The following is a 41,622-nucleotide window of genomic DNA, read 5'->3' as shown; positions in this document are numbered from 1 at the left end:
ATACCCCCCAGCCGCAACACGGGTCTTCCCGCAAGTGTCTGATGATTTTACATATTCCGGTTCAATTATACGAACTTATATTATCATTATTACAACAACCCCCAACACCGCTTTACCATGAACCGATTTGCCAGTCTGACTTTACGTCTGAAATTTTTTACCGCGCTGTGGATTGCCGTATCGGTTGCTTCAATCGTGTTTACGCTGTATTTGTCGCTGTGGCTGGAAGGAAATGCGGCGGCGATCAATGATTTGGGCAGCCTGCGTTTTCAAAGCTACCGGCTGGCGCTTTTGGTTGAAGAAAACGCGCCGCAATCTGAAATCGATGCCCACATCAGCCGCTTCGACCAGGTTTTGGCAACGGTGCGCCGCGGCGATCCGCGGCGGCCGCTCTCGCTGCCGGATGATCCGAAAGTCATGGCGAAAATGGCGGATTTGGAGCGGCAATGGCAGCAAACGGTCAAACCGTTTTTTCAGGCTGCCTCGGAAAATGAAAAAAACAGCACCGCTAAATTGGACGGTTTTTTAAACACAATCAATGAAGTAGTCGGCGAAGTGGAACGCACCAGCGCCACTTACATTACTTGGCTGCGCTTTTTCCAAAGCGGCCTGCTGGCGCTGGTGCTGGTCAGCTCGGCGGTGATGATTTGGCTGACGCGGCTGTGGATTATCGACCCGCTGCAGGAATTGTTGCGCGGCGTGCAGGCCATTGGCGACGGCCGCTTCGGGCTGCAGATGCAGACGGCAGGGCCGTCCGAATTTGCCGAAGTAAGCGGCGGTTTCAACCAGATGAGCAGCCGTTTGAGCCAGCTTTACAGCGGCTTGGAGCAGGAAGTGGCCGAAAAAACCCGCGATTTGGAGCGCAAAAACTTTATTCTTGGCGTGCTCTATTCTTTTTCCGCGGTGCTGAACCGGCCGCAAACCGCCGCCGAAGCGGCCGGGGTATTTTTGGAACGGGTGTTGCAGGTTGCCGAAGCGGATGCCGGCAGCGTGCGCCTGATCGACCCGCGCCGCCAGCGCATGGATTTGGCCGCCCATATCGGGCTGCCTGAAGAATTGAAGCATTCCGAAGCCTGCTCGAAAATCGGCGACTGCCTGTGCGGCATTGCCGTGCAGAACAACGAAGCGCACACCGTCCGTTTTTACGACAGCCGCCCGGCGGCAGACAACGAACACAGCTACGAATGCCGCCGCTTGGGCTTTGGCGATTTGCGCGTGCTGCCCATCCGCTACAAAGAGCAGGATATCGGCATCGTTACCCTGTATTTCAGGCAGCCTCAGGAGATTAGCGACACCATTACCGAGCTGCTGGAACTTTTGTGCAGCCAGTTTGGCGTTGTTGTCAGCAATACCCGCTTGGGCGAAGAGAGCCGTCAGCTGGCCGTTTTGCAGGAGCGCAACCTGATTGCCCAGGGCCTGCACGACAGCATCGCGCAAACGCTGGCCTTTCTTAATTTGCAGGTACAGATGCTCGAAAGTGCCCTGCAGTCCGGCAGCAGCGATCTGGCCGGCGAAAACCTGCAATTTATCAAAAGCGGCGTGCAGGAATGCTATGAAGACGTGCGCGAGCTGCTCTTAAACTTCCGCACCAAAATCGCCCGCCGCGACTTTGCCGAAGCCGCCGACGAGCTGGTCGAGCGCTTCCACCGCCAAACCGGCATCGCCGCCCATATCGACTGGATTGGCGACCAGGGCCCGCCGCTTTCCAGCGACCAGCAGCTGCAGTGCATCTTTATCCTGCAGGAGAGCTTGTCCAATATCCGCAAGCACGCCCAGGCCGACCAGGTAAACATCGAAATCGACAATGGCCGCGATTTCGTGATGACGATTACCGACAACGGCCGCGGCTTCGATACCGAGCATCTTGAGCGCCTGCCTGGCAACCATGTCGGCCTGAACATCATGCACGAACGCGCCGGCCGCATCCGTGCCGAACTCAAACTCACTTCCCAACCCGGTCAGACCCGCATCCGCCTGTTCCTGCCCGAGCAAGAAAGACATCCCGCATGAACGAGTCCCGCCCCATCCGCATCGTCCTGATCGACGACCACACCCTGTTTCGCAGCGGCATCAAAGCCCTGCTCGCCCGCCAGAGCGGCTTTGAAGTGGTCGGTGAAGCATCCGACGGCCTCTCCGGCATCAAAACCGTCCGCCAGACCGACCCCGATATTGTCCTTTTGGACTTGGATATGCCGGTGATGAACGGCCGAGAAACCCTCGCCCAAATCCTCAGCGTGCGCCCGCACCAGTGCGTGGTGATGCTCACCGTATCCGAAGACGGCGAAGACCTGCTCGAATGCATGCGCTTAGGCGCACACGGTTTTTTGCTAAAAAACATCAATGCCGACTTTCTCACCGAATCCATCCGCAACGCCGCCGAAGGCAACAACGTCTTTTCGCCCGAGATGATGGCCAATATGGTGCAGTCGCTGATCCGCCCGGCCAAGCCGGCCGAAGACCAGCGCCTGGAAGAGCTGACTTCGCGCGAATTGGAAGTGCTCGGCTATCTGGCCGCCGGCCACAGCAACAAAATTATCGCCCGCAGCCTGGATTTGGCGGAATCGACGGTAAAAGTTTATGTGCAGAACATCCTGCGCAAGCTCGAACTCACCAGCCGCGTGCAGGCCGCCGTTTATGCCGTCCAGCACAAAGTGCCCGTACCGGCACCGCCCGAAGCGGAATAACACCGGCGCCCTGCCCTGCACCGCCTTTTCGGGTTTCAGGCTGCCTGCCGCCCAAGCAGCCTGAAAACAGACAATCAAACGCTTTTCAGGCTGCTTTTACCCACAATCCGTGAATAAAAGCAGCCTGAAAACCACTTCCCAGCCTTTCAGGCTGCCTTAATGCGAAACCGCCATGAACGACCAAGAACTTCTGCGCTACAGCCGCCACATCCTGCTCGACGAAATCGACATCGGCGGCCAGCAGCGCCTGCTTAATTCCGCCGCGCTGGTAGTCGGCTGCGGCGGTTTGGGTGCCGCCGCCCTGCCCTATCTGGCCGCCGCCGGCGTCGGCCGTCTGCTGATTGCCGATGACGACACCGTGGAATGGAGCAATCTGCAGCGCCAGGTCAGCTATGGCGAAAGCGACGTCGGCAGCCTGAAAACCGCAGCAATGGCCGCCCGCCTGCACGCAATCAATTCAAGCTGTCGCATCGAAACCTTCGGCCGTCTCGACGAAGCCGCCCTGCGCGCTCTGCTGCCGCAATGCGGCGTGGTGCTCGACTGCTGCGACAATTTTGCCACCCGCCGCGCCGTCAATGCCGCTGCCCACGCGACCGGCACGCCGCTGGTTTCCGGTGCCGCGGTGCGCTTTTCCGGCCAGCTGGCGGTGTTCCGCCACGACCTACCCGAGCAGCCCTGCTACGCCTGCCTGTTTGGCGAACCCGAAGGCGGCGACGGTAGCTGCGCGCTCACCGGCGTATTCTCGCCGCTGGTCGGCGTGATCGGCGCGATACAGGCGGTCGAAGCGCTGAAAATCCTGCTCGGCCTGCCCGCCCAGCCGGCGGGACTGCACTGCTACGACGCCCTTGCCGGCAGCTGGCAGCATTTTGCCGCTACCAAAAATCCGGCTTGTCCGGTTTGCTCGCCAAACAAGGGCAAAGCAGCCTGAAAAGGTTTTCAGGCTGCTTGTGAAACGGCTTGGCGCATTGTTATTGCAAAAGTATTTTTCGTTTTCGCTATCAGTTCGAAAGACAAATCCAAACAGGCAGCCTGAAACTTTCAGGCTGCTTTTTTTGCTGCCGGATGGCTGCTGGAGCGGCTTTTCAGGCTGCCCACCCTAGCCCGCCGCCATGCCTTACTAATACTAAAGGAGTAGTTCGGGCTATTTCCAAAGCAAGTCCCCCTCCCCTGCTTACGCCCTAGCGCACCGCCCCTTTCGGCGCATTTTTTTCGGCCTGTGTTTCCCTTACCATTCCGTGCCATAACGGATAAGGTGTTTTCAGGCTGCCTGAAGCCGCCTGCAACACAGCCAAACAAATCCGCAGCAAACTAAGGAATACACAATGAGCCTCTTTTTAGACCGTCTGACCTTTTTCAAGCGCAAACGCGAACCTTTTGCCGACGGCCACGGCGTGCTGATAGACGAAGACCGCAAATGGGAAAACGCCTACCGCAGCCGCTGGGCGCACGACCGCATCGCCCGCTCCACTCATGGCGTGAACTGTACCGGTTCGTGCTCGTGGAAGATTTACGTGAAAAACGGCATCATCACTTGGGAAACCCAGCAAACCGACTATCCGCGCACGCGCCCGGATCTGCCCAACCACGAGCCGCGTGGCTGTCCGCGCGGGGCTTCTTACAGCTGGTATGTGTATTCCGCCCAGCGCATCAAATATCCGATGATGCGCGGCGCGCTGGCCGAATTGTGGCGCGAAGCGCGCAAAACCAAAGACCCGATTGAAGCGTGGAAATGGATCGTCGAAGACCCCGAGCGCTCGAAATCCTACAAATCGCAGCGCGGCTTGGGCGGCTTTGTGCGCTCCAACTGGGACGAAGCCTATGAAATGGTGGCCGCCGCCAACTGCTACACCATCAAAAAATACGGCCCCGACCGCATCGTCGGCTTCTCGCCGATTCCTGCGATGTCGATGATCAGCTACGCTTCCGGTGCCCGCTATCTGGGCTTGATTGGCGGCGTACCGCTGTCGTTTTACGACTGGTATTGCGACCTGCCGCCCGCCAGCCCGCAGACTTGGGGCGAGCAGACCGACGTGGCCGAGTCGGCCGACTGGTACAACTCTAACTATCTCTTGGTATGGGGCTCGAACCTGCCGATGACGCGCACGCCCGACGCGCACTTTTATACCGAAGTGCGCTACAAAGGCACGAAAACCGTGGCGGTGTCGTCCGACTTCGGCGAAATGGCGAAGTTCAGCGACATCTGGCTGGCACCGCGCCAGGGCACGGATGCCGCGCTTTCGATGGCGATGGGGCATGTGATTTTGCAGGAATTCCACATCAACAAGCCTTCGGACTATTTCCAAGACTACTGCCGCCGCCTCACCGACATGCCGGTGCTGGTGCGCCTGCAACGCGACGGCGAACACTACAAACCCGAATACACCCTGCGCGCTTCGCAGCTTGACAACAATTTCGGCGAAGAGAAAAACCCCGATTGGAAAGTGCTGGTGTGGGACGAAACGTCCGACACGCTGGCCGTGCCCAACGGCTGCATCGGCTTCCGCTGGGACGGCAGCAAAAAATGGAATCTCGAAACCAAAGCGCAGGGGCGCGACAACGTGCACGCCGCACTGAGCCTGAAAGAGCGTTCAGACGACGTGGTGCGCGTGGGTTTCGACTACTTCGGCGGCGAATACGACGAAGACAAGGTGTACCGCAAAGTGCCGGTCAAACACGTGAGATTGGCCGACGGCAGCATTGCACCGGTGGCCACCGTGTTCGACCTCTTGGTGGCGCAATACGGCGTGAACAACGGCCTGGACGACGAAGCCGCCGCCAAAGATTATTTCGACGACAAGCCCTACACCCCGAAATGGCAGGAAAAACACACCGGCGTGCCTGCCGAGCGTGTGATTCAGGTGGCTCGCGAGTTCGGCCAGAACGCGCACGACACCAAAGGCCGCAGCATGGTCATCGTCGGCGCGGGTATCAACCACTGGTACTACCTCGACATGAACTACCGGGGCATCATCAACATGCTGATGATGTGCGGCACTATCGGCAAATCCGGCGGCGGCTGGTGCCACTACGTCGGCCAGGAAAAACTGCGCCCGCAGTCCGGCTGGGCGCCGCTCACCTTCGGCCTAGACTGGCACCGCCCCGCCCGCCAGATGGCCGGTACTTCCTTCTTCTACGCCCACACCAGCCAATACCGCCACGAAACGCTGGCGGCCGACGAGCTGCTCTCGCCCGATGCGCACGACGATATGCGCCGCCTCACCATGATCGACTACAACGCCAAAGCCGAGCGCATGGGCTGGACGCCGTCTGCACCGCAGCTGGAAACCAACCCGCTGGATGTAACCGACGCGGCCGAAGCGGCGGGCATGAATCCGGTGGATTATGTGGTCAAAGGCTTAAAAGAAGGCAGCCTGAATATGTCTTGCGACGACCCCGAGAACCCGAAAAACTGGCCGCGCAATATGTTTATCTGGCGCTCCAATATTTTGGGTTCTTCGGGCAAAGGCCACGAATACTTCCTCAAATACCTGCTCGGCACGCAAAACGGCCTGATGAGCGACGAAGAAGACTGCCTCAAGCCCAGCGAAGTCACCCAGCGTCCGCCCGTGGAAGGCAAACTGGATTTGTTCACGCTGTTGGATTTCCGCATGAACACCACCTGCCTGTATGCCGACGTGATTTTCCCCACCGCCACTTGGTACGAGAAAAACGATCTCAATACCTCCGACATGCACCCCTTTATCCACCCGTTTACCGAAGCCGTGCAACCCTTGTGGCAGAGCCGCTCCGACTGGGAAATCTACAAAGGCTTGGCAAAAAAATTCAGCGAGTTGGCCAAAGACTATTTGGGCGTGCGCAAAGACATCGTGCTCACCCCGCTGATGCACGACAGCCCGCAGGAGCTCGGCCAGCCTTTCGACCCGAAAGACTGGAAACTGGGCGAATGCGAGCCGATTCCCGGCAAAACCATGCCCGCGATGACGGTAGTCGAGCGCGACTACGGCGCCATCTATGAAAAATACACCTCCATCGGCCCGCTGCTGGAAAAGGTCAACAACAACGGCAAAGGCATGGCTTGGGACACCAAGCACGAAGTCGAATACCTGCGCAAACTCAACGGCGTGCGTGCCGAAGGCGCGGGCAAAGGCCAGCCGAAAATCGAAACCGCCATCGACGCCGCCGAGATGATTCTGACCCTTGCGCCAGAAACCAACGGCCACGTGGCCAAAAAAGCCTGGCAGGCGCTGGGCAACATCACCGGCCGCGACCATACCCATCTGATCAACGCCAGCGAGCACACCCACATCGCCTTCCGCGACATCGTTGCCCAGCCGCGCAAAATCGTTACCTCGCCGATTTGGTCGGGCGTGGAAAGCGAAACCGTGTGCTACACCGCAGGCTACACCAACGTACACGAGCTGATTCCGTGGCGCACCCTGACCGGCCGCCAGCAGTTTTACCAGGACCACAAATGGATGCGCGATTTCGGCGTGAGCTTCTGCGCCTACCGCCCCGCCGTGGACACCAAAACCACCAAAAAACTGTTGGGCAAAATGCCCAACGGCAACCCGGAAATCACGCTTAATTTCCTGACCCCGCACCAAAAATGGGGCATCCACAGCACCTATTCGGAAAACCTGCGTATGCTCACGCTCTCGCGAGGCGGCCCGCACGTGTGGATTTCCGAGATTGACGCGAAAAAAGCAGGCTTGGTCGATAACGACTGGGTGGAAGTGTTCAACACCAACGGCGCGATTGCCTGCCGCGTAATTGTGAGCCAGCGCATTCCCGAAACCATGATTCTGATGTACCACGCACAGGAAAAACTGGTGCACACCCCGGGTGCGGAAACCACCAAAAAACGCGGCGGCATCCACAATTCCGTAACCAAAGCGGTGTTGAACCCCACGCACATGATCGGTGGCTACGCCCAGCTTGCCTACAGCTTCAACTACTACGGCACCGTCGGCTCCAACCGCGACGAATGGGTGATTGTGCGCAAGATGAAAGACATCGACTGGATGGACGAACCGGCCGAAGAAAGTGAGAAAACCGAGCCGCACGCCCTGTAGTTCAGCTTCTGCCTTTCAGGCTGCCTTAACAAAGCAGTCTGAAAGGCAGCCTGAAAACGCCGAATAAAGGAGTAAACATCATGCACATCCCGCAAATCATCCGTTTTGCCGACTACCTCAAAGACGGCGGCACCGAATCCGTGCGCACCGTGCTGCACCACGACCACCACGACAACATGGTGCTGTGGCAGATACCGCCCGGCACCAGCCTGCCCGCCCACCGCCATCCGCACGGCACCGATATTTGGATTGTGCTGCAAGGCGAAGCCGAGCTGCTCGACGACGAAAACAGCGGCCGCACCATCCGTGCGGGCGAAAGCGTCATCGTCGGCCTGCACCAGATACACGGCGCGCGCAACAGGGCGGATGCCAAAGAGGACTGCATCCTTGTTTCCGTTATCAGCCCCCGCGCAGGCTTTGAAGCCGCACCGAAGTAGCACACCAAACCTTTTCAGACGGCCTTAAAGGCAGCCTGAAAACACAGAACACAAAACCACAAGGAACACCCATATGAAAATCAGAGCGCAAGTCGGCATGGTACTCAACCTCGACAAATGTATCGGCTGCCACACCTGCTCCGTAACCTGCAAAAACGTTTGGACAAGCCGCGACGGCGTGGAATACGCCTGGTTCAACAACGTCGAAACCAAGCCCGGCATCGGTTTTCCGAAAAACTGGGAAGACCAGGAAAAATGGAAGGGCGGCTGGGTGCGCAAACCCAACGGCAAACTCGTACCCAAGCAGGGCGGCCGTCTGAAAATCCTGTCCAACATTTTCTCCAACCCCAACCTGCCGCAAATCGACGACTACTACGAGCCGTTCACTTACGACTACGAGCACCTGCAAAACGCACCGCGCATGAAAACCCCGCCCACCGCGCGGCCGATTTCCGTGCTTACCGGCAAGAAAATGGACAAAGTCGAATGGGGCCCCAACTGGGAAGACGATTTGGCGGGCGAATTTGAAAAACGCGCCAAAGACACCCTGTTTGAAGGCATCCAAAAAGAAATGATGGGCGCGTTTGAGCAGACCTTTATGATGTACCTGCCGCGCCTGTGCGAACACTGCCTCAACCCCACCTGCGTCGCCTCCTGCCCCTCCGGCAGCATCTACAAACGCGAAGACGACGGCATCGTGTTGATCGACCAAGACAAATGCCGTGGCTGGCGTATGTGCATTTCAGGCTGCCCCTACAAAAAAATCTACTACAACTGGGTGAGCGGCAAGGCCGAAAAATGTATTTTCTGCTATCCGCGCATCGAAGCGGGCGAACCGACCATCTGCTCGGAAACCTGCGTCGGCCGCATCCGCTATCTGGGCGTGCTGCTGTATGACGCCGACAAAATCCAGGAAGCCGCCAGCGTGGAAGACCCGCAGGACTTGTACGAAGCCCAGCTCGGCGTGTTCCTTAACCCGCACGACCCCGAAATCGAGCGCGAAGCCTTGAAACAGGGCATCAGCCAAAACTGGCTCGATGCGGCGAAAAAATCGCCGGTGTACAAAATGGCCGTGGATTGGAAAATCGCCTTCCCGCTGCATCCCGAATACCGCACCCTGCCGATGGTTTGGTACATCCCGCCCTTGTCGCCGATCCAGTCGGCCATTGAAAACGGCTTTGTCGGCGAAAACGGCATCATCCCCAGCGTCGATGAAATGCGCATCCCGCTGCGTTATCTCGCCAACCTCTTAACCGCCGGCAAAATCGAGCCGGTACGCGACGCCCTTGAGCGCATGATCGCCATGCGCCGCTTCAAGCGCGGCCAGATCGTCGAAGGCGAAACGCTGGAACAGACATTGGACGGCACGGGCCTCACCCCGGCCATGGTGGAAGACATGTACCAGATTCTCGCCATCGCCAACTACGAAGACCGCTTTGTCATCCCCGCCTCACACAAAGAAATGGTGGAAAACAGCTTTGAAGACAAAGCCAGCTGCGGCTTCAGCTTCGGTAACGGCTGCTCGGGCGACGATGCCGACGGTCTGACCCAAGAGAGCCTGTTTGGCAAGCGTAAAGCCTCGCCGATTATTTTTGTCGAACGGCGCAAAGACATCGAGAAAAACAAAGAAGAAGGAGTGCGCTGATGGCCGCCAATCCTTTGGTGTACAAATGGCTCTCCGCGCTGATGTGCTACCCCGATCAGGATTTGCTCGATGCGCTGCCCGAGTTTCAGGCTGCCTTAAACGAGTGGCCTGAGCTGGCCGCAAACCAAGCGGATTTGCAGGCGCTGCTCGATCACTTGGGCAGCCGCAGCCTGCGCGAATTGCAGGAAGACTACGTTTTGGTGTTCGACCGCACCCGCCAGCACGCGCTGTATATTTTCGAGCACGTTTACGGCGAAGACCGCGACCGCGGCAGCGCAATGGTCGATCTGCTCGAAGAATACCGCCGCTACGGCTTCGAGCTGGGCGACGACGAGCTGCCCGACTACCTGCCGGCGCTGCTGGAATTTTTCGCCCACATCCCGCCCGAAGACGCGGCCAAACTGTTGGGCGACGCCGTGCACGTGATCAACCACATCGGCAAAAACCTGACTACCTACGGCTCGCCCTACGCCGCATTGCTTCAGGCTGCCGTCGCCTTAAGCCCGGTCGAACCCAAACCGCTGACCGAACCGCCGGTGCGCGATATGGACGAAGCAATGGAAACATTCGGCCCCGACATCCAAGGCATCGAACCGCTGCTCAAACCCGCCAGCGACATCCAAACCATACAGTTCTACCCCAACGGCCGCCCCGCATAAGGCAGCCTGAAAAGGAATTACCATGAACGAACTCAATACCTTCCACCAGTTTTTCTTCGGCATTTATCCCTATATCTGCCTGGCCGTATTTTTCTTCGGCAGCCTGATGCGTTTCGACCGCGAGCAGTACACCTGGAAAAGCGATTCCAGCGAACTGCTCTACCGCGGCCAGCTGCGGCTGGGCAGCGTGCTGTTTCACGTCGGCGTGCTGGCGGTATTCGGCGGCCATTTGTTCGGTCTGCTTACACCTTTGTGGTTTTGGGACGCCATCGGCGTAACTCACAGCGCCAAGCAGGTATTTGCCATGACCATGGGCGGCATCTTCGGCACCACCGCCCTGATCGGTCTGATTATCCTGATCAACCGCCGCTTTAAAATCGACCGCATCAGCATCAACAGCACCTGGCGCGACAAGCTGGTTCTGATCTGGATTCTGATTACCCTGCTCTTGGGTCTGTCCACCATCGTCGTCAGCATGGGGCATCTGGACGGTCACGAAATGGTCAAACTGATGCAGTGGGCGCAGCACATCGTTACCTTCCGCGGCGGTGCGGCAGGCTATATCGAAGATGCCAACTTCCTGTTCAAACTGCACATCTTTATGGGTATGACCTTTTTCTTTATCTTCCCCTTTACCCGTATGGTGCATGTATGGAGCGGCTTTGCCAGCGCGTTCTACCTGATCCGCCCCTGGCAACTGGTGCGCCGCCGCAACGGCACCCGCTGATTAACAAGCCGGCTGCGCCAGATAAGCCATGCAGAAGCAGCCTGAAAGCGCAATCCCACTTTCGGACTAGTCCGTCGGTATGCTTTTCAGGCTGCCTTAATTTCCTATAATCGCGCCCGCGAAGGCAGTCCGAACGGCCGTCCTGCAACACGCAAGACGGCCGCTTTATTTTGTCCGCCACACCGGCGGGCATCGCCAACCCCAAAGGCAGCCTGAAAGCCGACGCCCTTTTTTTCAGGCTGCTTTCTCCCTGCAGACCAAAGGAAAACTACCATGAAAATCCAAACCGGCGCCCTTATCGCCACCCTTTTTCTCGCCGCCCCCGCCTTTGCCGACGACCTTACCGTCTCCGCTGCCGCCAGCCTGAAAGAAGCCTTTCAGGAAATTAACGCCGCCTACCAGAAAAAACACCCCGGCACCAATATCAAACTGAACACCGCCGCATCCGGCGTACTGCTGCAGCAGCTTGCCCAAGGCGCACCGGTTGACGTATTGGCCACCGCCGACCAAACCACCATGGACAAAGCCCAAGACCAGCAGCTGATCGACAAAGCCAGCCGCCGCACTTTCGTGCTGAATGATTTGGTCGTCGTCCAGCCCAAAGACAGCCGTCTCAAAATCAAAACCCTTAACGATCTGAAAGCCGCTACCGTCAGCCGCATTGCCGTGGGCAATCCCGAAAGCGTGCCCGCCGGCCGCTACACCAAAGGTGCGCTGGAAAAAGCCGGTCTCTACGGCACCCTGCAGCCTAAAATCGTCTCCACCCAGAACGTACGCCAAGCGCTTGACTACGTAGCCCGCGGCGAAACCGAAGCCGGCTTCGTTTACCGCACCGACGCCGTACTGGCCAAAGAGAAAGTGAAAATCTCCTTTGCCGTAGCGCTCGAGACTCCGGTTTCCTACGCCATCGCCCCCACCGCTTCTGCCAAAAGCAAAGAAGCCAAAAGCTATGTTGATTTCGTTCTGTCGCCCGCCGGCCAGTCCATCCTGAAAAAATACGGCTTCAGCTCTGCCAAAGGCTCCAAAGCCAAATAAGGGGAAAAACGCCTAAGCATAAAAAGCAGCCTGAAAACGGGTAAACGGTTTTCAGGCTGCTTTTCAGACGGCCTCAAAGACGGCAGCTAGCTTGGGTTGTCAAACCCTAACAAATCCTATTGAACCCAAACGCCGTCTACCCCCCCAAACCGTCGTCATTCCCGCGTAGGCGGGAATCTTGCTTGATGCTTAATCATTTTTGAATAAACAAGCCATTACTTAAATTCCAAAAAGATTCCCGCATGCGCGGGAATGACGGTATTTTTTCAGCCGCCCCCCCAAAAACCATCCCACCCGTCCCCAAAAAATGTCCTCATTCCAAGACACTTTCCCCGCGCTGTTTCTCTCGCTCAAAGTCGCCGGCTTTGCCACGCTGCTGAACCTGGTGTTCGGCATCGCCGTGAGCTGGGTACTCGCGCGCAAACGCTTTATCGGCCGCAATTTTCTCGACACCGTGCTCACGCTGCCGATGGTGCTGCCGCCCACCGTGATGGGCTACTACCTGCTGGTGCTGTTCGGCCGCAACGGCACGCTCGGCCAATGGCTGCAACAACATTTCGGCTTCAGCCTGATATTCACCTGGCAGGGCGCGGTGGTCGCCGCGATGGCCGTTACCTTTCCGCTGGTGCTCAAGCCCGCCCGCGCCGCCTTTGAAGAAGTCAGCCCGCAGCTCGAACAGGCCGCCCGCGTGCTCGGATTGTCGGAGTGCGCCGTGTTTATGCGCGTTACCCTGCCGCTGGCTTGGCGCGGCATCCTCTCCGGCCTCTTACTCACCTTTGCCCGCGCGCTGGGCGAATTTGGCGCCACACTGATGATTGCCGGCAGCATCCCCGGCCAAACCCAAACCCTGTCCATCGCCGTCTATGAAGCTGTGCAGGCGGGCAACGACGACTTGGCCAACCGCCTTGTTTTGCTGATTTCCGCCGTCTGCATTGCCGTATTGTGGAGCGTAACCCGTTTGAACGGAGACAAAAACCGTGGCTGACCCAACCTTCGATTTCGCCTTTCAGGCGACCATAGGGGCTGTTAATAATCAGCCTTGCGGCGGTGTTTTTGGCAAAAAATACCCGCTTGCCACGTCAAAAATGCTCGCAAGGTATCCAACCTTGCTGCGCTTTTTTCCTTGCAATCGGGCACTTTTTGCTCAAAAAACCGCTTCGCAAGCTGAATGTCAACAGCCCCGCCACGGCAGCCACACCTTCACCCTCGACGTATCCTGCAAAACCACCGCCCGCCGTCTCGCCATTCTCGGCCCATCAGGCTCGGGCAAAAGCCTCACCCTCCAGCTTCTGGCCGGCCTGTTGCGCCCGGGCAGCGGCCATGTACGCATCGGCGGGCGCAGTTACGGCGACACCGCGCAAAACCTGTGGCTGCCGCCGCAACAGCGCAGCGCAGGCTTATTGTTCCAAGACTACGCTCTGTTTCCGCACCTGACCGTCGCGCAAAACATCGCTTTCGGCCTGCACCGCGGCCTGCGCACCCCAAGCCGCCGCCGCGCCCGCATCGAAGCGGAAGAATGGCTGGAGAAAATGCAGCTTGCCGCCATCGCCGACCACTACCCGCGCCAAATCTCCGGCGGCCAGCGCCAGCGCACCGCCCTCGCCCGCACCTGCGCCGTGCGCCCCGACTGGCTCCTGCTCGACGAACCCTTCTCCGCCCTCGACACCCGCCTGCGCGCCCAAATGCGCGACAACATGGCTGCCCTCCAGCGCGAACTAGACATCCCCCTGCTGCTCATCACCCACGACCCCGAAGACGCCGAAGCCCTCGCCGACGATACTGCCCTTATTGACAACGGATATTTGCGCTGCGGGATATAGGCGAACCGGCATAAGTAATACAAGAAAACTTAAAATCTCTGCAAGCCTTATCCCTCAGCACAGCCGCAAAAGTTTTCAGGCTGCCTTTTACTTGTGAAGGCAGCCTGAAAGTTTATCCGCGTTCAGCCTACGTTTTTCACTTCACGGTTTTCATTTCAACGCGGCCGTTTTCCGCGGCGGAGAGCAGTTCTTTGGCTTGTTTGTCCTGCGGGAAGTTGCGCACGTGTTCGCGCAGTAGCGGTAGCGATTTGGCTTTCTGGCCGCTCATCAGATAGGCCATGCCCAGCGGCATGGCGGCTTCTTTGCGTCCGGCTTTGCGAGCGGCTTCGAGCTGGCTGATGGCGCGGGGAAGCTGGCCGGTGGAGCTGAGAAAACGGCCGTGCAGCTCTTGGTAAAAGGCTTTTTCCTGCGGGGCGGCGGCCAGCTCGATGCGGCGGCGGTAGTCGGCATCGGCTTTGGCGGCATGGCCGGGCTGGTCGAGATTGTGGCCGATCCAATGGAAACGGGCGCGCATCGCCAGCGAAGCCAGATAAGCGGCGGATGCTTTGGCGCCGCCTTTAGGCGCGGTGTTTTCCACCATGCTGTCGAGTACCACGCCCAAGGGGCCCAAATCGGCGATGGCGCGGCGGCGGTCGTTTTCGTTGTCAAAACGCGGCGGGTAGTCGCCGGCAACCGCCGACAGGTTGCGGATGGCGGTTTCAACGCCGCCCAGATTCACGCTGATCGGCGGTTTTTTCGGATTGCCGCTGATCAGGCTGTCCGGATTCAACGCGCGGTAGGGCGCGGCGGCAAGCGGCAGGGCGAGTGCGCCGATCATCAGCGCGGCGAGTGTTTTTTTCATATTCGGCTCCGTTTTGTCAGGTAGATAACAGTTCGGTCAAAACCCCGCAGCGGCGCGGCCGGCGGGTGCGGCGATTGTAGCATGCGCCCTGCCCTGTTTCGGCAGCCTGAAAGCCGTCCGGGCTATATTTTCACAACGGCGCGGGCAGCTGTACCAGCTCGGCCTGCAGGCCGGCGGCGCATTCGATTAGGGCGGGATTGGCGGGGTGTTCGTGGCAGATAAAGATGCGGCGGTAGGAGTGCGGCTCGGGCAGGTTGTAAAGATAGTAGGGCACGCCTTCGTCGTAGGGGTCGGAAAACGGGCGTTTGTGGGCGAGCGCGCCCCAAACCTGCGCCGGCGAGCGGGTGGACGACTGCAGATAAACTTCGGCACCGCTGAGCTCTGCCAGAGCACGGGCAAACACGGCGGCGGGATGGATAAATTCGCCGGTACCGAGCACCAGCACGCGCTCACCGGCTTTCAGGCTGCCTGAAAAACGGCGGACAAAATCATCGGGCAGGCACAGGATGCGGTTGCTGCCGAGCCGCCCCCAGCCGCTGTCGGCAATCTCGGGATCGCGCCCTTCGACGGCTTGGGCGGGCGCGGCCGGATCGGCGGCAATTTCACCGCGTGCTTCGAAGCGCCAGCTGCCGGCCAGCAGGCTGTGGCGGTAAACGGCGGGATCAGCGGCTTGATCGTCGCCAAAATCGGTCAGACTCAGCCAATGCACCTCGCGCAGCCGCGGCATATGCGGGCGCAGCGCAGCGGCGAGATTGACAAACGTGCGGCCGGTAGAAATTTCGTCGTCAATCAGCACCAGCGCCTGTGCTTGCACCAGCAGATCGCGGTATGCGGGGCGCTGCGGCAGATGCAGAAACTGGCGGGCGGCGTGGCTGTGCTGCTCTTCAAAGCGGCAGATGTCGGCACCGGCAACGCGCAGCCGGCTGCTGTGCAGATACAGTGCCTGCGCCTGCGGATGCTGCGCGAGCCATTGCTCGAACACGCCCTGCGCCAGCGCGGTGGCGGTTTCGGCCATGCCGACAAACAGCACGGGGCAGCCTGAAAAAGCCGGCAGCTTGGTGGCCAAGCGCGCATAGGCCTGCGCCATCTGCTGCGGCGTGCAGGGATGGTGTTTGCCCAAAAGCTTGCTGACAAACAAAAAGGCGCGCTTGGGATTGAGCCGCGCGCCGACGGCAAACAAATCCCCAACCGGCAGCTCGCTGCGGCGGATGTCCAGATGCAGGGTGCCGGTGGGCAGGTGGTGGGTCTGGTTCATGGGTGAAAAAACGAAAAAACAGGGAAAGTGAAGATGCAGGCAGCCTGAAAGGTTTTCAGGCTGCTTTTTGGCAGTTAAACAGACGGCAGGCAGCCCTTAAACGAATAAACGAAACGGGACAGTTTGTCGAAACCGTCCCGCCATTTTTTGGCTGCCTGCCTGTTGTAGCTGCCTTTGCCTTTTTTGTTGCGTTCCACCTTGTGGCGGAACAGATTGGAGCGCACCAGCGCTTTGAGCGCGTTGTCGCTGATTTTGCCTTTATTGTGTTGGTGTTTCATGTTTTTTCCTCTGTTTTATTGCCCCAATGGGCAAACGGGGGCGAATTGTAGCGGCGGCGGCGGGGCATGGCAAGAGCGTATCGGGGCAAACGGTTTTCAGGCTGCCTTGTCCGGGAAAACGGCAAAGGCAGCCTGAAAAGCGGTTTGAAAACTCAAATGCCGCCTTGGGCGCGGATGCGCTGCTGCTTGCGCTCGAGCTTGGAGAGTGCCGACAGATAGGCTTTGGTGGTGGCCACCAGTACGTCGGTATCGGCGCCCTGGCCGTTGGCGATGCGGCCGTCGCGCATCAGGCGCACGCCGGTTTCACCCTGGCTTTCGGTACCCTGGGTGATGGCGTTGACCGAATAAATCTGCAACACCGCGCCGCTTTGCGCCACGCTTTCGATGGCCTTAAAGATGGCATCGACGGGGCCCGAGCCGGTGGCTTCGGCGCGGCGCTCTTCGCCGTTGATGCTGAAAACGATTTCGGCACGCGGCATTTCGCCGGTTTCGGTGCTGATGCGCTGCGAGATGAATTTGTAGCTGTCGGGCGACAGATTGGACATTTCGTCCGAAACCAACGCGTGCAGGTCTTCGTCGAAAATTTCGCGTTTTTTGTCGGCCAGCTCTTTAAAGCGGGCAAAGGCGGCATTGAGCGCTTCTTCGCTGTCCAATTCGATGCCCAGTTCCTGCAATTTGGTTTTGAAGGCGTTGCGTCCGGAAAGTTTGCCCAAAGTCAGGCGGTTAGTGGTCCAGCCGACTGATTCGGCAGTCATGATTTCATAAGTTTCGGGGTGTTTCAGCACGCCGTCTTGGTGGATGCCGCTTTCGTGCGCGAAGGCATTCGCGCCCACAATCGCCTTGTTCGGCTGCACGGGATAGCCCGTAATCGTGGACACCAGTTTGGAGGTCGGTACGATTTGTGCAGTGTCGATGCCGGTTTCCAAGCCGAACAAATCGTGCCGCACTTTCAACGCCATCACGATTTCTTCCAAGCTGGCATTGCCAGCGCGTTCGCCCAAACCGTTGATGGTGCATTCAATTTGACGCGCACCTGCCTGAATCGCCGCCAGCGAGTTCGCCACCGCCATGCCCAAATCGTTGTGGCAGTGGCTCGACCAGACGACTTTGTCGCCGTTGGGCACGCTGTTGATGATAGTGCGGATACGTTCATACCACGCCGAGGGAATCGAATAGCCCACGGTATCGGGAATGTTGATGGTGGTGGCGCCCGCTTCGATAACGGCCGTGAAAATCTCCACCAGAAAATCGTGTTCAGAACGCACGGCGTCTTCGGCGGAAAATTCCACGTCATCGGTATATTCTTTGGCGATTTTCACCGCTTTCACCGCGGCCTCCACCACCTGCTTCGGCTTCATTTTCAGCTTGTATTCCATGTGGATGGGGCTGGTGGCGATAAAGACGTGGATGCGCTTTTTCGGTGCGGGGGAAACGGCTTCGCCCGCTTTGCGGACATCGTTTTCAACGGCACGCGCCAACGAGCATACGGTGGCGTTGGTGATGATTTTGGCAATTGCGTTCACCGATTCAAAATCGCCTGGGCTGGCAGCGGCAAAACCGGCTTCAATCACGTCCACACCCAGTTTTTCCAACTGGCGCGCCAAACGCAGCTTTTCTTCTTTGGTCATGGATGCGCCAGGCGATTGTTCGCCGTCGCGCATGGTGGTGTCGAATATGATGACGCGGTTGTTTGTGTTCATGGTGTTTTTTTCCAATTCTGCTTGTTGGTGGATAAAGGCGTTTAAATCCAAAGGCCGCCCCTGTGCCTGTGCCAGAGCGGTCAATTTCTGCAACTGTGCCAAAGGCAAAGAGCCGCGTGTGCGCCATTTGTAAATGGCGGCCGTGCTGGCGGCGTGTTCGGGGTCTTGTTGTTTCAGTGCTTCGGCAAGGGCATTTACGCCGCCGAAATAGGCGATTAAGCGGTCGATGTCCAACTGCATGGTATTCCTTGTCCAATCGTTGTTGTGAATGGCGCGGATTGTAAATTTAATTGGACAATATGGCAAATATTTTTATCGTTTTTTATGATTGGCTTAAGATTTGTTGATGAATTGGACAGAATCTTGACAACGACCTGTCTATCGGTTTTTCAGGCTGCCTGAAGGCGAAAACAAAAGGCTGCTTCGGGCAGATATACCCAAAGCAGCCTGAAAAATTGGACAAAACGGCTATTGCTGCTCCGCCGGCTGGGGCTGTTCCGCTTCCTTAATCAGAATAATCGTGGCGGCGGCATTTTCGCGGGCGGTGCCGCTGATATAGACATTGCCGCCGAATTTCAGCGTGTCGCCGTCACGCACCAGATGTTTTTCACCGTCGTCCAAAACCACGTCGAAGCTGCCTTTGGTCGCCACAAACAGCACTTCGTAGCCCGGATGGTTGTGGCGGCCGATTTCCTTGCCTTTGGCGAGCGTTTTGTTCACCACCAGATAATTGCCGCCGGAAAAAATCTTGCCGCTGGCATCGGCGCGGCTCAAGGTGCCGGAATCGGCGGCGGCCGCAGAAAATGCCGCGGCCAGAGCCAGCGCGGCAAAAGATTTGTTTGCAATCATAAGTCTCTCCTGATGTTGGTCGGTACCCGCCGCCTGCGCGGCAGACGGCGGCGATTGTCGGCAAAAGCGCTTTTGCAGTCAAGAATCGCTTTTATTATTATCAGGCGTTTTCAGGCTGCCTGACCGCCCGCCGCGCTTACTTTTACTTGCCGCAGCCGTTCGGCTACAATCGCCGCCCGCCCGCTATCCGCCATCCCTCAGGAAAATCCGATGCAGCCTGAAAACAGCTTATCCGCCCCCGTCCGCGCCCGCAGAATGTCCGTTGCGCCGATGCTCGACTGGACAGACCGCCATTTCCGCTATCTTGCCCGCCAGATCAGCCGCCATGCCTGGCTGTACAGCGAGATGGTGCACGCCGGCGCGATTGTGCATGGCGACGAGGCGCGTTTTTTGCGTAAGAACGACTGTGAAAATCCGGTGGCGCTGCAGCTGGGCGGCTGCGAACCGGCGCTGTTGGCGGCGGCATCCAAGCGGGTGGCGGCTTGGGGTTACGACGAAATCAACCTCAACTGCGGCTGCCCCAGTCCGCGCGTGCAAAAAGGCGCGTTCGGCGCCTGCCTGATGAACGAAGTAGATTTGGTGGCCGATTGCCTGAACGCAATGCAGGATGCCGCGCCCGAATGCGAAGTTACCGTCAAGCACCGCATCGGCGTGGATAGGCAGACCGAATATCAGACCGTAGCCGATTTTGTCGGCACGCTGGCGGAAAAAACCGCCTGCAAAACCTTTATCGTCCACGCACGCAATGCCTGGCTCGACGGCCTTTCGCCCAAGGAAAACCGCGAAGTGCCGCCTTTGAAATACGAATACGTTTACCGCTTAAAGCGCGAGTTTCCCGCACTGGAAATCATCATCAACGGCGGCATCAAAACCAACGGCGAAGCCGCCGCGCATTTGGAATACGTGGACGGCGTGATGGTCGGCCGCGAGGCCTATCACAATCCGATGATAATGGCGGCGTGGGATCGGCTGTTTTACGGCTCCAAGCAGCCTGAAACCGAATTGGGCGCGCTGGTTGAAAAACTCTACCGCTATATGGCCGAGCAGATTGCCGCCGGCCGCGGCACCGCCGTGCGCCACATGGCCAAGCACTATTTAGGACTGATGCACGGTCTGCCCAATGCCCGCCGCTGGCGGCGGATGCTGTCCGACAGCAGCCTGCTCTCGGCCAACCGCCCCGAGTTGATACTGGAAGCCTACTCGCCCGAGGCAGCCTGAAAGAGCAGCGCTCTGATACAATCGCCGCCAAACGCCACTTTATTACCGCGAGAACCACCATGAGCATTGCCAACAACCGCAAAGCCTTTCACGACTACTTTATCGAAGAGCAAATCGAAGCCGGGCTGGTGCTGGAAGGCTGGGAAGTCAAAGCCATCCGCGCCGGCCGCGTGCAGCTTAAGGAAAGCTACATCCATTGGAAGCGCGACGCCTTTTACCTGGTCGGCTGCCACATTACCGCGCTGCCCGAGGCATCCACCCATGTGAAGCCCGATCCGGTGCGCCAGCGCAAGCTGCTGCTGAACCGGCGCGAAATGAACAAACTCATCGGCAAAACCGAGCGCGCCGGTTACACCATCGTCCCCCTAAACCTGCACTACCAGCGCGGTTTCATCAAAGCCGAAATCGGCCTGGCCAAAGGTAAGAAACAGCACGACAAACGCGAATCGGCCAAAGAAGCCGATTGGAAGCGCGAAAAACAGCGGCTGATGAAAAACGCGCGCTAGGGGATGGGATAAAAAGCAGCCTGAAAACTGGCGGTCGGTTTTCAGGCTGCCCGAAGCAAAACCAAAGCAGCCTGAAAGCGGTTTTTCCGTTTTCAGGCTGCTTTTTATGTATGGCTGCTGCGCCTATTCTTCCATCTGCGCCGGAATTTTGTGTTTTTCCATAAACGCATTGAGCGCATTGTTCCATTCGTCGGTCAGCGCCAGATGTTGGTCGTTAAACGCTTTAAACGCTGCGTCCAATTCCGGCGTATTGCTGTTTTCATCGGGCTGGTTGCGGCACATTTCCAAGATTTTTCCCAAATCGGGCAAGAGCTTTCCAAACGCCTGGGCATGCGCCGTTGCCGCCTGTACCAGCGCCATATCGTCTTTTACCGAATCGTTGGGCTCTTCCTCGCGCATCTCCGCCACAAAGTCCCGCACGTCTTCTTCCAGCCCTTCCAGCCGCATCTTGGCTTCGTCGAAGCTGCGGCGTTTGAGCGCGTCGGTAAAGTCTTCGGTATTCAAATCACTAACCTGCCGCGCAATGCCGTAAACATAGCCCTGTGCGAACATCGTATCCATCGCATCGCCATTGGCAGAAGACTGCGCCATGCCCGCCGCCATTTGCGCCGCACCGCCAATCGCCGTTGTCGTGGCCTCGTCCACGCCGGCCAAGCCCAACAATTTTTTAATCACATCGATAACAGACATATTGAACGTTCCTTTGAGTGAGTCCGGGTAAAAAACGATGCCGTTTCAGGCTGCCTGAAAAAGACGGCACGCGGGCATCATACCCAATTTTGCCGCCGCTCCCAATGAAATTGCGACTCATACCGCAAAATCGGCGCAATCCGTTGCGGCACGCGTAATATTTTGTCCTTTGCAGGCAGCCTGAAAACCGAATAGGCGGTTTTCAGGCTGCTTTCGGGCAAAAAGGCGCCGCCGTTTTTATCCGGGCGGCGGCATACCGATCGGAAAATCTCACGGCATCTGGCGCGCTTGGGGCTGGCAAAAAAGCGCGGATTCAAGCATAATCGCGCGTCGCTGAAACGCGCCACCGGCCGCTTCAACCCGTTCACACACGTTGTTCAGGCAGCCTGAAACGCCGCCGGCGAACATCAGAAAAATATTGTTTGTTTAGGAGACCCGTAAATGACCCATATCAAAATCCCCGCTGCAGGTGCCAAAATCGTTGCCGGCCAGGCCGTGCCGAACAATCCGATTATTCCCTTTATCGAGGGCGATGGCATCGGTGCGGACATCACGCCGGTAATGAAAGACGTGATCGACGCGGCGGTGGCCAAAGCCTACGGCGGCGAGAAAAAAATCCACTGGATGGAAGTCTACGCCGGCGAAAAAGCCACCAAAATCTACGGCGACAACGTCTGGCTGCCCGAAGAAACCCTCGAAGCCCTGAAAGAATACGCCGTATCCATCAAAGGCCCGATGACCACCCCCGTCGGCGGCGGCATCCGCTCGCTCAACGTCGCCCTGCGCCAAGAGCTCGACCTCTACCAATGCGTGCGCCCCGTGCGCTATTTCAACGGCGTGCCCTCGCCGCTGAAAGACCCGAGCAAAACCGACATGGTCATCTTCCGTGAAAACACCGAAGACATCTACGCCGGCATCGAATGGGAAGCCGAAAGCGACAAATGCAAAAAAGTCGTTTCCTTCCTGCAAAACGAAATGGGCGTGAACAAAATCCGTTTCCCCGAAACCTCCGGCATCGGCATCAAACCCGTTTCCAAACAAGGCACGCAGCGCTTGGTGCGCGCCGCCATCCAATACGCCATCGACAATGACAAACCCAGCGTTACCCTCGTGCACAAAGGCAACATTATGAAATTCACCGAGGGCGGCTTCCGCGACTGGGGCTATGAGCTGGCACAAAAAGAATTCGGCGCGCAGCCCATCGACGGCGGCCCGTGGTGCTCGTTTAAAAACCCGAAAACCGGCAAAGAAATCATCATCAAAGACGCCATTGCCGACGCCTTCCTGCAGCAAATCCTGCTGCGCCCCGCCGAATACAGCGTCATCGCAACTTTGAACCTCAACGGCGACTACATCTCCGACGCACTGGCCGCGCAAGTCGGCGGCATCGGCATCGCTCCCGGCGCGAACATCTCCGATCAATACGCCATCTTCGAAGCCACCCACGGCACCGCGCCCAAATACGCCGGACAAGACAAAGTCAATCCCGGTTCGCTGATTCTGTCCGCCGAAATGATGCTACGCCACCTGGGCTGGAAAGAAGCCGCCGACCTCGTGATTAGTGCGATGGAAAAAGCCATCGGCGACAAACAGGTTACCTACGATTTCGCCCGCCTGATGGACGGTGCCAACGAAATCTCCTGCTCGGCCTTCGGCAAAGCGATGATCGAGCGCATGTAAACGCCACGGGTTTTTTCAGGCTGCCTGCGGGCAGCCTTTTTTGCGCGCGGCAAAACGCTTAAGCGCCTGCCGCCGCAGACAGGCTGCGCGGCAAACCAACACCGGCAACAACGCGATATTTGCCAAGTCCAACAACACAGCCGCATAGCCAACCGCCTTTTCAGGCTGCCTTTGCCGCTGCCCCGCCGCCGGCCGCTTCCTATATAATGCGCGTCTTTTCCCCCAGTCTGCCCGCCATGTCCGCTCCCGATTACGCCGCCCAGCTTGCCGAAAAAACCGCGCGCCTGACCGCGCTGCTCTCGTCTTTGGGTGCGCCACCGCTTGAAGTGTTCGCCTCGCCCGCCGCCCATTACCGGATGCGGGCGGAATTTCGCATCTGGCACGAAGGCGAAAAGCTGCATTATGCTATGTTCCGCCCCGGCGGCAAGGGCGGGCGCGAGTCGCTGCTGCTGATCGAGCAGTTTGAAGCCGCTTCGCTGGCGATCAACGCGCTGATGCCGCGGCTGCTGGCGGCGGTTTCTGCCGTACCGGTGCTGAAAAACCGCCTTTATCAGTGCGAATTTCTGTCCGCCTCCACCGGCGAAGTGCTGCTCACGCTGATTTACCACAAAAAGCTCGACGATGAATGGCGCCGCGCCGCCGAAGATTTGCAGCGCGAACTGGGCGTATTTCTCATCGGGCGCAGCCGCGGGCAGAAAATCGTGCTGTCGCAAGACTTTGTTACCGAAAAACTGGACGTGATGGGCAGCGAGTTCCGCTACCGCCAATACGAAGGCACGTTTACCCAGCCCAACGCCCGCGTGTGCGAAAAAATGCTCGCCTGGGCCTGCAGCCAAGCACAGGGCGCGGATGGCGATCTGCTCGAACTATACTGCGGCAACGGCAATTTCACCCTGCCGCTGGCGCGCTATTTCCGCCGCGCGCTGGCCACCGAACTGTCGAAAACCTCGGTGGCGGCGGCGCAATGGAATATCGAAGCCAACGGTGCCGACAACATCGCCGTTGCCCGCCTGTCGGCCGAAGAGTTTGCCGAAGCCTTTGCCGGCAGCCGCCGGTTCCGTCGGCTGGCGGAAAAAGGCATCGACTTGGCCGATTACCGCTTTTCCACCCTGTTTGTCGATCCGCCACGCGCCGGCTTGGACGAAGCCACGCTGGCGCTGGCGGCGCAGTTTGAGCGCGTGATTTATGTTTCCTGCAATCCCGAAACCCTGCGCGCCAATCTCGAGCGCCTGAGCGCCAGCCACAGCATCGCCGCCGCCGCCCTTTTCGACCAGTTTCCGTTTACCCCGCACATTGAAAGCGGCGTGCTGCTGGTGAAAAAAGCAGCCTGAAAACCTTTGCCGCAACCGGAGCAGCCATGAGTTTCCACGACAGCCTGAAAAACCTGCACCGGCAGGCGCAGCAGGAAGCGCAAGCGCGCCAGGAGCGCGAACGCGAAGCTGCGCGCCGCCGTGCCGAAGAAGTTGATTTTGCCAGCGAGATGGCCGGCGTAACCCCGCTTAAAAGCAGCGGCCGCCGCGTCCAAACCGCGCCGCCCAAAGCCATCAAACCGCGCCGCGAGCGGCCGGAGCTGGAAGAAAGCGACGTATTTTACGTCGGCAGCAGCCTGAATGAAGACGTGCCGCCGGTGTTCAGCAAAAACGGCCAGGGCAGCCGCGACATCGAGCGCCTGCAGTCCGGCCATTGGCCGGTGGTGGCCGACGTTGATCTGCACGGCTACACCCAGGACGAAGCGCAGCAGGTGCTCAGCGAATTTATCGCCTTTGTGCAGGCGCGCGGCGTGTGCGGCGAAGTCATCCACGGCAGCGGGCTCGGCTCGCGCGGCTATGTGCCGGTACTCAAAACGCTGGTACGCACCTGGCTGATGCGCCACCCCGAAGTGCTGGCCTACGCCGAACCGCGCCCGGGCAACGACGGCGCCGTGCGCATCCTGCTCAAACGCCGCCGCAAAGCCGATCCGTGGGCGGAAGAATAAGGCAGCATGAAAACCTGCCCGCGCCGTTCAAGCCGTTTTTTCGTCCCCAAGCCTTTTCAGGCTGCCTGAAAACACAACTGCCCAAGCAGCCTGAAAACCCCAGCAAAGATAGCCATGACCCATCCCCACCAACGCCGCCGCATCCGCCGCGTGCTGCCTGAAGCCGGCATTTCCGAAAGCGGCAATATCCGCTCGCTGCATCTGGATTCGCCCACCGTGCAAAGCTCGATGAATCTCGACGACCCCAGTGAGCTAGTACTCTCCTACAGCCGGGCGATGATGGCCTGGCTGCTGTTTGTGCCGACGCCGCGCCACATCACCCAAATCGGCCTGGGCGGCGGCTCGTTTGCCCGCTGGATCGACGCCTTTTTGCTCGATACCGCGCAAACCGCCGTCGAAATCAACCCGCAGGTCATCCAAATTGCCCGCATGCTGTTTGAGCTGCCGTTTGAAGGCGAAAAATTCGAGATTCTCGAAGCCGACGGCGCCGAATACGTCAAAACCCTCAACGGCGGCACCGACGTGCTGCTGGTGGACGGCTTTGACGGCGAGCAGATTATCGACGACTTAGTCGGCGAAGACTTTTTCCAAGACTGCTTCCGCGCCCTGTCCGCCGACGGTGTGTTCGCCGCCAACTGGTGGAGCGGCGACAAGCGCTACGAACTGTTTAAAGAACGGCTCGCGCGCAGCTTCGGCGGCCGCCTGATTGCCGTGCCTGCCGAGAGCCACGGCAATGTGGCGGTGCTGGCCTTCAAGGGCGAAGCGGAAACCGCGCTCGACACCCTCAAGCGCCGCGCCGCCAAGCTGCAGGAGCAATACCGCCTTGATTTCCCCCGCATGCTCGCCGACATCAAAGCCGCCAACCCGCACAACGACAAAAAACTGCGTTTTCAGGCAGCCTGAAACGCTCCGCCACAAATAATGAAGGAATCCGCCCCATGATTACCGTCCCCACCCTGCAAAAAATGAAAGCCGCCGGCGAAAAAATCGCCATGCTCACCTGCTACGAAGCCAGTTTCGCCGCGCTGATGAACCGCGCCGGCGTCGATGCCCTGCTGGTGGGCGACTCGCTGGGCATGACCGTGCAGGGGCGCGATTCCACCCTGCCCGTTACCCTGGCCGAGATGTGCTACCACACCGCCGCCGTCGCCCGCGGCAACAGCAACGCGATGATCGTTGCCGACCTGCCCTTCGGCGCCTACCAGCAAAGCCGCGAGCAGGCCTTTGCCGCCGCCGCCGAATTGATGCAGGCAGGCGCCCACGTCGTCAAACTCGAAGGCGGCGCCTTTATGGCCGATACCACCGCCTTTTTGCAGCAGCGCGGCATCCCGGTCTGCGCCCACATCGGCCTGACCCCGCAGTCGGTACACGCACTGGGCGGCTACAAAGTGCAGGGCAAGGGCGACGGTGCCGCCGAACGCCTGCTGGCCGACGCCCGCGCCCACGATGCGGCCGGCGCCGCCATGATTCTGATGGAAGCCGTGCCCGCCGAACTGGGCAGCCGCGTAACCCAAGCCGTTTCCTGCCCCACCATCGGCATCGGCGCCGGCGCCGGCTGCGACGGCCAGGTGCTGGTAATGCACGACATGCTCGGCGTCTATCCCGGCAAAACCGCCCGCTTCGTCAAAAACTTTATGGACGGCCAAAGCAGCGTTCAGGCTGCTGTCGAAGCCTATGTGCGGGCGGTGAAAGAACAAACATTCCCCGCCGCCGAACATACTTTTTCCGCTTAAGCCGAAAGGCAGCCTGAAATAAAGCAGCCTGAAAACAGCAAACCACTTTTCAGGCTGCCTGCCGCATCAGAGAAGGACTTCCCATGAAAGCCGTTTTACCCTTGGCCGCCGCGCTTGCCATTTCAGGCTGCCTGTCGGTCAGCAACGGCATTTACCGTCTCGAAGCCTACGATCCCGCCGGCCGGCGCCTGCTGCCGGATATGCAGACCGCCGCCGACGGCCGCAACGTCTATACCGTGCGCAACGCCCTGTGCGCTTCGCTCAAAGGCCAGTCCGCCACCATCCGCATCTACCGCGCGAACAACAGCGAAGAAGTCCGCAGCGAAAGCCCCCACCGCTGCCGTTAAAAATATTTGACCAAACCCGACCAAATACGCCGCCAAGCAGCCTGAAAACATCTGCCCCCAATCTCCCCGCCATGATTCCGCCCACCCGCAATTTCGACCAAGCCCTGTCGCTGCCCGCGCTGGACGGCAGTTTCTTTGCCGCCGACTGGCCGGCGCCCGCCAATGTCCGCACCCTGATCACCACCCGCCGCGGCGGCCACAGCAAAGGCGCGTATGGCAGCCTGAATGTCGGCGCCCACGTTGGTGACGATCCCGCTGCCGTGGCCGCCAACCGCGCGCTGGTGCAGGCGCGGATTGCGCTGCCGGTGGCCTATCTCAACCAAGTTCACGGCAATACGGCAGTTGCCGCCGCAAGCAGCCTGAAAACGCCGGCCGATGCCGATGCTTCGTTCGACAACAGCAGCCAAGCCGCCTGCGCGGTAATGACCGCCGACTGCCTGCCGGTGCTGTTTTGCGACCACGCCGGCACCGTTGTGGCCGCCGCCCATGCCGGCTGGCGCGGGCTGGCCGGCGGCGTGCTGGAAAACACCATCGACGCCATGGGCGTGCCGCCGCTGGAAATCATGGCCTGGCTCGGCCCGGCCATCGGCCCCGAAGCCTTTGAAGTGGGCGAAGACGTGCGCGAAGCCTTCTGCCGCAATTTAAGCGCCGCCGAAGCGGCCTTTCACGCCATCGGCGGCGGCAAATATCTGGCCGACATCTATGCGCTGGCCAAACTGGTGCTGCGCCGCGCCGGCGTCAGCCGCATTTACGGCGGCGAACACTGCACGGTGCTGGAGCGCGAACACTTCTTTTCCTACCGCCGCGACGGCCAAACCGGGCGCATGCTCAGCGCTATCTGGCTGCAGCCTGAAAGCACCGGCTGAAAGGGTTTTTACCGCCCGCTCGCTTTTCAGGCTGCCTGAGAAGCCGCGGCAGCCTGAAAAAACAACGCGCCGTTAAATTCGGTTAAAATGCGCGCTTTTTTCCAACCGTCGTCCGCCAAAGTTTCCATCATGTCCCAACCCGACCAAATCACCGCCGCCGGCATCGCCGCCATCGAAGCGGCTGCCGACCAGCAGACGCTGGAACTTGTCAAAGCCCAATACCTCGGCAAAACCGGCGAACTCAACGCTCTGCTCAAGCAGCTCGGCCAAATGTCGCCCGAAGAGCGCAAAACCGTCGGCGCGCACATCAACGAATGCAAAAACCGCTTTCAGACGGCCTACAACGCCAAACGCGACGCGCTGAACGAAGCCAAGCTGCAACAGCGCCTCGCCGCCGAAGCACTCGACATCACCCTGCCCGGCCGCGCCCAAGAGCAAGGCGGCCTGCATCCCGTTACCCTTACCTTGCAGCGCGTGGTCGAACTCTTCCACGGTCTTGGTTTTGACGTTGCCGACGGCCCCGAAATCGAAGACGATTTCCACAATTTCCAAGCGCTCAACATCCCGCAAGACCATCCCGCACGCGCTATGCAGGACACCTTTTATGTGGAAAATGGCGATGTTTTGCGCACCCACACCTCGCCCATTCAAATCCGCTACATGCTCGACAAAAAAGAGCCGCCCATCCGCATCATCGCCCCCGGCCGTGTCTATCGCGTGGATAGCGACGCTACGCACTCGCCCATGTTCCACCAAGCTGAAGGTCTGTGGGTAGAAGAAGGTGTAACTTTTGCCGATTTGAAAGCCGTGTTCACCGATTTCATCCGCCGCTTTTTCGAACGCGATGATTTGCAAGTACGTTTCCGTCCGTCTTTCTTCCCGTTCACCGAACCGTCCGCCGAAATCGACATCATGGGTGAAAACGGCAAATGGCTGGAAGTCGGCGGCTGCGGCATGGTGCATCCCAACGTTTTGAAAAACGTGAATATCGACCCCGAAAAATACACCGGCTTCGCCTTCGGCATCGGCCTCGACCGTTTCGCTATGTTGCGTTACAACGTGAATGATTTGCGACTGTTTTTTGATAACGATTTGAACTTTTTGAAGCAGTTTGGCTAAGCGATTTTAACTTCATTGCATCTGCTATTTCAGGCGGTTTGAACCTAAAAAGTAGCCTTACTTGCCTTTCAAATAGCTTGAAAATGTCGGATTTGTTAATCTAGGCTACAAGCCTAAACCTGATTTTCCAGCAATTGTTTGTTTCCCCATTGTAAAGACAAGGATGCCGAAATTATGGATACTCTGATTATCAACGCACACCCTGACCCGTATTCCTCTGCTTCCGCCACCAATCGCATGGTTGCACACCTGTTATCCAAACTGCCCGTAGGTAGTGCACAAACTGTTAATTTGGCAGAGACTGACATACAGCCGCTGGACAAGGCGGTTCTGGAAATGTTTGTCGCAACTGTGTTCCAAGGGCAGCAGCCGAATGCGGAACAGACCGCTTTGCTGGCACAACTGATGTCGGTAGTAAATCAAGTCAAATCCGCCCGCCGACTCGTCATTGCCTATCCGATGTACAACTTCGGCATTCCCGCCCGTTTGAAAGACTGGTTAGATAATTTAGTTGTGCCTGGCGAAACGTTCCGCTACGGAGCGGATGGTACACCGCGAGGGCTGATGAGTGCGCACAAAGTACTACTGTTGCAGGCTAGTGGTAGTGTTTATACTGATGGACCGATGGCGCAAATGGATTTTGCCTCGAGCTATCTGAAAACGCTGCTTGGCGGCTTTTTAGGTTTTGCTTCAGTGGACACTATCTATGCCGAAGGCACGGCGGGCAACTGGGATGTAGCGGTTCAACGCGCCTGTGCAGAAATTGATGCTGTATTCGGTAGTTTTACGGCCTAGTTGCTCAAACTGGCTAGTTATATCTACGCGGATTACAAGTAGCCTAGCAATACTGGGCTTACTAAACCAATATAGAAAACGTTATGGAACAGCATATTAACTACATCACGCTCGGCGTAGGCGACCTTGCTATTTCCCGCCGTTTTTACCAAGACATATTCGGTTGGCAGGAAACGGTGGACAGTAATGAAAACATTGCGTTTTTTGAAACAGGAAGCGCGCTGCGGTTTGCTCTGTTTGGTAAGGAAGCCTTAGCGCAAGACGCGCAGGTATTAGCGCAGGGTAGCGGTTTTCCATGTTTTACGTTGGCGCATAATGTCGGCAGCGAAGCTGAAGTGGATGCATTGTTTTCTGAGCTCGCCTCAAAAAATGTGAATATCGTCAAAGCCCCGCAGAAAGTATTTTGGGGCGGATACAGCGGCTATATCGCCGACCCCGATGGCTTTTTATGGGAAATTGCCTTTAATCCGTTTTTGCAGAAATTACGCTGAAATAGCACGATAAAGGTTACTTGAAAACGGCAGCTTCAGCGAAGTAAAAATCAAATTTGCTTACCCGAAAGCCGAGGCATGAAACGCTATATCGCTCCATCCGCCTGCTATGCACTTGCTGTTGCACTGTGGTTGCTGTCCATCTATTGCGAAAACCGCTCTTTGTCGTTAGCCGATTTGAAAACTCTGACCGGCGACGATGTGGAAGGTGCAATAAGGTGGTCGAATTACGGATTTACTGCATTTGCCGTATCTTGTTTTGCCACCGCGATCGGTAGTTGGTTGATGCCGTGGTTTAAAAGCTGGGAGCGTGTGGCGTTTACAGTGAGTGTCACCTTAGGCTATACCTTGCTGGCGTGGTTCGTAACAATATTATTGATTTGATTGCTTAAGGTTTGAAAAGACTATCTGAAAGCAACAGCACCAACAAAGTTAAAAAGCAGATTGCACACCAACATAAACCAGGTCGTCTGAAAACAAAATCTGATAAAAAGTTAATTAGTTGATTGAGAACATAACATGCAATTCTCCTACTCATGGCTGAAAACCCAAGCCGATACCGAACTTTCTGCCGATAAGCTGGAACATCTGTTAACCATGTCCGGCTTGGAAGTGGAAGAAGCCGAGACTGCCGCGCCTGCGTTTGCAGGTGTGGTGATTGCCGAAGTGAAATCCGTTGAAAAACATCCTGATGCCGATCGTTTGAACGTTACTCAAGTTGATGCGGGTACGGGTGAGTTGGTGCAGATTGTGTGCGGTGCGCCGAATGTGAAAGCGGGCATCAAAGTGCCGTGTTCGCTGCCGGGCGCGGTGTTGCCGGGCAATTTCAAAATCAAGCCGGCCAAGATGCGCGGCGTGGTGTCGAACGGGATGTTGTGTTCTACCGACGAGCTCGGTCTGCCCGACGACGGCGTGAACGGCTTGCACGTTCTGCCGCAAGACGCTCCTGTCGGCGCAAACATCCGCGAATATTTGGATTTGGACGACACGGTATTCACGCTGAAAATCACACCGAACCGTGCCGACTGCCTGAGCATCAAAGGCATTGCGCGTGAAGTGTCCGCGCTGACAGGTTGCACGTTCAAGCAGCCTGCAATCCATGCCGCGCCCATCACGGGCAGCCGCAAACAGCCCGTGCAGATTGATGCGCCTGCCGATTGCGGTCGCTTTATCAGTCGCGTGATTGAAAACGTGAATGCGCGCGCCACTACGCCGGATTGGATGAAGCAGCGTTTGGAGCGCAGCGGTATCCGCAGTATTTCCGCGCTGGTGGATATTGGCAATTATGTGATGCTTGAAATTGGTCAGCCGATGCATGTTTTCGATGCCGACAAACTTTCAGGCAGCCTGCACATCCGCCGCGCGCGTGAAGGTGAAACGCTGGAATGCCTGAATGAGAAAACCGTCTCTTTGTCTGAAAACACATTGGTGGTAGCCGATGAAAAAAGCGCGTTGAGTTTGGCAGGCCTGATGGGCGGCGCGGCCAGCGCGGTTTCAGACGGCACGCGCAATATCGTGCTGGAAGCGGCATGGTTTGCGCCGGCCGTGATTGCGGGCAAATCGCGCCAATACGGCTTCGGCTCGGATTCTTCGTTCCGCTTCGAGCGCGGCGTGGACTACCGTTTGCAGGCCGATGCGATTGAACGCGCCACCGAATTGGTATTGCAAATCTGCGGCGGCCAGGTGGGTGAAATGGTGGAAGCCGTGGGCGATTTGCCGTCTGAAAAACGCGTAGGCGTGCGCTTGAGCCGCGTGGCCAAAGTGTTGGGCGTGGACATCGCCGCCGAACAGGTCGAAACCATTTTGCACAAACTCGGTTTGCAGCCTGAAAAAACCGCCGACGGCTTTCAGACGGCCTCACCGAGCTTCCGTTTCGACATCGAAATTGAAGCCGATTTAATCGAAGAAATCGGCCGCGTGTACGGCTACGAAAACATCCCCGACGACGCCACTTCAGGCAGCCTGAAAATGCTGCCGCTGCCCGAAACCCGCCGCCCACGCTTTGCCGTGTACAACGAAATGGCCGCCCGCGGCTACCGCGAAGTGGTCAGCTACGCCTTTGTCGATGAAGCGTGGGAAACCGATTTTGCCGCCAACGCCAACCCAATCCGCCTGCAAAACCCGCTGGCGGCGCAATACGCCGTGATGCGCTCGACGCTGGTGGGCGGCTTGGTCGAAATCCTGCAAAACAACTTAAACCGCAAGCAAAACCGCGTACGCATTTTTGAAATCGCCCGCGTGTTTGCCAAAAATGCCGACGGCAGTTTCGCGCAAAACGAACGCATCGGCGGCCTGTGGTACGGCGCCGCCATGCCCGAGCAATGGGGCGAAAAAACGCGCAACGCCGATTTTTACGACATCAAAGCCGATGTCGAAAACCTGTTGAAAAACAGCAAAATCGAGTTTGCCAAAACCGCTCATCCCGCGCTGCACCCCGGCCGCGCCGCCGAAATCGTTTCAGACGGCCGCGTGATTGGTTTTGTCGGCGAGCTGCACCCAAAATGGTTGCAAAAATACGACCTGCCGCAAGCGCCGCTGGTGTTTGAAATCGATATGGACGCGGTTTTGCTGCGCGAGAAAACCCGTTACCAGCCGGTATCCAAATTCCAGGCCGTGCGCCGCGATTTGGCCTTTGTGCTGCCGGAAAATGTGTCCTACGCCGAACTAGAAAGCAGCCTGAAAACCGTTTCCAGCCCGCTGGTGCAGGAAATCGCGCTGTTTGACGTCTACCGCGGCACCGGCCTGCCCGAAGGCATGAAGAGCATGGCGGTGAAAGTAGTGTTGCAGGACATGGAAAACACGCTCACCGACGAAGCCGTCGAGCCGGTAATGGCCAAGCTGGTGGACGCGGCGGCGGCCGTGGGCGGCCGTTTGCGCTGAATCCGCATCTTCCAAACAAACACGCGCCGGAAAATCCGGCGCGTGTTTTTTCAGGCTGCCTGAAACCCTCCATAGCGCTGCCTGCTATCCGGAAGCCGGCCTACTTTTGCCGTTTTTCCCTTACTCTATTTCAAATCCCTTGAACAGAATTTACACAAATGATAAGGTTGTAACCGCCTGTAATCGGCACATCAGAAAAACAAACTTGGAGAAACCCCTATGCCTTACCAATACATCGCCGCCGCCGGTCTGCAGATCGACAAGCATCTCTACCGCCTGATTGAAGACGACATCTTGCCCGCGCATCCGAAACTTGACTCTGCCGCCTTTTGGCCGGGTTTTGCCGCGCTTTTGGCAGAGTTTACGCCGCAAAACCGCGCCCTGTTGGCCGAGCGCGACCGTCTTCAGGCTGCCATCGACGGCTGGCACCGCAGCCATCCCAATTTCGATGCCGCCGCCTATCAGGCTTTTCTGCGCGAAATCGGCTATCTGGCCGATGAGCCTGCGCCCTTTAAAATCGAAACCGCCAATGTCGATCGCGAGCTGGCCGAGCAGGCCGGGCCGCAGCTGGTGGTGCCGATCAACAATGCCCGCTACGCCTTAAACGCCGCCAATGCGCGCTGGGGCAGTCTGTACGACGCGCTCTACGGCACCGACGCCATCAACCAGCCCGGCGTGCCGGCAGCCGGCGGCGCTTACAATCCCGACCGCGGCCGCGCGGTTATCACCTTTGCCCGCCGTTTTCTCGACGAAAGCCTGCCGCTTGCGGCCGGCAGCCACCGCGATGCCGTGCGCTACCATTTGGATTCAGGCAGCCTGAAAGTGAGTTTGGCCGACGGCAGCGAAACCACGCTCAAGCAGCCTGAAAATTTTGTCGGCTACAACGGCAGCGCCGATGCGCCCTCTTCGCTGCTGTTTCTGCACAACGGCCTGCACATCGATATTCTGATCGATCCCACTTCCCCCATCGGCGGCCAGGATGCGGCCGGCATCAAAGACATCGTGCTCGAAGCCGCGCTCTCAACGATTATGGACTGCGAAGACTCGGTGGCCGCGGTGGACGGCGAAGACAAAGCGCTGGTGTACCGCAACTGGCTCGGCCTGATGCGCGGCACGCTCAGCGAAGAAGTCGAGAAAAACGGCAAAACCTTTACCCGCCGCCTGAATCCCGACCGCGAATACACCGCGCCCGACGGCAGCCGTTTCAGCCTGCCCGGCCGCTCGCTGCTGTTTATCCGCAACGTCGGCCACCTGATGACCACGCCGGCGGTGCTCGATGCCGACGGCAAGGAAATCCCCGAAGGCATTCTCGACTGCGTGATGACCGCACTGATCGCCCCTTTCGATTTCGCCCGCAACAGCAACAAAAACAGCCGCAGCGGTTCGGTTTATATCGTCAAACCGAAAATGCACGGCGCCGAAGAAGTCGCCTTTGCCGACTGCCTGTTTGCCGCCGTCGAAAAACTCACCAGCCTGCCGGCCGACACTCTGAAAATGGGGATTATGGACGAAGAGCGCCGCACCTCGCTCAATCTGGCCGCCTGCATCGCCGCCGCCAAACGGCGCGTGGTGTTCATCAACACCGGTTTTCTCGACCGCACCGGCGACGAAATCCACACTTCGATGCATGCCGGCGCGATGATCCGCAAAAACGATATGAAAAACAGCGCTTGGATCAAAGCCTACGAAGCCAGCAACGTGCAAACCGGCCTAGCCTGCGGTTTGGCGCACAAAGCGCAAATCGGCAAAGGCATGTGGGCGATGCCCGATTTGATGGCGAAAATGCTGGCGGAAAAAAGCGGCCACCCCAAAGCCGGTGCCACCACCGCCTGGGTGCCCTCGCCCACCGCCGCCACCCTGCACGCCATCCACTACCACCAGACCAATGTGTTTGACGTACAGCAAAAGCTGCCCCGCCACGATGCAGGCAGCCTGAAAGCCGATCTGCTCACCATTCCGCTGGCCGCCGACACCGCTTGGAGCGCCGAAGACAAGCGCCAGGAGTTGGACAACAACTGCCAGGGCATCCTCGGCTATGTGGTGCGCTGGGTCGAACAGGGCATCGGCTGCTCGAAAGTGCCGGACATCCACAACATTGGCCTGATGGAAGACCGCGCCACCCTGCGCATTTCCAGCCAGCACATCGCCAACTGGCTGCTGCACGGCATCGTCAGCCGCGACGAAGTGCGCGCCAGCCTCGAGCGCATGGCCGCGGTGGTGGACAGCCAAAACCAACACGATCCCGCCTATGTGCCGATGGTCGGCCGTTTCGAGCTTTCCCCCGCCTTTCAGGCTGCCTGCGACCTGATTTTCAAAGGCGGCGAGCAAACCAACGGCTACACCGAACCGCTGCTGCACCACTGGCGCCGCGTCGCCAAGTCCGAAGCCAAAGGCTGACGCCGGACGGTACGGCGGCGGGCAGGCATCCGCCGCCGTTACTCTATAGCGCAAACGCTTACACTATATCAAAACAAAATAATTTAAAATCAACAAATTACTTGCACTTTCGCTCTCGAACCGCTATGATTGCGACTCCCAGCAACCGACAAAAGGAAAACACCATGAGCCACCATACCCATGCCAACCATCCCCATGTTCACGGCGCAGGCTGCGGCCACACCGCCATCAAACACGGCGACCATATCGACTACCTGCACGACGGCCACCTGCACCACGCCCACGAAGGCCATTACGACGAGCACAGCCTGGAAGTAAACGCCACCAATCCCGACGGCTGCCATCCGGTCGATACCTGCGCCGGCCACGCCCATGGCGAAGGCTGCGGCCACGAAGCCGTGCCGCACGGCGACCATGTGGACTACATCGTCAACGGCCGCCTGCACCACCAGCACGGCGACCATTGCGACGACCACGGCCCGGTAGAAATCGTCGGCTGATAGCTTGTTTCTCCGACAAATGCCGCATCTGCACGCAAGCAGATGCGGCGTTTGTGCTGTCTGCCTGACCGACGGCAGCCGTTTTCAGGCTGCCTGCCATAGCGTTTGCCGAACTGTCCGGCCGGCGGATGCCCAGTTATATTTCCCAAGCAAAAAGCAGCCTGAAAACCCCTACTATGGTTTTCAGGCTGCTTTTTCGCATTCACAGCAGATTGCCATCCCTACCCTTTCAGGCTGCCTATTCTCTGCAGGCAGCCTGAAAAATATTGGCGTCAGTTGTCCTGAATTAGGCTGCGGCGGTACACCGCCTGCGCCAGCGTGCCGGCATCAACGTATTCAAGCTCGCTGCCCAGCGGCATGCCGCGGGCAAGACGGCTGACTTTGTAGGGCTGGTCTTTAAACAACTCGGCCAGCACATAGGCGGTGGCGTCGCCCTCGGCAGTAAAGGACGTGGCGATGATGATTTCCTCCACCGGCGAATCGGCGACGCGGGCGATTAGTTTGTCCAGCGCAATCGCTTTCAAATCCATATCCTGCGCGGGGCTGACCTGCCCCATCAGCACGAAATACAGGCCGTCGTGACAGCGCGCGGCTTCCATGCCGGCCACGTCGGCGGGCATGTGGACGATCATCAGGCGGCGCGGGTCGCGTTTTTCATCGGCGCAGATATGGCACAAACCGCCCTCGCAAAAGGTATTGCAGCTTGTGCAGTTATTGACCTGCTTGAGCGCGCAATCGAGCGCCTGCGCCAGCTCTTGGGCGCCGGCGCGGTTTTGCTGCAGCAGGGTGTAGGCCATGCGCTGGGCGGTTTTGGGGCCGACATTGGGCAGGATGCACAGCGCTTTAATCAGGCGGGAAAAGGCGTCGGGGGCGGGTTTCATGGGTGCTTATGCTTATCGGCGGCGGTTTTAGCTTCGCAGAAGCTCGTAAACTCGCTTTCAGGCTGCCTGAAACGGCAGAAACCTGCCGCAGTCGTAACGACGGGCAGGCAGGCGGGCAAAAACGGCATTAGGTTTTGGGCAGGGTAACGCCGGTTTGCCCCATGTATTTGCCGTTGCGGTCTTTATAGGACGTTTCGCAGACTTCGTCGCTCTCGAAAAACAGCACCTGCGCCACACCTTCGCCGGCGTAGATTTTGGCGGGCAGCGGCGTGGTGTTGGAAAACTCCAGGGTAACGTAGCCTTCCCATTCGGGCTCAAACGGCGTGACGTTCACAATAATCCCGCAGCGGGCGTAGGTGGATTTGCCCAGGCACACGGTGAGCACGTTGCGCGGGATGCGGAAATATTCCACCGTGCGCGCCAGGGCAAACGAGTTGGGCGGGATGATGCAGCAGTCGTCTTCCACGGTTACGAAGTTTTTCGGATCGAAATTTTTCGGATCGACGATGGTGCTGTTGATATTGGTGAAGATTTTGAATTCGTTGGCGCAGCGGATGTCGTAGCCGTAGCTGGATGTGCCGTAGGAAATGATTTTTTTGCCGTCGGCTTCTTTCACTTGGTTCGGCTCGAAGGGTTCAATCATACCGAACTCTTCGCTCATGCGGCGTATCCATTTGTCGGATTTGATGGACATGGTTTTCCTTGTTTTGACTGGGGCAGCCTGAAAACGGCAAAACGGCTTTTTCAGGCTGCCTGAAAGGGAAAGACGGCCGGATTTACGGGTGCAGGCCGTCCAGGCATTGTTGGTCGCGGCGGTTCCACTCTTTTTCGCCGCCGAGCAGATCGAGCTGCTGCTGCGGGTTGAGTTTGGGGAAAGACTGGATCTGCTCGCTGCTGAGCTTGTCCAGCGGCTCGCGCCACATGCACACACAGTATTGCTGCGCCAGCGCGCCGGAATCGTCTTTCAGGCTGCGTGCCTGCAGATCGGCCTGCCATTTCGGGTGGCTGGGAACGTGCTGGATGCAGCTTTCCAAGATGGCGTTTTGCGCGCGGGCTTTGCTCATGCCGCATTGGCTGAGCAGGAAAAAACCGGCAAACAGCAGGGCGGTGATCCGCAGCCAGATAATCACGGTGCGGCGCTTTTTCGCCCGCAATAGCGCGGCTTCGTCTAGCTGCGGCGCGGCGGTTTCGCTTTTCAGGCTGCTTTGTCCGCCGTCTTCTGCCGCTTCGGCTACCGGATTTTTCAGGCTGCCTTCGTCTGTGGCGGTTTGTTTGTCCAGATCAGTCATTCAGGCTTTCCATGCGGATCATCACCACGGGGGCGGAGACGCTGGCTTCGGCTTCGATGCGTGGGATGGCTCGGCGGATGTTTTGCTCAACGGTGCTGTGGGTGAGAATCACGATTTCGGCCTGGTTATTATCGAGCACGCCTTTTTGAATCAGGGCTTCGATGGAAATGCCTTCGCCGGCCAGAATATTGGCGATGCTGCCGAGCACGCCGGCTTTGTCGGCAGCCTGAACGCGCAGATAGTAGCTGCTGGTGATTTCGTCCATCGACAGGAAATGCACTTCCTGCAAGCGGCCGGGCTGGAAAGCGAGATACGGCACGCGGTGGCCGCTGTCGGCCGAGAGCAGGCGGCTGATGTCGATAATATCGGCCACCACGGCGCTGGCGGTGGGCAGCGCGCCGGCACCGGCGCCGTAATACAGGGTTTCGCCAACCATATCGGCATTCACGCGCACGGCGTTCATCACGCCGTTTACATTGGCCAGCAGGCGGCATTCGGGCAACAGGGTCGGATGCACGCGTAATTCCACGCCTTTTTCGCTCAGGCGGGTGATGCCTAAAAGTTTGACGCGGTAGCCCAGCTCTTCGGCATAGCGGATGTCGCGGGCATCGAGTTTGCTGATGCCTTCCAGATAGCAGGCACCGAAATTCACCGGCGTGCCGAAAGCCAGCGCCGACATAATGGTGATTTTGTGGCCGGCATCGTGGCCTTCGATATCGAAAGTGGGATCGGCTTCGGCATAGCCCAATTCCTGCGCCTGTTTGAGCACTTGGGCAAACGGGCTGCCTTTCTCGCGCATCTCGCTGAGAATGAAATTGCTGGTGCCGTTGATGATGCCCATAATCGACTTGATGCGGTTGGCCGACATCCCTTCGCGCAGCGCTTTGATAATCGGGATGCCGCCGGCCACCGCCGCTTCAAACTGCACCATCACGTTTTTGCGGCCGGCCAGCGCAAAGATTTCGTTGCCGTATTCGGCGAGCAGTTTTTTGTTGGCGGTAACCACATGCTTGCCGTTTTCCACCGCTTCGAGCACTAAATCCTTGGCAATCTGGGTGCCGCCGAACAGTTCGACCACAATATCCACATCCGGATGGCGCACCAGTTCAAACGGATCGGCCATATACTGCGCATCGGGGCACACGCTGCGGGCTTTGGCTGCATCGCGCGAAGACACCATCGCCAGCCGCACTTCGCGGCCGAGACGGCGGCTGATCTCCGCCGCGTTTTTCTGCAGCACTTCGGCGGTACCGCTGCCCACCGTGCCCAAACCCAACAAACCGATCCTGATTGCTTGCATAACTGCTCCTGAATTGAAGTATCTTTGTGTGCTAGACTTCCCGCCGGCAAACGCCTGGAAAAGATCGCGCATTGATTTGTGAAAGCCGCGCGATACTACCCGATTTTACCTATCTTTGCATCTTCAATTTCCCCCCATAGCACGCTTATGAACATCGAAGAAAGCTTGGGCGGCATCACCGCCGCCGGCGAACACAGCATCGAAATCGACGGCATCTCCCACCCCCTGCCCGCCGTAATTGCCGGCCGGCCGCAGGGCAGCGTCGAAACCGTATCCTTTATCTGCAGGCAGCCTGAAAAACAGGCGCAGGATTTGAACGAACAGTCTTTTCAGGCTGCTTTGGACGACGGCGCCGAAGTCATTATCGTTGGCACCGGTGCCAAGCAGCAGTTTCTGCCGCCGCGCACCGCCGCTGCCCTTGCCGCCCGCGGCGTCGGACTGGAGTGCATGAGCACCGCCGCCGCCTGCCGTACCTTTATGCTGCTTACCGCCGAAGGCCGCCGCGTATGGGCGTGGTTGTGGTAGCGCCGTTTGCTGCTGTTAAAACAGCCAAAGTGTCGCCTTTCCCCTTTCAGGCAGCCTGAAAACTTTTGTAAAGAATACGGATGCTTTTTTTAAAAACGGCCGCCCTGCCCCACATCCCGCAGGCGGTGGCGCGGCACAAACGTGCTGCCTGCACACTTTCAACACACCATCAGGAGTTTTTCCCATGACCGAATTATCCAAACAACCCGTCGCCGACCGCGCCGAGCACAACGCCTTTTTCCCATCCAACTACCATCTCTAAGCCAATACACCGCGCCCAAAACCAACTTTGCCGGCACCCAATTCGCCCAGCCCTACACCGGCGGCAAATTCAAAGTGCTGATGGTCGCCACCGACGAGCGCTATCTGCAAATGCAAAACGGCAAATTCTTCTCCACCGGCAACCACCCCGTAGAAACCCTGCTGCCGATGCTGCACATCCACAAAGCAGGCTTTGCAATCGACGTCGCCACCCTGTCGGGCAACCACGCCAAATTTGAAATGTGGGCGATGCCGAACGAAGATGCAGCCATCGCCGAAATCTACGCCGAATACCTGCCCAAGCTCGACAAACCCGCGCGCCTTGCCGACATTTTGGACGAAGTAACCGCGCCCGATTCGCCCTATATCGCCGTGCTGATTCCCGGCGGCCACGGCGCGTTCAACAAGCTGCCTGAAAGCCGCGACCGACAAATTCATCATCACCCTGTGCCACGACCCCGCCGTGCTGGCTGCCGCATCCGTAGGTCGTCCAGATAACGAATTCCCGTTTAAAAGCTACGAGCTGTGCGTGTTCCCCGACGCTTTGGACGAAGGCACGAATCTGGACATCGGCTATATGCCGGGCAAACTGCCGTGGCTGCTCGCCAAACGCTTGGAAGAGCTGGGCATAGTGGTGAAAAACAGTAAAACCAGCATCGACGGCAGCGTCCACAAAGACCGCCGCCTGCTCACCGGCGACAGCCCCTTGGCGGGCAACGCGCTGGGTATTTTGACCGCCGAAGAGCTGCTGAAAGCTGCTGGCGTATAAGCGCGATATTTTTCAAGCTGCCTGTAATAAGGCAGCCTGAAAAATATCTGTATCATTAGGACGTGCCGGCAATCGGTATTGCGGCGGTATTTTGGCAAAAACCGCTTTGCAAACTGCATACCGGCGCGTCCTAGCCATTTTCCGAGAGCAGCGAAAAACATGAAAAACCGATGGAGAGAAAAGTTTACTAAAGAAAACATCATGGCTTATCTGCTTGCCTTCGGTGTAATGTTTTTATTGGGCGGTATCCGTAAGGCTTGGATAAATATCTTTTATAAAGAAGAAATAAAAATATCGAAAGCCAAACTTCATGACGCAAACTCCGTGGTGGCATTTGTTGCCAAGGAATTGGGCAGCACAGAGTGGGATATTGGTTCTTATGGCAGAAAAACAGCCACAGAATGGCGATATGGATATGGGGAAATAATTACCCCTTT

At 58.1% G+C, this 41,622-nt stretch carries 41 protein-coding genes; 31 read left to right on the top strand and 10 right to left on the bottom strand.

Annotated elements, in window-relative coordinates; all coding sequences use genetic code 11:
* Positions 1-117: 117 nt before the first annotated feature.
* The 11 genes from MB824_RS08260 (at position 118) to MB824_RS08210 (ending at position 14,040) form a co-directional block, all read left to right on the top strand.
* Positions 118-2,010 (top strand): type IV pili methyl-accepting chemotaxis transducer N-terminal domain-containing protein, encoded by a 1,893-nt coding sequence (locus tag MB824_RS08260; protein WP_238747973.1) that lies wholly within the window; start codon positions 118-120, stop codon positions 2,008-2,010.
* Positions 2,007-2,684 carry a response regulator gene (locus MB824_RS08255; RefSeq protein WP_238747972.1) on the top strand — a complete coding sequence of 226 codons (678 nt, stop codon included), beginning with the start codon at positions 2,007-2,009 and terminating at the stop codon, positions 2,682-2,684. Before MB824_RS08260 ends, MB824_RS08255 begins: the two co-directional genes overlap by 4 nt.
* A gap of 172 nt (positions 2,685-2,856) precedes the next feature.
* Entirely contained in the window at positions 2,857-3,612 is a 756-nt protein-coding gene (locus tag MB824_RS08250) for a HesA/MoeB/ThiF family protein (RefSeq protein WP_238747971.1), read from the top strand.
* A gap of 394 nt (positions 3,613-4,006) precedes the next feature.
* Positions 4,007-7,717: a nitrate reductase subunit alpha gene (locus tag MB824_RS08245; RefSeq protein ID WP_238747970.1), complete on the top strand. Its 3,711-nt coding sequence runs from the start codon at positions 4,007-4,009 to the stop codon at positions 7,715-7,717.
* An 80-nt stretch (positions 7,718-7,797) separates the two neighbouring features.
* Entirely contained in the window at positions 7,798-8,154 is a 357-nt protein-coding gene (locus tag MB824_RS08240) for a cupin domain-containing protein (RefSeq protein ID WP_238747968.1), read from the top strand.
* A 73-nt stretch (positions 8,155-8,227) separates the two neighbouring features.
* The gene (gene narH / locus MB824_RS08235; RefSeq protein WP_238747966.1) at positions 8,228-9,799 is read left to right on the top strand and encodes a nitrate reductase subunit beta; all 1,572 of its coding nucleotides are present in this window, start codon (positions 8,228-8,230) and stop codon (positions 9,797-9,799) included.
* The gene (gene narJ / locus MB824_RS08230) at positions 9,799-10,458 is read left to right on the top strand and encodes a nitrate reductase molybdenum cofactor assembly chaperone (RefSeq protein WP_238747964.1); all 660 of its coding nucleotides are present in this window, start codon (positions 9,799-9,801) and stop codon (positions 10,456-10,458) included. Before narH ends, narJ begins: the two co-directional genes overlap by 1 nt.
* A gap of 22 nt (positions 10,459-10,480) precedes the next feature.
* Positions 10,481-11,185 carry a respiratory nitrate reductase subunit gamma gene (narI, locus tag MB824_RS08225; RefSeq protein WP_238747962.1) on the top strand — a complete coding sequence of 235 codons (705 nt, stop codon included), beginning with the start codon at positions 10,481-10,483 and terminating at the stop codon, positions 11,183-11,185.
* A gap of 273 nt (positions 11,186-11,458) precedes the next feature.
* Entirely contained in the window at positions 11,459-12,220 is a 762-nt protein-coding gene (gene modA / locus MB824_RS08220) for a molybdate ABC transporter substrate-binding protein (RefSeq protein WP_238747960.1), read from the top strand.
* 307 nt (positions 12,221-12,527) lie between these two features.
* The gene (gene modB, locus MB824_RS08215) at positions 12,528-13,205 is read left to right on the top strand and encodes a molybdate ABC transporter permease subunit (RefSeq protein ID WP_238747958.1); all 678 of its coding nucleotides are present in this window, start codon (positions 12,528-12,530) and stop codon (positions 13,203-13,205) included.
* A 121-nt stretch (positions 13,206-13,326) separates the two neighbouring features.
* Positions 13,327-14,040, top strand: coding sequence for a sulfate/molybdate ABC transporter ATP-binding protein (locus MB824_RS08210; protein WP_238747956.1), 714 nt, complete (start codon positions 13,327-13,329; stop codon positions 14,038-14,040).
* A 136-nt stretch (positions 14,041-14,176) separates the two neighbouring features.
* On the opposite strand, the gene MB824_RS08205 is transcribed toward MB824_RS08210, so the two are convergent.
* From MB824_RS08205 to MB824_RS08185, 5 genes are all read right to left on the bottom strand, one after another.
* Entirely contained in the window at positions 14,177-14,881 is a 705-nt protein-coding gene (locus MB824_RS08205) for a tetratricopeptide repeat protein (RefSeq protein WP_238747954.1), read from the bottom strand.
* Positions 14,882-15,011: 130 nt separating this feature from the next.
* Positions 15,012-16,136 (bottom strand): phosphoribosyltransferase domain-containing protein, encoded by a 1,125-nt coding sequence (locus tag MB824_RS08200; RefSeq protein WP_238747953.1) that lies wholly within the window; start codon positions 16,134-16,136, stop codon positions 15,012-15,014.
* Between the two features lie 74 nt (positions 16,137-16,210).
* A complete protein-coding gene (locus MB824_RS08195) occupies positions 16,211-16,414 on the bottom strand; it encodes an alternative ribosome-rescue factor A (RefSeq protein ID WP_238747952.1) in 204 nt (67 codons plus the stop codon).
* Positions 16,415-16,566: 152 nt separating this feature from the next.
* Positions 16,567-18,354, bottom strand: a complete 1,788-nt coding sequence (locus MB824_RS08190) for a 2-isopropylmalate synthase (RefSeq protein WP_238747950.1) — start codon at positions 18,352-18,354, stop codon at positions 16,567-16,569.
* A 228-nt stretch (positions 18,355-18,582) separates the two neighbouring features.
* Positions 18,583-18,963 carry a cupin domain-containing protein gene (locus MB824_RS08185; RefSeq protein WP_238747949.1) on the bottom strand — a complete coding sequence of 127 codons (381 nt, stop codon included), beginning with the start codon at positions 18,961-18,963 and terminating at the stop codon, positions 18,583-18,585.
* Positions 18,964-19,173: 210 nt separating this feature from the next.
* Between MB824_RS08185 and dusA the strand changes: the two genes are divergently transcribed.
* Together dusA and smpB are read left to right on the top strand one after the other, a co-directional pair.
* Positions 19,174-20,181, top strand: a complete 1,008-nt coding sequence (gene dusA / locus MB824_RS08180) for a tRNA dihydrouridine(20/20a) synthase DusA (RefSeq protein ID WP_238747946.1) — start codon at positions 19,174-19,176, stop codon at positions 20,179-20,181.
* Between the two features lie 59 nt (positions 20,182-20,240).
* On the top strand, positions 20,241-20,687 hold the full coding sequence (gene smpB / locus MB824_RS08175; RefSeq protein WP_238747944.1) for an SsrA-binding protein SmpB: 447 nt from the start codon (positions 20,241-20,243) through the stop codon (positions 20,685-20,687).
* A 123-nt stretch (positions 20,688-20,810) separates the two neighbouring features.
* Here smpB and MB824_RS08170 read toward each other — a convergent pair whose 3' ends face one another.
* Positions 20,811-21,377 carry a hypothetical protein gene (locus MB824_RS08170; RefSeq protein WP_238747942.1) on the bottom strand — a complete coding sequence of 189 codons (567 nt, stop codon included), beginning with the start codon at positions 21,375-21,377 and terminating at the stop codon, positions 20,811-20,813.
* Between the two features lie 441 nt (positions 21,378-21,818).
* Between MB824_RS08170 and icd the strand changes: the two genes are divergently transcribed.
* From icd to MB824_RS08100, 14 genes are all read left to right on the top strand, one after another.
* Positions 21,819-23,057 carry an NADP-dependent isocitrate dehydrogenase gene (icd, locus tag MB824_RS08165; protein WP_238747940.1) on the top strand — a complete coding sequence of 413 codons (1,239 nt, stop codon included), beginning with the start codon at positions 21,819-21,821 and terminating at the stop codon, positions 23,055-23,057.
* A gap of 206 nt (positions 23,058-23,263) precedes the next feature.
* Positions 23,264-24,388, top strand: a complete 1,125-nt coding sequence (gene trmA / locus MB824_RS08160; RefSeq protein ID WP_407659231.1) for a tRNA (uridine(54)-C5)-methyltransferase TrmA — start codon at positions 23,264-23,266, stop codon at positions 24,386-24,388.
* A 26-nt stretch (positions 24,389-24,414) separates the two neighbouring features.
* Positions 24,415-25,032 carry a Smr/MutS family protein gene (locus tag MB824_RS08155; protein WP_238747938.1) on the top strand — a complete coding sequence of 206 codons (618 nt, stop codon included), beginning with the start codon at positions 24,415-24,417 and terminating at the stop codon, positions 25,030-25,032.
* Between the two features lie 114 nt (positions 25,033-25,146).
* On the top strand, positions 25,147-25,935 hold the full coding sequence (locus MB824_RS08150) for a polyamine aminopropyltransferase (protein ID WP_238747936.1): 789 nt from the start codon (positions 25,147-25,149) through the stop codon (positions 25,933-25,935).
* 35 nt (positions 25,936-25,970) lie between these two features.
* Positions 25,971-26,765 carry a 3-methyl-2-oxobutanoate hydroxymethyltransferase gene (gene panB / locus MB824_RS08145; RefSeq protein WP_238747934.1) on the top strand — a complete coding sequence of 265 codons (795 nt, stop codon included), beginning with the start codon at positions 25,971-25,973 and terminating at the stop codon, positions 26,763-26,765.
* A gap of 83 nt (positions 26,766-26,848) precedes the next feature.
* Positions 26,849-27,112, top strand: coding sequence for a hypothetical protein (locus MB824_RS08140; protein ID WP_238747932.1), 264 nt, complete (start codon positions 26,849-26,851; stop codon positions 27,110-27,112).
* A gap of 71 nt (positions 27,113-27,183) precedes the next feature.
* A complete protein-coding gene (gene pgeF / locus MB824_RS08135) occupies positions 27,184-27,978 on the top strand; it encodes a peptidoglycan editing factor PgeF (protein WP_238747930.1) in 795 nt (264 codons plus the stop codon).
* Between the two features lie 129 nt (positions 27,979-28,107).
* The gene (gene pheS, locus MB824_RS08130) at positions 28,108-29,097 is read left to right on the top strand and encodes a phenylalanine--tRNA ligase subunit alpha (RefSeq protein WP_238747928.1); all 990 of its coding nucleotides are present in this window, start codon (positions 28,108-28,110) and stop codon (positions 29,095-29,097) included.
* Positions 29,098-29,271: 174 nt separating this feature from the next.
* A complete protein-coding gene (locus MB824_RS08125) occupies positions 29,272-29,892 on the top strand; it encodes an FMN-dependent NADH-azoreductase (protein ID WP_238747926.1) in 621 nt (206 codons plus the stop codon).
* An 83-nt stretch (positions 29,893-29,975) separates the two neighbouring features.
* Positions 29,976-30,383: a VOC family protein gene (locus MB824_RS08120; RefSeq protein WP_238747924.1), complete on the top strand. Its 408-nt coding sequence runs from the start codon at positions 29,976-29,978 to the stop codon at positions 30,381-30,383.
* A gap of 78 nt (positions 30,384-30,461) precedes the next feature.
* The gene (locus tag MB824_RS08115; RefSeq protein ID WP_238747922.1) at positions 30,462-30,767 is read left to right on the top strand and encodes a hypothetical protein; all 306 of its coding nucleotides are present in this window, start codon (positions 30,462-30,464) and stop codon (positions 30,765-30,767) included.
* Positions 30,768-30,902: 135 nt separating this feature from the next.
* On the top strand, positions 30,903-33,263 hold the full coding sequence (gene pheT, locus MB824_RS08110; protein ID WP_238747920.1) for a phenylalanine--tRNA ligase subunit beta: 2,361 nt from the start codon (positions 30,903-30,905) through the stop codon (positions 33,261-33,263).
* A 219-nt stretch (positions 33,264-33,482) separates the two neighbouring features.
* Complete coding sequence (locus MB824_RS08105) at positions 33,483-35,660, top strand: malate synthase G (RefSeq protein ID WP_238747917.1); 2,178 nt, start codon at positions 33,483-33,485, stop codon at positions 35,658-35,660.
* A gap of 164 nt (positions 35,661-35,824) precedes the next feature.
* Positions 35,825-36,160 carry a hypothetical protein gene (locus tag MB824_RS08100; protein WP_238747916.1) on the top strand — a complete coding sequence of 112 codons (336 nt, stop codon included), beginning with the start codon at positions 35,825-35,827 and terminating at the stop codon, positions 36,158-36,160.
* Positions 36,161-36,432: 272 nt separating this feature from the next.
* Here the strand turns inward: MB824_RS08100 and recR are convergent, their stop codons facing one another.
* The 4 genes from recR to MB824_RS08080 form a co-directional block, all read right to left on the bottom strand.
* Complete coding sequence (gene recR / locus MB824_RS08095) at positions 36,433-37,041, bottom strand: recombination mediator RecR (RefSeq protein WP_238747914.1); 609 nt, start codon at positions 37,039-37,041, stop codon at positions 36,433-36,435.
* A gap of 127 nt (positions 37,042-37,168) precedes the next feature.
* Positions 37,169-37,735, bottom strand: a complete 567-nt coding sequence (gene dcd / locus MB824_RS08090) for a dCTP deaminase (RefSeq protein ID WP_238747912.1) — start codon at positions 37,733-37,735, stop codon at positions 37,169-37,171.
* An 82-nt stretch (positions 37,736-37,817) separates the two neighbouring features.
* Positions 37,818-38,330 (bottom strand): hypothetical protein, encoded by a 513-nt coding sequence (locus MB824_RS08085; RefSeq protein ID WP_238747910.1) that lies wholly within the window; start codon positions 38,328-38,330, stop codon positions 37,818-37,820.
* Complete coding sequence (locus tag MB824_RS08080; RefSeq protein WP_238747908.1) at positions 38,323-39,630, bottom strand: homoserine dehydrogenase; 1,308 nt, start codon at positions 39,628-39,630, stop codon at positions 38,323-38,325. Before MB824_RS08080 ends, MB824_RS08085 begins: the two co-directional genes overlap by 8 nt.
* Before the next feature lie 147 nt (positions 39,631-39,777).
* Here MB824_RS08080 and MB824_RS08075 point away from each other — a divergent pair, with 147 nt between their 5' ends.
* The 4 genes from MB824_RS08075 to MB824_RS08060 all read left to right on the top strand — a co-directional run.
* Positions 39,778-40,155 carry an Mth938-like domain-containing protein gene (locus MB824_RS08075; RefSeq protein WP_238747906.1) on the top strand — a complete coding sequence of 126 codons (378 nt, stop codon included), beginning with the start codon at positions 39,778-39,780 and terminating at the stop codon, positions 40,153-40,155.
* 141 nt (positions 40,156-40,296) lie between these two features.
* The gene (locus MB824_RS08070) at positions 40,297-40,914 is read left to right on the top strand and encodes a type 1 glutamine amidotransferase family protein (RefSeq protein WP_238747904.1); all 618 of its coding nucleotides are present in this window, start codon (positions 40,297-40,299) and stop codon (positions 40,912-40,914) included.
* Positions 40,880-41,185, top strand: coding sequence for a type 1 glutamine amidotransferase family protein (locus MB824_RS08065; protein ID WP_238747902.1), 306 nt, complete (start codon positions 40,880-40,882; stop codon positions 41,183-41,185). The genes MB824_RS08070 and MB824_RS08065 overlap by 35 nt, the downstream gene beginning before the upstream one ends.
* A 201-nt stretch (positions 41,186-41,386) precedes the next feature.
* Positions 41,387-41,622: hypothetical protein (locus MB824_RS08060; protein WP_238747901.1), on the top strand; the 236-nt coding region annotated here is incomplete at its 3' end.

Origin of the sequence: Kingella pumchi, from assembly GCF_022288825.1 — a bacterium.
Taxonomy (GTDB): Bacteria; Pseudomonadota; Gammaproteobacteria; order Burkholderiales; family Neisseriaceae; genus Kingella_D; species Kingella_D pumchi.
Note: the sequence above shows the minus strand (reverse complement) of the source record. Positions and strands in the feature narration are given on the sequence as shown.

What these genes read in the sequence shown, in the direction of transcription:
- panB (WP_238747934.1), top strand. Translation starts at nt 25,971, where the DNA reads ATGATTACCGTCCCCACCCTGCAAAAAATGAAAGCCGCCGGCGAAAAA.
- MB824_RS08170 (WP_238747942.1), bottom strand. Translation starts at nt 21,377, where the DNA reads ATGTCTGTTATCGATGTGATTAAAAAATTGTTGGGCTTGGCCGGCGTG.
- modA (WP_238747960.1), top strand. Translation starts at nt 11,459, where the DNA reads ATGAAAATCCAAACCGGCGCCCTTATCGCCACCCTTTTTCTCGCCGCC.
- pgeF (WP_238747930.1), top strand. Translation starts at nt 27,184, where the DNA reads ATGATTCCGCCCACCCGCAATTTCGACCAAGCCCTGTCGCTGCCCGCG.
- MB824_RS08105 (WP_238747917.1), top strand. Translation starts at nt 33,483, where the DNA reads ATGCCTTACCAATACATCGCCGCCGCCGGTCTGCAGATCGACAAGCAT.
- MB824_RS08240 (WP_238747968.1), top strand. Translation starts at nt 7,798, where the DNA reads ATGCACATCCCGCAAATCATCCGTTTTGCCGACTACCTCAAAGACGGC.
- modB (WP_238747958.1), top strand. Translation starts at nt 12,528, where the DNA reads ATGTCCTCATTCCAAGACACTTTCCCCGCGCTGTTTCTCTCGCTCAAA.
- MB824_RS08125 (WP_238747926.1), top strand. Translation starts at nt 29,272, where the DNA reads ATGGATACTCTGATTATCAACGCACACCCTGACCCGTATTCCTCTGCT.
- MB824_RS08195 (WP_238747952.1), bottom strand. Translation starts at nt 16,414, where the DNA reads ATGAAACACCAACACAATAAAGGCAAAATCAGCGACAACGCGCTCAAA.
- MB824_RS08185 (WP_238747949.1), bottom strand. Translation starts at nt 18,963, where the DNA reads ATGATTGCAAACAAATCTTTTGCCGCGCTGGCTCTGGCCGCGGCATTT.
- narI (WP_238747962.1), top strand. Translation starts at nt 10,481, where the DNA reads ATGAACGAACTCAATACCTTCCACCAGTTTTTCTTCGGCATTTATCCC.
- MB824_RS08205 (WP_238747954.1), bottom strand. Translation starts at nt 14,881, where the DNA reads ATGAAAAAAACACTCGCCGCGCTGATGATCGGCGCACTCGCCCTGCCG.
- pheS (WP_238747928.1), top strand. Translation starts at nt 28,108, where the DNA reads ATGTCCCAACCCGACCAAATCACCGCCGCCGGCATCGCCGCCATCGAA.
- MB824_RS08250 (WP_238747971.1), top strand. Translation starts at nt 2,857, where the DNA reads ATGAACGACCAAGAACTTCTGCGCTACAGCCGCCACATCCTGCTCGAC.
- MB824_RS08100 (WP_238747916.1), top strand. Translation starts at nt 35,825, where the DNA reads ATGAGCCACCATACCCATGCCAACCATCCCCATGTTCACGGCGCAGGC.
- MB824_RS08200 (WP_238747953.1), bottom strand. Translation starts at nt 16,136, where the DNA reads ATGAACCAGACCCACCACCTGCCCACCGGCACCCTGCATCTGGACATC.
- MB824_RS08255 (WP_238747972.1), top strand. Translation starts at nt 2,007, where the DNA reads ATGAACGAGTCCCGCCCCATCCGCATCGTCCTGATCGACGACCACACC.
- MB824_RS08085 (WP_238747910.1), bottom strand. Translation starts at nt 38,330, where the DNA reads ATGACTGATCTGGACAAACAAACCGCCACAGACGAAGGCAGCCTGAAA.
- smpB (WP_238747944.1), top strand. Translation starts at nt 20,241, where the DNA reads ATGAGCATTGCCAACAACCGCAAAGCCTTTCACGACTACTTTATCGAA.
- dusA (WP_238747946.1), top strand. Translation starts at nt 19,174, where the DNA reads ATGCAGCCTGAAAACAGCTTATCCGCCCCCGTCCGCGCCCGCAGAATG.
- recR (WP_238747914.1), bottom strand. Translation starts at nt 37,041, where the DNA reads ATGAAACCCGCCCCCGACGCCTTTTCCCGCCTGATTAAAGCGCTGTGC.
- narJ (WP_238747964.1), top strand. Translation starts at nt 9,799, where the DNA reads ATGGCCGCCAATCCTTTGGTGTACAAATGGCTCTCCGCGCTGATGTGC.
- MB824_RS08260 (WP_238747973.1), top strand. Translation starts at nt 118, where the DNA reads ATGAACCGATTTGCCAGTCTGACTTTACGTCTGAAATTTTTTACCGCG.
- MB824_RS08245 (WP_238747970.1), top strand. Translation starts at nt 4,007, where the DNA reads ATGAGCCTCTTTTTAGACCGTCTGACCTTTTTCAAGCGCAAACGCGAA.
- MB824_RS08080 (WP_238747908.1), bottom strand. Translation starts at nt 39,630, where the DNA reads ATGCAAGCAATCAGGATCGGTTTGTTGGGTTTGGGCACGGTGGGCAGC.
- trmA (WP_407659231.1), top strand. Translation starts at nt 23,264, where the DNA reads ATGCGCGTCTTTTCCCCCAGTCTGCCCGCCATGTCCGCTCCCGATTAC.
- MB824_RS08150 (WP_238747936.1), top strand. Translation starts at nt 25,147, where the DNA reads ATGACCCATCCCCACCAACGCCGCCGCATCCGCCGCGTGCTGCCTGAA.
- dcd (WP_238747912.1), bottom strand. Translation starts at nt 37,735, where the DNA reads ATGTCCATCAAATCCGACAAATGGATACGCCGCATGAGCGAAGAGTTC.
- pheT (WP_238747920.1), top strand. Translation starts at nt 30,903, where the DNA reads ATGCAATTCTCCTACTCATGGCTGAAAACCCAAGCCGATACCGAACTT.
- narH (WP_238747966.1), top strand. Translation starts at nt 8,228, where the DNA reads ATGAAAATCAGAGCGCAAGTCGGCATGGTACTCAACCTCGACAAATGT.
- MB824_RS08115 (WP_238747922.1), top strand. Translation starts at nt 30,462, where the DNA reads ATGAAACGCTATATCGCTCCATCCGCCTGCTATGCACTTGCTGTTGCA.
- MB824_RS08190 (WP_238747950.1), bottom strand. Translation starts at nt 18,354, where the DNA reads ATGCAGTTGGACATCGACCGCTTAATCGCCTATTTCGGCGGCGTAAAT.
- MB824_RS08075 (WP_238747906.1), top strand. Translation starts at nt 39,778, where the DNA reads ATGAACATCGAAGAAAGCTTGGGCGGCATCACCGCCGCCGGCGAACAC.
- MB824_RS08155 (WP_238747938.1), top strand. Translation starts at nt 24,415, where the DNA reads ATGAGTTTCCACGACAGCCTGAAAAACCTGCACCGGCAGGCGCAGCAG.
- icd (WP_238747940.1), top strand. Translation starts at nt 21,819, where the DNA reads ATGACCCATATCAAAATCCCCGCTGCAGGTGCCAAAATCGTTGCCGGC.
- MB824_RS08140 (WP_238747932.1), top strand. Translation starts at nt 26,849, where the DNA reads ATGAAAGCCGTTTTACCCTTGGCCGCCGCGCTTGCCATTTCAGGCTGC.
- MB824_RS08120 (WP_238747924.1), top strand. Translation starts at nt 29,976, where the DNA reads ATGGAACAGCATATTAACTACATCACGCTCGGCGTAGGCGACCTTGCT.